51 protein-coding genes and 1 pseudogene (1 of these 52 only partly in view) are annotated in these 50,514 nt (G+C 52.5%); 18 read left to right on the top strand and 34 right to left on the bottom strand.

Translation table 11 applies throughout. From position 1 onward, the window contains the following. The 13 genes and pseudogenes from NA197_RS17830 to NA197_RS17770 all read right to left on the bottom strand — a co-directional run. Positions 1 to 599, bottom strand: a 599-nt coding sequence (locus tag NA197_RS17830; protein WP_052920990.1) for a DUF1367 family protein, incomplete at its 3' end; no start/stop codon positions are given. A 405-nt stretch (positions 600 to 1,004) separates the two neighbouring features. Next, complete coding sequence (locus NA197_RS17825) at positions 1,005 to 1,238, bottom strand: DinI family protein (protein WP_001217669.1); 234 nt, start codon at positions 1,236 to 1,238, stop codon at positions 1,005 to 1,007. A gap of 231 nt (positions 1,239 to 1,469) precedes the next feature. Continuing rightward, positions 1,470 to 1,967 (bottom strand): type II toxin-antitoxin system death-on-curing family toxin, encoded by a 498-nt coding sequence (locus NA197_RS17820; RefSeq protein WP_058799674.1) that lies wholly within the window; start codon positions 1,965 to 1,967, stop codon positions 1,470 to 1,472. 10 nt (positions 1,968 to 1,977) lie between these two features. Then, entirely contained in the window at positions 1,978 to 2,157 is a 180-nt protein-coding gene (locus NA197_RS17815) for a hypothetical protein (protein ID WP_016156674.1), read from the bottom strand. A gap of 986 nt (positions 2,158 to 3,143) precedes the next feature. After that, positions 3,144 to 3,431: pseudogene (locus NA197_RS17810) on the bottom strand (DUF551 domain-containing protein); the annotation flags it as partial. A gap of 3 nt (positions 3,432 to 3,434) precedes the next feature. Beyond that, the gene (locus tag NA197_RS17805) at positions 3,435 to 3,908 is read right to left on the bottom strand and encodes a class I SAM-dependent methyltransferase (RefSeq protein ID WP_058803857.1); all 474 of its coding nucleotides are present in this window, start codon (positions 3,906 to 3,908) and stop codon (positions 3,435 to 3,437) included. Continuing rightward, a complete protein-coding gene (locus NA197_RS17800; RefSeq protein ID WP_058803855.1) occupies positions 3,908 to 4,384 on the bottom strand; it encodes an ead/Ea22-like family protein in 477 nt (158 codons plus the stop codon). Before NA197_RS17800 ends, NA197_RS17805 begins: the two co-directional genes overlap by 1 nt. After that, complete coding sequence (locus NA197_RS17795; RefSeq protein ID WP_058803853.1) at positions 4,381 to 4,728, bottom strand: DUF977 family protein; 348 nt, start codon at positions 4,726 to 4,728, stop codon at positions 4,381 to 4,383. Before NA197_RS17795 ends, NA197_RS17800 begins: the two co-directional genes overlap by 4 nt. Next, on the bottom strand, positions 4,715 to 5,446 hold the full coding sequence (locus NA197_RS17790; protein WP_371062086.1) for a DUF1627 domain-containing protein: 732 nt from the start codon (positions 5,444 to 5,446) through the stop codon (positions 4,715 to 4,717). Before NA197_RS17790 ends, NA197_RS17795 begins: the two co-directional genes overlap by 14 nt. 16 nt (positions 5,447 to 5,462) lie before the next feature. Further along, entirely contained in the window at positions 5,463 to 6,215 is a 753-nt protein-coding gene (locus tag NA197_RS17785) for an ATP-binding protein (RefSeq protein ID WP_058803850.1), read from the bottom strand. Beyond that, positions 6,212 to 7,195, bottom strand: coding sequence for a replication protein (locus NA197_RS17780; protein WP_058803847.1), 984 nt, complete (start codon positions 7,193 to 7,195; stop codon positions 6,212 to 6,214). The genes NA197_RS17785 and NA197_RS17780 overlap by 4 nt, the downstream gene beginning before the upstream one ends. 99 nt (positions 7,196 to 7,294) lie before the next feature. Next, on the bottom strand, positions 7,295 to 7,837 hold the full coding sequence (locus tag NA197_RS17775; protein WP_057060580.1) for a toxin YdaT domain-containing protein: 543 nt from the start codon (positions 7,835 to 7,837) through the stop codon (positions 7,295 to 7,297). Positions 7,838 to 7,839: 2 nt separating this feature from the next. Further along, a complete protein-coding gene (locus NA197_RS17770; RefSeq protein WP_047736767.1) occupies positions 7,840 to 8,070 on the bottom strand; it encodes a transcriptional regulator in 231 nt (76 codons plus the stop codon). A 111-nt stretch (positions 8,071 to 8,181) separates the two neighbouring features. On the opposite strand from NA197_RS17770, the gene NA197_RS17765 reads away from it, so the two are divergent. The 15 genes from NA197_RS17765 (at position 8,182) to aspC (ending at position 20,167) form a co-directional block, all read left to right on the top strand. Further along, a complete protein-coding gene (locus tag NA197_RS17765) occupies positions 8,182 to 8,595 on the top strand; it encodes a transcriptional regulator (protein WP_047736768.1) in 414 nt (137 codons plus the stop codon). 267 nt (positions 8,596 to 8,862) lie between these two features. Continuing rightward, the gene (locus NA197_RS17760) at positions 8,863 to 9,063 is read left to right on the top strand and encodes a hypothetical protein (protein WP_000648615.1); all 201 of its coding nucleotides are present in this window, start codon (positions 8,863 to 8,865) and stop codon (positions 9,061 to 9,063) included. After that, entirely contained in the window at positions 9,063 to 9,260 is a 198-nt protein-coding gene (locus NA197_RS17755; RefSeq protein WP_023136566.1) for a DUF1482 family protein, read from the top strand. Before NA197_RS17760 ends, NA197_RS17755 begins: the two co-directional genes overlap by 1 nt. Positions 9,261 to 9,270: 10 nt before the next feature. Continuing rightward, positions 9,271 to 9,543 (top strand): hypothetical protein, encoded by a 273-nt coding sequence (locus tag NA197_RS17750; RefSeq protein ID WP_000335970.1) that lies wholly within the window; start codon positions 9,271 to 9,273, stop codon positions 9,541 to 9,543. A gap of 83 nt (positions 9,544 to 9,626) precedes the next feature. After that, positions 9,627 to 9,923 carry a host-nuclease inhibitor Gam family protein gene (locus NA197_RS17745; RefSeq protein WP_023137792.1) on the top strand — a complete coding sequence of 99 codons (297 nt, stop codon included), beginning with the start codon at positions 9,627 to 9,629 and terminating at the stop codon, positions 9,921 to 9,923. Between the two features lie 5 nt (positions 9,924 to 9,928). Next, the gene (gene bet, locus NA197_RS17740; RefSeq protein ID WP_001652508.1) at positions 9,929 to 10,714 is read left to right on the top strand and encodes a phage recombination protein Bet; all 786 of its coding nucleotides are present in this window, start codon (positions 9,929 to 9,931) and stop codon (positions 10,712 to 10,714) included. Continuing rightward, positions 10,711 to 11,391 (top strand): lambda exonuclease family protein, encoded by a 681-nt coding sequence (locus NA197_RS17735; protein WP_058799601.1) that lies wholly within the window; start codon positions 10,711 to 10,713, stop codon positions 11,389 to 11,391. Before bet ends, NA197_RS17735 begins: the two co-directional genes overlap by 4 nt. Then, positions 11,388 to 12,257 (top strand): DNA adenine methylase, encoded by an 870-nt coding sequence (locus NA197_RS17730; RefSeq protein ID WP_063328668.1) that lies wholly within the window; start codon positions 11,388 to 11,390, stop codon positions 12,255 to 12,257. The genes NA197_RS17735 and NA197_RS17730 overlap by 4 nt, the downstream gene beginning before the upstream one ends. Positions 12,258 to 12,262: 5 nt before the next feature. After that, complete coding sequence (locus NA197_RS17725; RefSeq protein WP_052938283.1) at positions 12,263 to 12,502, top strand: DUF4060 family protein; 240 nt, start codon at positions 12,263 to 12,265, stop codon at positions 12,500 to 12,502. A 40-nt stretch (positions 12,503 to 12,542) separates the two neighbouring features. After that, positions 12,543 to 12,791 (top strand): excisionase Xis, encoded by a 249-nt coding sequence (xis, locus tag NA197_RS17720; protein ID WP_000065276.1) that lies wholly within the window; start codon positions 12,543 to 12,545, stop codon positions 12,789 to 12,791. A gap of 44 nt (positions 12,792 to 12,835) precedes the next feature. Continuing rightward, positions 12,836 to 14,128, top strand: a complete 1,293-nt coding sequence (gene int, locus NA197_RS17715; protein ID WP_001262307.1) for a FimB-specific integrase Int — start codon at positions 12,836 to 12,838, stop codon at positions 14,126 to 14,128. A 194-nt stretch (positions 14,129 to 14,322) separates the two neighbouring features. Continuing rightward, a complete protein-coding gene (pncB, locus tag NA197_RS17710; RefSeq protein WP_064043567.1) occupies positions 14,323 to 15,525 on the top strand; it encodes a nicotinate phosphoribosyltransferase in 1,203 nt (400 codons plus the stop codon). 169 nt (positions 15,526 to 15,694) lie between these two features. After that, positions 15,695 to 17,095, top strand: a complete 1,401-nt coding sequence (asnS, locus tag NA197_RS17705) for an asparagine--tRNA ligase (protein WP_000117870.1) — start codon at positions 15,695 to 15,697, stop codon at positions 17,093 to 17,095. 605 nt (positions 17,096 to 17,700) lie between these two features. Continuing rightward, a complete protein-coding gene (gene ompF, locus NA197_RS17700; RefSeq protein WP_000977709.1) occupies positions 17,701 to 18,792 on the top strand; it encodes a porin OmpF in 1,092 nt (363 codons plus the stop codon). A gap of 184 nt (positions 18,793 to 18,976) precedes the next feature. Beyond that, entirely contained in the window at positions 18,977 to 20,167 is a 1,191-nt protein-coding gene (gene aspC / locus NA197_RS17695; RefSeq protein ID WP_000462653.1) for an aspartate transaminase, read from the top strand. 61 nt (positions 20,168 to 20,228) lie between these two features. On the opposite strand, the gene NA197_RS17690 is transcribed toward aspC, so the two are convergent. From NA197_RS17690 to cmoM, 7 genes are all read right to left on the bottom strand, one after another. After that, on the bottom strand, positions 20,229 to 20,876 hold the full coding sequence (locus tag NA197_RS17690; RefSeq protein ID WP_001109471.1) for an MBL fold metallo-hydrolase: 648 nt from the start codon (positions 20,874 to 20,876) through the stop codon (positions 20,229 to 20,231). A gap of 27 nt (positions 20,877 to 20,903) precedes the next feature. After that, a complete protein-coding gene (locus tag NA197_RS17685; RefSeq protein ID WP_000357052.1) occupies positions 20,904 to 21,452 on the bottom strand; it encodes a YcbK family protein in 549 nt (182 codons plus the stop codon). 259 nt (positions 21,453 to 21,711) lie between these two features. Continuing rightward, positions 21,712 to 23,562 carry a L,D-transpeptidase gene (gene ldtD, locus NA197_RS17680; RefSeq protein WP_058116410.1) on the bottom strand — a complete coding sequence of 617 codons (1,851 nt, stop codon included), beginning with the start codon at positions 23,560 to 23,562 and terminating at the stop codon, positions 21,712 to 21,714. 344 nt (positions 23,563 to 23,906) lie between these two features. Beyond that, positions 23,907 to 28,373, bottom strand: a complete 4,467-nt coding sequence (mukB, locus tag NA197_RS17675; protein ID WP_064043566.1) for a chromosome partition protein MukB — start codon at positions 28,371 to 28,373, stop codon at positions 23,907 to 23,909. Continuing rightward, a complete protein-coding gene (gene mukE / locus NA197_RS17670; RefSeq protein ID WP_000060025.1) occupies positions 28,373 to 29,077 on the bottom strand; it encodes a chromosome partition protein MukE in 705 nt (234 codons plus the stop codon). Before mukE ends, mukB begins: the two co-directional genes overlap by 1 nt. Next, complete coding sequence (gene mukF, locus NA197_RS17665) at positions 29,058 to 30,380, bottom strand: chromosome partition protein MukF (protein ID WP_001288828.1); 1,323 nt, start codon at positions 30,378 to 30,380, stop codon at positions 29,058 to 29,060. Before mukF ends, mukE begins: the two co-directional genes overlap by 20 nt. Beyond that, on the bottom strand, positions 30,373 to 31,176 hold the full coding sequence (cmoM, locus tag NA197_RS17660) for a tRNA uridine 5-oxyacetic acid(34) methyltransferase CmoM (RefSeq protein ID WP_001154025.1): 804 nt from the start codon (positions 31,174 to 31,176) through the stop codon (positions 30,373 to 30,375). The genes mukF and cmoM overlap by 8 nt, the downstream gene beginning before the upstream one ends. Positions 31,177 to 31,311: 135 nt before the next feature. Here cmoM and elyC point away from each other — a divergent pair, with 135 nt between their 5' ends. Beyond that, positions 31,312 to 32,088, top strand: coding sequence for an envelope biogenesis factor ElyC (gene elyC, locus NA197_RS17655; RefSeq protein WP_000899557.1), 777 nt, complete (start codon positions 31,312 to 31,314; stop codon positions 32,086 to 32,088). Here elyC and NA197_RS17650 read toward each other — a convergent pair. The 14 genes from NA197_RS17650 to NA197_RS17585 all read right to left on the bottom strand — a co-directional run bounded on the left by NA197_RS17650 (position 32,068) and on the right by NA197_RS17585 (position 48,013). Next, on the bottom strand, positions 32,068 to 32,961 hold the full coding sequence (locus NA197_RS17650) for a YcbJ family phosphotransferase (protein WP_000436889.1): 894 nt from the start codon (positions 32,959 to 32,961) through the stop codon (positions 32,068 to 32,070). The genes elyC and NA197_RS17650 overlap by 21 nt on opposite strands. A 210-nt stretch (positions 32,962 to 33,171) precedes the next feature. Then, complete coding sequence (gene kdsB / locus NA197_RS17645) at positions 33,172 to 33,918, bottom strand: 3-deoxy-manno-octulosonate cytidylyltransferase (RefSeq protein WP_000011576.1); 747 nt, start codon at positions 33,916 to 33,918, stop codon at positions 33,172 to 33,174. Beyond that, positions 33,915 to 34,097 carry a protein YcaR gene (gene ycaR, locus NA197_RS17640; RefSeq protein ID WP_000350061.1) on the bottom strand — a complete coding sequence of 61 codons (183 nt, stop codon included), beginning with the start codon at positions 34,095 to 34,097 and terminating at the stop codon, positions 33,915 to 33,917. Before ycaR ends, kdsB begins: the two co-directional genes overlap by 4 nt. Positions 34,098 to 34,148: 51 nt before the next feature. Then, complete coding sequence (locus NA197_RS17635) at positions 34,149 to 35,381, bottom strand: winged helix-turn-helix domain-containing protein (RefSeq protein ID WP_064043565.1); 1,233 nt, start codon at positions 35,379 to 35,381, stop codon at positions 34,149 to 34,151. A gap of 43 nt (positions 35,382 to 35,424) precedes the next feature. Next, positions 35,425 to 36,402, bottom strand: coding sequence for a tetraacyldisaccharide 4'-kinase (gene lpxK / locus NA197_RS17630; protein WP_000561681.1), 978 nt, complete (start codon positions 36,400 to 36,402; stop codon positions 35,425 to 35,427). Beyond that, entirely contained in the window at positions 36,399 to 38,147 is a 1,749-nt protein-coding gene (gene msbA, locus NA197_RS17625) for a lipid A ABC transporter ATP-binding protein/permease MsbA (RefSeq protein WP_000551246.1), read from the bottom strand. The genes lpxK and msbA overlap by 4 nt, the downstream gene beginning before the upstream one ends. 36 nt (positions 38,148 to 38,183) lie before the next feature. Continuing rightward, complete coding sequence (locus tag NA197_RS17620) at positions 38,184 to 40,448, bottom strand: ComEC family protein (RefSeq protein ID WP_064043569.1); 2,265 nt, start codon at positions 40,446 to 40,448, stop codon at positions 38,184 to 38,186. 257 nt (positions 40,449 to 40,705) lie between these two features. Next, complete coding sequence (gene ihfB, locus NA197_RS17615; protein WP_000167332.1) at positions 40,706 to 40,990, bottom strand: integration host factor subunit beta; 285 nt, start codon at positions 40,988 to 40,990, stop codon at positions 40,706 to 40,708. Between the two features lie 155 nt (positions 40,991 to 41,145). After that, a complete protein-coding gene (rpsA, locus tag NA197_RS17610; protein WP_000140324.1) occupies positions 41,146 to 42,819 on the bottom strand; it encodes a 30S ribosomal protein S1 in 1,674 nt (557 codons plus the stop codon). Between the two features lie 113 nt (positions 42,820 to 42,932). Then, a complete protein-coding gene (gene cmk, locus NA197_RS17605; RefSeq protein ID WP_000125007.1) occupies positions 42,933 to 43,616 on the bottom strand; it encodes a (d)CMP kinase in 684 nt (227 codons plus the stop codon). Between the two features lie 172 nt (positions 43,617 to 43,788). Beyond that, a complete protein-coding gene (locus tag NA197_RS17600) occupies positions 43,789 to 44,550 on the bottom strand; it encodes a M48 family metallopeptidase (protein ID WP_000792301.1) in 762 nt (253 codons plus the stop codon). A 142-nt stretch (positions 44,551 to 44,692) separates the two neighbouring features. Further along, positions 44,693 to 45,976, bottom strand: coding sequence for a 3-phosphoshikimate 1-carboxyvinyltransferase (gene aroA / locus NA197_RS17595; protein ID WP_023234490.1), 1,284 nt, complete (start codon positions 45,974 to 45,976; stop codon positions 44,693 to 44,695). Between the two features lie 70 nt (positions 45,977 to 46,046). After that, complete coding sequence (gene serC, locus NA197_RS17590) at positions 46,047 to 47,135, bottom strand: 3-phosphoserine/phosphohydroxythreonine transaminase (RefSeq protein WP_058116413.1); 1,089 nt, start codon at positions 47,133 to 47,135, stop codon at positions 46,047 to 46,049. Positions 47,136 to 47,320: 185 nt separating this feature from the next. Then, the gene (locus NA197_RS17585; protein ID WP_000642868.1) at positions 47,321 to 48,013 is read right to left on the bottom strand and encodes a DUF421 domain-containing protein; all 693 of its coding nucleotides are present in this window, start codon (positions 48,011 to 48,013) and stop codon (positions 47,321 to 47,323) included. Between the two features lie 136 nt (positions 48,014 to 48,149). On the opposite strand from NA197_RS17585, the gene ycaO reads away from it, so the two are divergent. Next, positions 48,150 to 49,910, top strand: coding sequence for a 30S ribosomal protein S12 methylthiotransferase accessory factor YcaO (ycaO, locus tag NA197_RS17580; RefSeq protein WP_058116505.1), 1,761 nt, complete (start codon positions 48,150 to 48,152; stop codon positions 49,908 to 49,910). 404 nt (positions 49,911 to 50,314) lie between these two features. Continuing rightward, on the top strand, positions 50,315 to 50,514 hold the beginning of the coding sequence (gene focA, locus NA197_RS17575) for a formate transporter FocA (protein WP_064043287.1). It continues 658 nt past the right edge of the window; 200 of the gene's 858 nt are visible here — the first part of the coding sequence; the start codon lies at positions 50,315 to 50,317; its stop codon lies beyond the right edge, outside the window.

The following is a 50,514-nucleotide window of genomic DNA, read 5'->3' as shown; positions in this document are numbered from 1 at the left end:
CACCCCGCAAAGCTCATGAGCTGGGCGGCGGCGTTCTCGGCCTCGCGCTGAGTACGGAATGTACGTGATAAAATCCACCGCCAGAGCACATCAAGCGCGGATTTATACAACTGCTGAAATTCGACCTCATCCATGCTGGAAAAAGCAATGCTGCGGGGATGTTTGCGGAGGGTGCCATCAGGTAGCTGGATGGCGTCATAGTGACCAGCCTCAACCGTCACCCATGCGCGGTATGCATCGAAAGATTTACAGAGGCTAATTCCGTTTGTTACCCGGCGGTTTGCAATCTGTTCCAGATACTGTTCAGCCGCATCCAGTAATGCGCCCTCATTCCCGCCATATGCAGCAAGAAACTTTGCATAACCGTTTACCAGTTTGCGCTCGTTGGCAGAAATGGCGCCGCCGGTGGGTTCCCAGTATTCAAACCCAAGATTAAGCAACGCGAAAAAGCGGCGATGGAATGCAGGATTCCTCACCTGACGAAACTCAGCCACCAGCACGGCGCCGAGTTTAATTTTTGATTGCAGAATATCGCTGGTCTCCGGCGTAGCCGGGATCAGGATCCCTGAGGACTGCTTAATGAGTTGTAACTGCGCCATGGTGTCCACTCCGTGGCGCATCGCGGTCAGGTTGCTGGTTGTTCAGGCCAGCTCAATAATTATGATTGCGTACGTAGTGACAAGTCAATTTTTAGAAGCCATTTCCCTTACAACTTCCATAATGGTTTCTTTAGACCAGTAACGATCATCCCTGCTTAGTTTTCTGTGAGTTATGGAGCTATCTTTGGTGGAAATTATATAGCGCTCTTCCGTCCCCAACTTGAAGGACAGCAACTCCCTTCCTTTCCCATCGGTTATGGTCACTCGCAGATCTGACTGAACTACACCCTCCACGGAATCCCCCTGAGCGACATACAGACGCGATTAGAAATTGTCGGCAGCAGCATCAAAGGGATACGCAAATTGCGGTATTCTGAAAAATGCGCGCCAGCATTAAGCGCAATGTTAATAAAACCAGTCGTCAGCGCTTTCCCACGTTTCCTGCAGAATGCTCTGTATACGTTTTTTATCGCCATCAGCAGCACCGACGATACTCAGACCATCCTGACTGCCTCGACGGATGGTTAAGTTGCAGTTTTCATACTGATTCTGGAGACGGGTAATTAATTCTTTTTCAAGCGCAGGAACGGCACCTTCCGGAAGCTGTTTTGTCCGGCTGATAACAAGTTCAATTCTCATAATTCCCTCTACATTTAACTACTGTATATAAACACAGTACACCTGTTAGAAATAACATTCAAGAGGTGAATAGCACTTTTTGCAAAAGCCATGCCCTTGTATAGGAAGAGTTTTTCCGAGTATTCGGAATTTACTAAATCAGTTAGGCAAAGGCTGAAAGCGAAAAAAAACCCGCCGAAGCGGGTTATATAATTCAGTATTGGTCGGCCAAATAACCGCCTCTCAGCGGATTCAGTTTTTCGATACGATTCGGATGTAGTGTGAAGTCGCCACGAGAACCTGAAGCGAATTTCCGCCTGTTGCACATAACGTTCTGGAATCGTACTCTCGGGACCAGTGGCATAGCCAATTTTCTAGGTCTTCCACTGAATAATCCTTACGAGCCAAACCCTCTGCGATGGTTACGACCTCATCACTGGGTGCTGTAAGCTCATATCCATTCAGCAATAGAAATACGTAACCAGCCATCATGGCGGTGCGTTTGTTTGCATTTGCGAATGGATGATTCTGGATCAGGCTTTCAATAAGAACAGCAGACAGGCGAAACATATCGTCTGTCTGCTCATAATATCGAATCGTACTTGGTCGGGACTGTGAAGAACTGAGGTTGTTCGGATTCAGTACACCTATTGGCTCATTTGGCGTCTGAGTCTCGATCAGAGACCTGTTGATGTAAACGATATCGTCAATCGAAAGATAATTGACTCCTTCAACATACTCTATCGTCATCCGTTTCTACTCAGACCTTTGAAAGTTCTTCCATCGCCTTCTCATAACGAGCAAACCCAAACTCAAAGGCGTTTTTAACTTGACCAGTATGTGAACATGCTTCGCTGATCGCTGCACGAGGTTTCGCCACCGTGGATTTGTCACGAGGCGGAATGTACAAGCGATCTGCCTTTTTTAATGCGTGACCCATGATTATCATCCTCATGCACGTTTGGCAGTGCTTTCTCAAATTGTAGGATGTAAACACATCCAAAGAATTCATCACCACTTGGAGTGGTTGAGGACAATTTAATACCATTCGTCATATTTGAGCAATGGGTCCATGTCTGAAGATAGATGCATGTTCGACGAACTTTATTGTGGCCACTTTGCAAGTTAGCACCATTTTCGACGATATTACCCCACGGGTATAAGTAAAGTAATATCACGTTCAGCGGAGATAGGTGGGGCCTATGATCCGACTTGAGCTTTCAAGAATGGCAAAAATAGCACTTTTTGCACAAAATGCATGGCTTAGTTGGAATGCATGACAACAAAGATTGCTGTAGTATTTCGCCCCCTCTGAATGTAGCGCTCAGATTTTAATCGACCCAATCCCGCCCTGCTTCAACAACAAGCCCCGCATATGCGGGGCTTGTTGGGTTGACCCGCGGTAATGGGTTATGACGCAACACTTCATGCCGGAGTTTTCCTTTCTGTCTTGTTGTGAACCTCCCAGAGGCTAATGCCACAACTGAACACAAACTCAGCCAGATAATTTAAGCCGGACCATTCCCGGATGCCGCCGCGCGCCGCTTCCACAAATACAGCGATATCCTGATCACGCCACACTCCAAACAGGCGCCAGCCGCCACTGTCAGTCTTAACGGCTGCTATACGCGTCAGAACACCAGTCTGGTACAGGTCAGTGAACGCAGGTTTCTTCCTGGTTATTATTCGCATATCTACAAACCTAAGAAATGTTGATTACAAATCACTGATTCGTATTTTTTGATTTTGCACTAGTGCCGATCACAGGACCGGCATGTAGGTGTTTCACGATTTACCTCCGTTGAGCATGGCGGAGCGGCAGGCGTTCCATATTTTCTGAGCTAGGAACTTATCGCCAATGTTATGCGCCAGCAGACTGACAATTTGACCAGCCAGACCTTTTGGCATTTCCTCCGGCACTACCGGCGCTGGCGCTGCGGAGTAGAAATACGGCCTGATAATCCACTTTTTATTCCAGAAATCCCGAGTTTTCTCAGCTTCCTCAAGTGTTGCAACACTACAGCCAACCTTTCCGCACTCTTTGATGACGTGGTATCCGGCTGGCTCGCTATCAGCCTTGCGGCGTTCCTGTAGCTCACACAGGGCCGCTGCAACATAATGGCTATTGTGCTGTTCAGCCCACTGAATGAGCCGAATCAGTGTTGCATTTGAAACGCGTTCGTCTGTTAGTTTGTTATTGGTAATAGTGGTCATGGGTTAGTCCTTCACAAAAATAATCCAGTGGGTTTTATCGTTCTTGCCGGTTCGTTGGCCGATGATTGGTTTCACGTCCGTCAGCGCCAGAATCTGGCTAACCGGGATCTGCGTTTCATTCCATTTAAAAATGAGTACACCGTGTGACCGCAATACACGGAACGCCTCTTTGAACCCGGCGCGAATGTCGGTGCGCCATGTTTTTTTATTCAGGCGACCGTATTTTTTACCCATCCAGGCCGTTTGACCGACACGTTCCAGATGAGGCGGATCAAACACCACAACCGGAAACGACGAATCAGCAAACGGTAGCGCGCGAAAATCAGCAATGAGGTCAGGACTGATAACCAGACGGCGACCGTCGCACAGGGTATGCTCTTCGGCGCGGATATCGGCGAACACGGCGCGGGAATCCTGTTTGTTGAACCAGAACATGCGAGAGCCGCAACACACGTCCAAAATAGTTTGCTGTGACATCACGACTCCTTAACCTTGATGCCAGCGGCGCGTATTTCGTGTATCGCATTGTCATTGCCAGCGCACCAACCCTCGGCGTAATCCCGGCTGAATCCGCTCAGGTGCATGACCTCATCAACGCTGCGTTTTGGTAAGTTGACAGCCCGCGCCTCCAGTTCTGCTATTCGCCGTTCTGCGGCTTCCAGCTTCTCGTAGAGAACATCCCAGCTTGTCGAGTTATCCAGAACCAGCTTTGTAACTCGCTCTTCACGTGATTTGTAATGTTCCAGCTCAACTCGCAGCTTCCCAACCGTAAGCGCAATATCCTCGTTCTCCTGGTCGCGGAGTTTGATGTATTGCTGTTTTTTATCCAGCTCATCCAGCAGCGCCTCTGCGGCGATATAAATAACCTGTCGTGCACGGTCTGCTGGGTCGCTATAGTGCGCCTGCATGAGGCGGAACTCTTCACGTAGCGCCTGTTTGTCGATGTTGCTCATTGGGCTACCCCCTTGTTGATGCTCATTTTGGATGCTCCATAAACCTGCATTACCTGGCTTTTCTCCAGTGCCGGTAGCGCTGAAAATCCGGTTGTCTTGTTGCAGCTATAACGCTTCAGGTCATAATCAATTACTGCCCGCTGGTCGCGGAAAATGCCGCACCGGCCGTGACGGATGAGATTCCCCCGCTCCACCGCAACTCGGATGTATTTCTCTGCGGTGGTGCGATGCAGGCCAAACATTTCGACGATGTCTTTGGTCGTTGCGTGGCCATACTTTTTCACCATCTCGATGATCCAAGCGATGAACAGGCTGCGTTCCTCTTGGGTCTTAGGCCTTGCCATTCGCCACCTCCGCGTTTACCAGCTGCTGCACGAGATTTTTATGCCGACCAACTACACGCACCGCATCGCGCAATTTCTCCAGGCTCGCCAGCTTGTTTTTTGTGCGGCGAATTTCGCGGGAGATCACCCGAACTGTCGGAACGGTCTGGGCAGTTACGCGCCCTTCGGTGAATGAGGGGATCTCCCTGATAATCTTCGCGATATCCTTCTGCTGCTTGGTAGCGGCCATTTCAGGCTCAGCACTGACTGCGGGTACAAATTCAGCAGCAGGTTCTGGCTCCGGTTTTACCGAGGACGCCGGCAGCGACCAGGTTACGCCTTTGCCCTTCCCGTTCTTCATCACAACGCCCTGGCGCTCCAGCGCGCGAAGTACAGAGACCATCCCTCGGGCATTGCGATTGACGGCCGCGGCCAGCGATACGGTGGTCATTGCCCCGTTATCACGCAGCTGCTGGCGGATGACATCGGGATCAACCTCCTCCGGCTCCGCACCTTTCAAGCGCGGGGCCTGACTCATTGAAGCTTTTGGCGTTGATTGTTGCGGCTGTTTTGCAACGGTGCCGATGAACCAGCCACCATCGCCAAAATCACATAACCCCTGGTCACGCTGTTCACGTAACATGGTAAGCGCATCAACCGGGTCGATATCCAGACGAGCTGCCACTTCGCGGTAAGTCGCCAGGCCCATTTTTTCCAGTGCTTGAATTACGGTTTCCATAGCTTTCCTTTCGAAATTATTTAACAGGACGCAGGTGCGACACGTTTTTGCGGTAGCTTGACCAGTTGAAATTCACCCAGATACCGCCATCCATCTGAAGACGGTCCATAACGCGCGCGCCCAGGGTGTTGACCAGTTCGCCGTGATTCAGGTTGGTAAGAATGCCAACCGGACGCATCGAGGAGAGTCGGCGGTCAATGACCTGATTGATGATGACCTTCTCGCCGCTGGATCCTCGCTGAATACCGACCTCATCCAGCACCAGGAGATCAACATTGCACAGGTCGTTAAGCAGTGACGATTCGGACTGTCCGTCGTCGTAACATTCACGAACACGGAGCATCAGGTCAGGGATGGTCACCACCAGAACCGAGTGGCCAGCGCCCAGCAGGTGATTACCAATTGCCGCGGCAAGGTGGTTCTTACCGGTTCCTGGCGCTCCACTGAATACAAAGCTTGCGAAACTGCCGCCTCCGAAGTTCTGCGCGTAGCTTTTTGCCATGCTGTATGCCTGGCGCTGCTCCGGCCCATTCACCTCGTAATTCGCGAACGAGCAACTGCGATGCAGTGCCTGGATGCCGGCACGACCAAAAATCTTTTCTGAGCGGGCGCGCTGGTTCATCTTGTCGATTTCGCCGGACCGCTTACGACCTTCGGTTTCCTGCCACGCCTGCCACTCTTCAACGCTGGTGAATTTTGGCTGAACACTGGCCGGGATGATTTTCTTCAGGCGCTCGAGTGCGCTGCCAGTACCCATTACGTTTTTCATTGATGCCCCCTGAAACCCGGTGGAATTTTGCTGTCAGGCTTGGATATCTGGTTCACGTCCCGGCCAGCCTTGCTGCCGCCAAAGGCGAATTTCGGTTTGAACAGGCCCTGATAACCATTGGCAATGCTCGCGTTTATAACGGCTACCGGATCGTGGCCTTCGTCCAGACACTCTTTCAGCAGGTTGAAAGCCTTGGTCACTGTCATCTCGGTTTTAATGGGCTTACCGGCCTGGCGACGGTATGTGACCCATTCCTCCCAAGAGGTTGCATCCAGCCATTCAGGGATCGGCACACCAAGCGGGTCAAACTTAACCTTTCCCCTTGGGGGATTAGAGGGGGTTAGATCTGTATTTATATTTGTCTTTGGAAGAATGTCTTTGGTGTTCCCTGTTTTCGGGGATCCCTTTCCCTGTTTTCGGGGATAACCATCCCCATTTTCAGGGATGGTTTGACGGTTATTTTCACCATCCCCGTTTTCAGGGATAACCATCCCTGTTTTCAGGGATAACCATCCCTGTTTTTGGGGCTGGTAATGACTGACTTCAGGGATTGAAATAACCCATGTGACAACTTCAGCAGCCGGGAAAGCCGCTGGGCATCTTGTGCAATTTGGCTTTGTGTAGGCCCACTTATCCAGGTTGGTATTAATCCCAATGTATCTGGTTTGCCCAATGCGCCGCAGGATGATGATGTTCCGATAAGCGAGGCTCAGTACCGCTTCTGAAACGTGCTTCACCTTCAGTGTTGTTTTGTCCGCAATGAGGCTGTTGGCGATCCTGTCCGACTTTTTGGACCAGCCATAGGTCAGACGGACGATAGCGTTCAGAACGCGGAATTCGCGGCCTGATAGCTCGACGATACACAGGGCATCCTGGATCTGGTTGGCTAAACGCAAATAGCCGTTCTCCAGTTCAGCCATGCGACTCTCCTGCTTCCCCTCTTGCGTGGGGAATTTGTAAATTTCAGCGGTGTTTGACATACTGCTCTCCGCAACTACCGGACGTATTTGCACCCGAAAGCCGTTGGTGTTCGTGCACCGCGGCTTTCACCTTAAATTCGACATGATTCACTGTGCACCTCACATGACTCCTGGGCCCATGACCGCGAGACCACTCAGAACCTGAACAACAGCCTCCCCTGGCAGAAGCGCCAGCAGGTGTTCAATGCCCTCTCTCACCTCTTTAACCAGTTGATGCTGTGGCGCCCTCAGAATTACCGCGCGTTTCGCTTCGCCGATCTCCTTCTCCATCGCTGCATAACGCGTCATAAAGCAGTCTTGGGATACCAAGCGGCCACGGAACTCAAGCGGAAGAACGGCGAGGATCGCGGGTGACAGCTGGCTGATGTTTTTGCGGGCATACTCCGTATCACCATCGAGCCAACGGAATAGCTTCTGACGCTTACGGCTCAGGTCTTCAGGAAAATCCAGCCCGGCGCCGCCCTGTCGCTCCCATTCCTCAACGATGATTCCGGCAACGACATCCTGGTTATCCAGTGATGCGGCCCAGGCACGAACGGCATCGCGGATCTGTTCGTGCTTATCTGCCGCGCTTGGCTGATTGCGATTTATCATCGCCACCGGAGTTATTCCGGTATTTTGTTGATATGAAATGGCATGCATGGTCAGGACTCCTGTTTTGGCAGCCCGTCTGTAGGGTTTGGATATGCTTCTGGATCAATTTCATGAGGTGTAATTTGCCAATTCAGGAACTGACAAAGCGCACGAACTCGTGACGTTGGGACTTTCCCAGAATTCATCCATCGACTAACCGCCTGAGATGAAAGGCCCATAGCCTCACCAAGGGCAGTTTGAGTAGTGATTGATTTCACTTTTTTCTTGAGTTGCTCGTTCATGACTCCTCCTTAGGTTGTGAACAAGCATACACATTGAAACTGAACGTTTCAAATAAATTACTCCAATTTGTTTCAGTTACTTCTGAAACATAGGGTTGTAAAATGGAAAGTATGAATACCGAAACCAATAAAGTTTTCGCATACAGGTTCAACCAGGCTCTTACGGAGCATGGTTGGAATCTTTCCGATTTAGCCCGTCGCGTTGGTGTTACGCCGCAGGCGGCACAGAAGTGGGCGAAAGGAATTTCTATACCGCGCGGTCTGAAGCTCAAGTCCCTCGCCGAAGTAACTGGAAAGCCCGAACACTGGTACTTCATGCAGCCAGACACTGATGATCCTGAGGTGATGGCTCAGCTTGGTATTCCCAAAAAACTAGATGTTACCGAAGAGGCCCTTCTTGCTATCTTTAATCAGCTCCCCGAAGCTGAAAAATTACGCCTTATCATTCATGCAAAGGGCGTATTGAAAGAACTGGAAGAGCTGAAAGATGATGTTGGTGATCTGATAAAAAACCTAAACCGCTAACCCCTCTCCCCTTTCCAACGCTGGCATTGCCGGCGTTTTTTTACGCCCTCAATTACTAAAGTTAGTTTCAATTCGCTTGACCATTGAAATAATTGGTTGTAACTTTAAGCCATCGACAACAGGCGCATCGTTGTCAGGTTTAAAACGTTCCGCTGGCCGGCGATAAGGCAAAGAGGGTGAGATGGAAAAAGCATACGAAGAATACTTTGAAGGCCTCGCCGATGGTGAGGAGGCACTCAGCTTCGCAGAATTCGTGGAGGCGCTGTCATGAAAGCCACCAGCTCAGTACCTAACAGCGGGCGCGCCGTCCCAATGCGAAACATCCGTACCGGCGCAGCATGGCAGGTTTCATTCGACTACCGAGATGGCACCTACTGGCACGAACCACAGGGCAACCTGCGCAACATTCGCCGCCCTTATGCCTCACGCACTATTGAACCAAATCTAGTGCCTGCGGGGACTCACTGATGGGAGCACTGTACGCATTAGTGCTGACCATCACCATGACGAACGGTGATTACCAGGATGCTGTTGTCGGTATTTTCGACAACCAGCAGCAATGTGAAGCGGCAGCGAGTGAGCAAATGGGCGTCACTAACTGCTATCCAGTCGAAGGCATCATACATGCTGACGAAACACCAGCAGGTTATGAGGCGAAATTTTGAGGGGTAAGGGATGTGCAACTGCATTAATGAGGTCGGTGCTCAGATCGAAGCACGACTGAAAGAAAAGGTTCCGGAAGGTGCAGAAGTAAGCGAAAGCACTTTTGATACCGGTTGGGATAATCAGGTTCTTTCTCTTTCCGAAGGCAAGCTGTTTGTAATGCTGAAATACAAACTGGCATACCGGGCCAAAAAGAAAAACGGCGAAATGGCTAAAAACCTTAATCGCCTGGAAACTAACGCAAAAATGAATTTCTGCCCGTTCTGCGGCGAATCGCAGGGCTGACACCACCAGCAAAACCGAATTTAACCGAATGGTCGGCTATTAAAGCGACAGGATTGTTACACACAAAATTCAGGAGTTCAGCCATGAACGCATATCTCACTTATGACCGGATCGAGGCTCAGAACTGGACCCGGCATTACCAGCAAATCGACAGAGAAGAGAAAGAATCCGAGCTGGCTGACGACCTGGAGAAAGGACTGTCGCTTCACATGCTGGAGTCGCTGTGTATGGACGAGCTACCGCGTCACGGCGCCAACAAAAAAGCGATCAGCCTGGCATTTGATGACGATGTCGAATTCCAGGAGCGCGCGTCGGAGTTTGTGCGGTACATGGTTGAGGTGTTTTCCCGGCATCAAATTGATATTGAATCGGAGGAATAAGACAAATGAGCACAGCACTCGCAACACTGGCAGGAAAACTGGCTGAACGTGTAGGAATGGATTCTGTAGATCCGCAGGAACTGATCACCACATTGCGCCAGACAGCGTTTAAAGGTGATGCCAGTGATGCGCAGTTTATTGCGCTACTGATAGTCGCCAACCAGTACGGTCTTAATCCGTGGACGAAAGAAATATACGCCTTTCCTGATAAGCAGAACGGGATCGTCCCTGTGGTGGGTGTTGATGGCTGGTCCCGTATTATCAACGAAAACCAGCAGTTTGACGGCATGGATTTTGAGCAGGATAACGAATCATGTACATGCAGGATTTACCGTAAGGACCGTAACCATCCGATCTGCGTTACCGAATGGATGGATGAATGTCGCCGGGAACCATTCAAAACCCGTGATGGTCGTGAGATTACTGGACCGTGGCAGTCACATCCCAAACGGATGTTGCGACACAAAGCAATGATCCAATGCGCCCGTCTTGCCTTCGGTTTCGCTGGCATCTACGACAAGGATGAGGCCGAACGCATTGTCGAAAATACCACGTATACCGCAGATCGCCAGCCGGAACGCGACATCACTCCGGTTAGTGATGAAACCATGCAGGAAATTAATGATCTGCTGATCACCCTGAATAAAACATGGGATGACGATCTGCTGCCGCTCTGCTCCCAAATCTTCCGTCGCGATATTGGTGCATCGTCAGATCTTACGCAAATCGAAGCAGTGAAAGCCCTCGGATTCCTGAAGCAGAAAGCAGCAGAACAGAAGGTGGAAGCATGACACCAGAAATTATCCTGGCTCGTACAGGTATTGACGTTAGCAACATCGAGCAAGGTGATGAAGCGTGGCACCGTCTACGCCTCGGTGTCATCACTGCTTCCGAAGTTCACAACGTCATTTCAAAACCACGTTCAGGCAAGAAATGGACGGATATGAAGATGTCCTACTTTCTCACCCTTCTTGCTGAAGTTTGCACCGGCGTGGCGCCGGAAGTTAACGCCAGGGCGCTGGCCTGGGGGAAACAGTATGAGGACGATGCTCGCACCCTGTTTGAGTTCACCACTGACGTGAAGGTCACCGGATCGCCGATCCTTTTCCGTGACGAGGGCATGCGTACCGCCTGTTCTCCTGACGGCCTGTGCAGTGATGGCCGCGGTCTTGAGTTGAAGTGCCCTTTCACCTCTCGCGACTTTATGAAATTCAGGCTTGGCGGCTTCGAGGCTATCAAATCCGCCTATATGGCCCAGGTGCAATTCAGCATGTGGGTAACCGGGAGAGATGCCTGGTATTTCGCGAATTATGACCCGCGCATGAAGCGAGAAGGCATTCACCACGTGGTTGTTGAGCGCGACGACAAATACATGTCCCTCTTCAACGAAATGGTACCGGAATTTATCGAAAAGATGGACGAAGCGCTAAAGGAGATTGGCTTCACGTTCGGGGAGCAGTGGCGATGACGCACGCAACAACGGCAGTACTACCAGTTGAAAAAAGTGTTCCGCGCACCTGGCGCCGCCCGTTCCTGAAATGGGCAGGCGGTAAATATTCGCTGCTGCCGGAACTGGACCGCCTGATACCAGCAGGTAAACGACTGATAGAACCATTTGTGGGCGGCGGATCGGTGTTTCTCAACTCAGATAAACACGAATACTTCCTGCTGGCTGACATTAATGCTGACCTGATCAATCTGTACCAGATGCTGGCCGTAGTGCCTGATTCGGTAATCGCAGAGGCAATGAAGGCTTTCAGGCATCTGAATGATGCCGAAAACTACACAGTAATTCGTGAAGCATTCAACGCCTGGCAACTGAATGCGACAGAGCGAGCGGCCGCATTCCTTTACCTCAACAGGCACTGCTTTAACGGTCTGATGCGTTACAACCTTGATGGTTTTTTCAATGTTGGATGGGGAAAATATAAAGCCCCATACTTCCCGGAAAAAGAGCTCATGGCATTCAGGAAGAAGTCCAGCGCGTGCGTATTTATGAATGCAGGTTTCGAACGTACTCTCAGGCTGGCGGGTGATGGTGATGTCGTTTACTGCGATCCGCCATACGAGCCAATGCCCGGCACCGCTGGCTTCACTAGCTACGCCTCCGGCGGGTTCTCATGGGATAGCCAGGTAGCACTTGCTGAAAGCTGCGTGGCAGCCCATCAGCGCGGCGCAAAAGTGTTTATCAGTAATTCTACCGCACCACGCGTTATTGAACTTTACGAGCGGCACGGCTTCACTTTGCACCGGGTCAATGCCCGCAGATCAATATCGAGTAAAGGCAGTACCCGAGAAACAGCGAACGATATCGTCGCCTCACTGGGGATTTAGTGATGATGAAACTTATTAACAGAAGCAAGCAATCACCAGTCGGTCGTCGCGCATGTGATGTTGCACTGGCGGCGCATCATGAGAAGTTCGGCGATTACGGCAGACAAAAGCACGTTACCAATTACACCGTTGTAGTGGATGGCGTAAAGGTTCCTGTCGAAGTAGTTAACCGGGCCACCAGCTACGTAGCCACCGCAATGATCGGCGTCCGGAAACTTAGAAATCTGCCAGCACAGGCAAACTGAATATTAGCGATGGCCCGCTGCGGGGCCACTGGAGAAAACGATGAGCAACATTATCCAACTGACGCCAAACAAGTGGGTTAGCGAAAAAGTCCTGATTGCGGTTACCGGGCTTAAGCCCGGAACCATTACCCGCGCCAGAAAAGAATCCTGGATGCTGGGCCGCGAGTACCTGCACATTTCACCAGACGGAAATCCGAAGCCTTCGAGCGAATGCATATACAACAGAGAAGCCGTTGATCAGTGGATCGAGGCGCAGAAAAAAAATCAACCAGGTGCGAAGACAACATGAAAAGCAGTACACTCGTCAATGCTCCTGGACGTCAGGAGGGATTAATGGCTAATGCATCATACCCGACAGGCGTCGAAAACCACGGCGGTTCGCTCCGCATCTGGTTTCTGTATAAAGGTAAACGTGTCAGGGAAAACCTTGGTATCCCTGACACTGCAAAAAATCGCAAGATAGCTGGCGAACTGCGTTCTTCGGTTTGTTTTGCGATAAGGATGGGGAATTTTAACTATGTGGAAAAATTCCCAAACTCACCGAACCTTGCCCGATTCGGTCAGGATAGAAAGGAAATTACTGTGCTGGAGCTTACCGAAAGATGGTCCGAGCTGAAGAGAATGGAGATCAGCTCTAATACCATGAGTAGGTACGAATCTATCATAAAAAACATGCTTCCACTCATCGGCGAAAACAAAATGGTTTCTGCGGTGACTACTGAGGATTTGCTGTATGTCAGGAAGGAGTTGCTGACGGGCTTTCAGGTAATGAAGAAGGATCACCGGACTCAGGTTAAAGGCCGGAAATCGTCCACAGTGAATAATTACATGATGCTGATGGCCGAGATCTTCCAGTTTGGAACAGATAACGGCTATGCAAAGGAAAACCCGTTTAGCGGAATTAACCGTCTCAAGAAAGCGAAAGGGGAACCAGATCCACTCACGACAGACGAGTTCATCAGGTTTATCCAGGCATGCGGACACCAGCAGATGAGAAATCTCTGGTCACTGGCAGTCTATACCGGAATGAGGCATGGGGAGTTGTGCGGTCTGGCCTGGGAAGATATCGATCTGCATGCCGGGACGATCATTGTGAAGCGCAACCTTACCCAGACGGATGAGTTCACCCTGCCAAAAACCGACGCAGGTACTGACAGGGTGATATATCTCATTCAACCAGCTATTGATGCCCTGAGGAATCAGGCCCAGTTGACACGCCTTGGCCGGCAGTTTGAGGTTGAAGTGAAGTTGCGGGAATATGGACAATCTGTCATTCAGCCCTGCACGTTCGTATTCAGCCCTCAATGCGTCAAACGTGGACCTCGCACAGGATATCACTACGCGGTTAATTCCATTAATAAAATTTGGGCCCCGATAATCAAGCGTGCCGGCATTCGTTACCGTAACGCGTATCAGTCACGACATACCTATGCATGCTGGTCATTATCAGCTGGTGCTAACCCAAACTTTATAGCAACGCAGATGGGGCATACCGATGCACAGATGGTTTACAAGGTGTATGGAAAGTGGATGTCAGAGAAGAGCGCAGAACAGGTTTCTCTGCTCAACCAGGCACTTTCCCGCTATGCCCCATCACTGCCCCAAAGCATGGTAGCAGCGCAGTAGAAATCCTTAAATTCAAGGGGTTAGCAGTCGCATCGCTACATTTTTATAACATGGGGCACGAAATGCGCTCGACCCTAAAGACAGCTTATGGTGTGATCGGGGTTCAATAAATCGCTAAACAAGGTATACTCCAGCGGTTTTCTTAGTTGTTTATTGTACTAAACGCTCCCGTGAGAGGACGCAACAGCGCACCTATGACACAATTCGCTTCTCCTGTTCTGCACTCGTTGCTGGATACAGATGCTTATAAGTTGCATATGCAGCAAGCCGTTTTTCACCACTACTATGATGTGCAGGTAGCGGCTGAGTTTCGTTGCCGTGGCGACGACCTGCTGGGTATTTATGCCGATGCTATTCGCGAGCAGGTGGACGCGATGCAGCACCTGCGCCTCCAGGAGGACGAGTTCCAGTGGCTCTCCGGCCTGCCCTTTTTTAAACCGGATTATCTGAACTGGTTACGCGAGTTTCGCTATAACCCAGCTCAAGTCTGTGTCACCAACGATAACGGCAAGCTGAATATTCGCTTAACCGGCCCGTGGCGTGAAGTCATTATGTGGGAAGTGCCGCTGCTGGCCGTGATCAGTGAGCTGGTTCATCACTACCGCTCGCCAAACGCGGGTGTTGATCAGGCGCTCGACGCGCTGGAAAGTAAGCTGGTTGATTTCACTGCGTTAACCGCCAATCTCGATATGTCCCGCTTCCACCTGATGGACTTCGGCACCCGCCGCCGTTTCTCTCGTGAAGTGCAGCAGGCGATAGTTAAACGTCTCCAGCAGGAGTCATGGTTCGTCGGCACCAGCAACTATGATCTCGCGCGTCGCCTGGCGCTGACGCCGATGGGCACTCAGGCGCACGAATGGTTCCAGGCGCATCAACAAATCAGTCCGGACCTGGCGACCAGTCAGCGTGCCGCGTTGGCCGCCTGGCTTAACGAATATCCGGACCAGCTTGGTATCGCATTGACAGATTGCATTACAATGGATGCGTTTTTACGCGATTTCGGCATTGAATTCGCCAGCCGTTATCAGGGGTTACGCCACGACTCAGGAGACCCTGTCGCATGGGGCGAAAAGGCGATTGCCCATTATGAAAAGCTGGGGATTGATCCGCTGACAAAAACGCTGGTCTTTTCAGATAACCTTGATCTGCCAAAGGCGGTCGAGCTCTATCGCCATTTCGCCTCTCGCGTGCAGTTAAGCTTCGGCATCGGTACCCGCCTGACCTGCGATATCCCTCAGGTAAAACCGCTCAATATCGTGATTAAGCTTGTGGAATGTAACGGAAAGCCGGTGGCTAAACTTTCCGACAGCCCCGGTAAAACGATCTGTCATGATAAAGCGTTTGTGCGCGCGCTGCGTAAAGCCTTTGATCTCCCGCAGATCCGCAAAGCCAGTTAATTCTTCCCAGGGAGCCTGCCGGGGCTCCTTTTTCAGGTTTATTTCCGAAATCTTTCACTTCAGCTGCGATTTCTGCTTGTCTGATTGCAGATGCCAGGTAACATAGGAATACCCCCATTTCGGGTGGACAAGTGTTTATTTTTTCCGACTATTAACTAGAGAGAATATTATGAGCGTTGTGCCTGTAGCCGACGTACTCCAGGGCCGCGTAGCCGTTGACCAAGAAGTCACCGTGCGCGGATGGGTGCGTACCCGCCGAGATTCAAAAGCTGGCATCTCCTTCCTCGCCGTTTATGACGGCTCCTGCTTTGATCCTGTACAGGCTGTCATTAATAATTCTCTGCCCAATTATAATGAAGAAGTATTACACCTGACGACAGGCTGCTCCGTGGTAGTAACAGGTAAGGTTGTCGCGTCGCCGGGACAGGGGCAAAGTTTCGAAATCCAGGCCACGAAAGTAGAAGTCGCAGGCTGGGTGGAAGATCCGGATACCTACCCGATGGCGGCAAAACGCCATAGCATTGAGTATCTGCGTGAAGTCGCGCATCTGCGCCCGCGCACCAACCTGATTGGCGCGGTAGCGCGCGTCCGCCATACTCTGGCGCAGGCGCTGCATCGCTTCTTCGATGAGCAGGGTTTCTTTTGGGTCTCTACCCCGCTGATTACCGCTTCCGATACCGAAGGCGCTGGCGAAATGTTCCGCGTCTCAACGTTGGATCTGGAAAACCTGCCGCGTAACGACCAGGGCAGGGTAGATTTTGACAAAGACTTTTTTGGCAAAGAATCATTCCTGACCGTCTCCGGCCAGCTCAACGGTGAAACCTATGCCTGCGCGCTGTCCAAAATCTATACTTTTGGGCCGACCTTCCGCGCGGAAAATTCCAACACCAGCCGCCACCTGGCGGAGTTCTGGATGCTGGAGCCGGAAGTGGCATTCGCCGATCTGGAAGACAACGCCCGTCTGGCGGAAGCCATGCTGAAATATGTCTTCAACGCGGTTCTGGAAGAGCGTGCGGATGACATGAAGTTCTTTGCCGAACGCGTGGATAAAGACGCTATCGCTCGTCTGGAGCGTTTTGTCTCTACCGACTTCGCTCAGGTGGATTACACCGATGCGGTCGCCATTCTGGAACGCTGTGGTAAGACATTTGAAAACCCGGTGTTCTGGGGCGTCGACCTCTCTTCCGAACACGAACGTTATCTGGCGGAAGAGCATTTCAAAGCGCCGGTAGTGGTGAAAAACTATCCGAAAGAAATTAAAGCGTTTTACATGCGCCTTAACGAAGATGGCAAAACCGTGGCGGCCATGGATGTGCTGGCGCCGGGAATCGGCGAAATCATCGGTGGTTCCCAGCGTGAAGAGCGTCTGGATGTGCTGGATGCCCGTATGGCCGAAATGGGGCTGAATAAAGAGGATTACTGGTGGTATCGCGACTTGCGTCGCTACGGTACTGTACCGCATTCCGGCTTTGGTCTGGGCTTTGAACGCCTTATCGCTTACGTCACAGGTGTGCAAAACGTGCGCGATGTTATTCCGTTCCCACGGACCCCACGCAACGCCAGCTTCTGATTTTTACGTCACACTCAAGGCCAGCTATGCTGGCCTTTTTTTCGCCTGAATGTCAGTTTTATTCTCAATAAGTAAATAAATTTAATTACAACCCTCTGAATTACCACATCTTGTTACTGTATATTTCACGAAAATATTTACACATAAAAATTAATCCTTAATTTTATTGCGGATTAGATTTTTCTGTTCTAATAGAACAATTTTTAACCACCATTTCAGACATCAAGACTTCCAAATGGCTATTTTTATGAAATAGCTCGCCTGCTGTTTTTTCAGGCACAACGGTGTTGCAAACCAATAAACGCAATAAAATCAAAGTAATAAAATAAAAACGATCAAATCAAAGCGAGAACTCAGGGGAAGTTTGACGTTGTTCACAAAGTTCCGTAAAAATAACATTTGTTTACATATTTTTTCCTTTTGAAACTAAATCTTTATCTTTGTAGCACTTTCACGGTAGCGAAACGTTAGTTTGAATGGAAAGATGCCTGTCAGACACATAAAGACACCAAACTCTCATCAATATTTCTGTAAAGTTTTATTGACGGAATTTATTGACGGCAGTGGCAGGTGTCATATAAAAAAACCAATGAGGGTAATAAATAATGATGAAGCGCAAAATCCTGGCAGCGGTGATCCCTGCCCTGCTGGCTGCTGCAACCGCAAACGCAGCAGAAATTTATAATAAAGATGGTAATAAGCTGGATCTGTACGGTAAAGCCGTGGGTCGTCACGTATGGACAACGACCGGCGATAGCAAAAATGCCGACCAGACTTATGCCCAGATTGGTTTTAAAGGGGAAACGCAGATTAACACCGATCTGACCGGTTTCGGTCAGTGGGAATACCGTACTAAAGCAGACCGCGCTGAAGGCGAGCAGCAGAACTCGAATCTGGTCCGTCTGGCTTTCGCGGGTTTGAAATACGCGGAAGTGGGTTCAATCGATTATGGTCGTAACTACGGTATCGTTTACGATGTTGAATCCTATACCGATATGGCCCCCTACTTCTCCGGCGAAACTTGGGGCGGCGCCTATACTGATAACTACATGACCAGCCGTGCTGGCGGTTTGTTGACCTACCGTAACTCTGACTTCTTTGGTCTGGTGGACGGTCTCTCTTTCGGTATCCAGTATCAGGGTAAAAATCAGGACAACCACAGCATTAACTCTCAGAATGGCGATGGAGTAGGTTACACCATGGCATATGAGTTCGACGGCTTTGGCGTCACCGCAGCGTACAGCAACAGCAAGCGTACTAACGATCAGCAGGATCGCGATGGTAATGGCGATCGCGCAGAATCGTGGGCCGTTGGCGCGAAATATGATGCAAACAACGTCTACCTGGCTGCCGTATATGCTGAAACCCGCAATATGAGCATTGTTGAAAATACGGTTACCGATACCGTGGAAATGGCAAACAAAACGCAGAACCTGGAAGTGGTCGCTCAGTACCAGTTTGACTTCGGCCTGCGTCCGGCAATCTCGTATGTGCAGAGTAAAGGTAAGCAGTTGAACGGCGCCGACGGCTCGGCCGATCTGGCGAAATATATTCAGGCGGGCGCGACTTACTACTTCAACAAAAACATGAACGTATGGGTTGACTACCGTTTCAACCTGCTGGACGAAAACGACTACAGCTCCAGCTACGTTGGCACCGACGATCAGGCGGCTGTCGGTATTACTTACCAGTTCTGATCAGCAGACCCCTTTGTTTTATGCCTCAAAAACAGGACTTCGGTCCTGTTTTTTTATCTCTCTTAGAGAAAATGTGCGTCTTTCAAAAACAGGCGGGCTTTTTAGCGCTAACGGTTGGCATTTTGTAAATCTGCCGTTAACCTGATAGCGGATTTCCCTTCTGTAACTATAATGGAACCTCGTCATGTTTGAGAACATAACCGCCGCTCCTGCCGACCCGATTTTGGGCCTGGCCGATCTGTTTCGCGCCGATGACCGTCCAGGGAAAATTAACCTTGGCATTGGCGTATATAAAGATGAAACCGGCAAAACACCGGTGCTCACCAGCGTTAAAAAAGCCGAGCAGTATTTACTGGAAAATGAAACGACGAAAAACTATCTCGGCATTGACGGGATTCCGGAATTTGCTCGCTGCACTCAGGAACTGCTGTTCGGCAAAGGCAGCGCGCTGATTAACGATAAGCGCGCACGCACGGCGCAAACGCCGGGCGGTACCGGCGCGTTACGCATTGCCGCCGACTTTTTGGCAAAAAATACTCCGGTAAAACGGGTGTGGGTGAGCAACCCCAGCTGGCCGAACCACAAAAGCGTGTTTAACGCTGCCGGCCTGGAAGTTCGGGAGTACGCTTACTACGATGCGGAAAATCACACGCTGGATTTTGAAGCGCTACAAGCCAGCCTGAGCGAAGCACAGGCCGGCGATGTGGTTCTGTTCCACGGTTGCTGTCATAACCCAACCGGCATTGACCCTACTCTGGAACAGTGGCAGGTTCTGGCTGAGCTTTCCGTTGAAAAAGGGTGGCTGCCGCTATTCGATTTCGCCTACCAGGGCTTTGCCCGCGGCCTGGAAGAAGATGCGGAAGGTCTGCGCGCCTTTGCCGCGCTGCATAAAGAGCTCATTGTCGCCAGCTCCTACTCCAAAAACTTCGGCTTATATAATGAGCGCGTCGGCGCCTGCACCCTCGTTGCCGCCGATGCGGAAACCGTGGATCGCGCTTTTAGCCAGATGAAATCCGCCATTCGCGCTAACTACTCCAACCCACCAGCGCACGGCGCGTCCATCGTCGCGACTATCCTGAGTAATGACGCCCTGCGCGCTATCTGGGAACAGGAACTGACGGACATGCGCCAGCGTATTCAGCGTATGCGTCAACTGTTCGTGAATACCTTGCAGGAAAAAGGCGCGAACCGTGACTTCAGCTTTATTATCAAGCAGAATGGGATGTTCTCATTCAGCGGTCTGACCAAAGATCAGGTGCTGCGTCTGCGTGAAGAGTTTGGCGTTTATGCCGTGGCTTCTGGTCGCGTAAACGTGGCGGGCATGACCCCGGATAATATGGCGCCGCTGTGCGAAGCCATTGTCGCGGTACTGTAAAAAGCTGCCGACTGGCGTGACCGATAAAAAAGCCTGCAATGTGCAGGCTTTTTCATTCTGCTTACCAGACCGGCATCTCATCTTGCAGGAAGGGATTATGCAGACGCTCGTATCCGAGCGTAGAGAGCGGGCCGTGGCCAGGAATAAAGGTCACATCATCGCCAAGCGGCAATAATTTACGCTTAATGGCGTCAATCAACTGGGTGTGATCGCCGCGAGGAAAATCGCTGCGCCCGACGCCACCTTTGAAAATCACATCGCCGGAGATCAGCAGTTGCGACTGTTCATCAAAGAAAACCACGTGTCCCGGCGTGTGTCCCGGACAATGTAGCACCTGTAACGTCACATTCCCCACGCTGACGCGATCGCCGTCGTTCAACCAGCGATCAGGCGTCAACGGCTGACACTCATCCAGACCAAACATGCGGCTTTGCGCCGGCAGCCCTTGCAGCCAGAACTCATCTTCTTTTTCCGGACCGATAACAGGAACGCCATAATGCTGCGCCAGTTCACTCGCCGCGCCGACGTGATCGAGATGCCCATGCGTGAGTAAAATTTGCATCAACGTCACGCCGCTGGCGTCCACTTCCTGTTTAATTTTTTCCGCGTCGCCGCCCGGATCGACCAGCGCCGCCAGCCGGGTTTGTTCGCACCAGATTAATGAACAGTTCTGGGAGAACGCGGTGACCGGAATAATACGATAGTTCATACTGCTCCTTTGATTAAGCCTCGCTGATTACCAGTGCCGCGCCGGCCCGGTATCAATATGCACAAAGTTACTACGTGGGTAATATCCTACACCACCTGCGCGCATAGATAACGCCGCTTTGCGAATATTGCTCAGCGCCACGCCTTCAATATGAAAATCCATCGCCTGCCCTTTTGTATGGTAGCTTTTTTTCGCTACGCCGCTGCTACGGGCGCGTAATTCATTATTGGTATCAAGAGAACGGTAGCCTGAGATGAGCTGCACAGGTTTACGCGTCCCTAACAGCCCCTGAAGTCGGTAAAGTTGGTCAAACAGGCGGGGATCGATTGATCGGACTTTATTCGCGCGATAGTCACGGAAAAAATGGTTTAACTTTGCTAATTCATCCTGAATGTAGGCTCTTCCATCGAAAAACTCCGCCTTGATTGACTCTCCGGTATGGAGATTGTTTAACGTCAAAATGCGCGGGCGTGGGGTCGAGAGTGTGGCAAACGCTGGCGCGGGCAGGATGGCGGCGCCGAGAGCGACACCACCAAGCGCCAGCAGCTTGCGGCGATTAGCGTCAAATTTGTCCATGATAATCAGGTCTACAGGTCAATGTTATCGTTAATACACTTCTACCTTTAAGCAGACATGATACCGGCTGGCACAGACTTCTGAACGGCCCGGTCGACTTAAAGGTTGTTGTATATGCACTTCTGGCGCACGAAAGGCACCTTAACTGCCGATAAAGCCCGCGTCAAGATGGCCCTCCCCCAGCCACAACGGGGGTCTACAGCGAAACGCCCCGTTGAAGCCAAACATTAGGACAACATATTTACCAGAACTTCTTCATTTACCTGATTAATTGTTCAACCTTTGGCACAATTTGTGCGCTGGATCGCGCTGTGAGATCGTAATTGTAAATATCTGTACGATATTGCATACGTCCATCTGCGCCGACAAACGCGGTCAGATAGTAAAGATTTACTGGAATGTTCTGCCGGATATTGACATACCGCGTGTCGCCTTGCTTCAGGGCGCCTGAGATCCGCGCATCGTTCCAGCCAGCATCCTGCAAGAGCATATTCGCCAGTTCAGAGGCCTTATTGACCCGCACGCAGCCGGAACTTAACGCCCTGGCGTCACGCTGAAAGAGAGTATGGTTAGGCGTATCGTGCAGATAGATCGCATCTGAGCTCGGCATATTAAATTTATAACGCCCCAGCGAATTGTGCGCGCCTGGCGCCTGCTGGAAACGGAACGGAAGATTCGATGGCGTAATGGTGGTCCAGTCAACCTGCCACGGATCGATCGCTTCTTTGCTGTTCCAGCCGCGCATCACGGTGTAGCCATGGCGCTCCAGATAGCCTGGGTCATTCCACACCTTCGGTAAAATGTCTTTACGCGCAAGCGTGGGCGGAACGTTCCACGGCGGGTTCACCACCACATTATTCAGCGCGCTGCTCATCATCGGCGTTTTACGATCGGGACGCCCGACGATCACCCTCGAAGCCAGCACCTGGTTGCCATTCTGATAGTAGACCAGCGAATAAGCGGGAATGTTTACCATAATACCGGTAGAGAGTTCCGCCGGCAGCAGGCGTAAACGTTGGATATTCAGTGCCAGTACGCCTGCGCGTTGCGCGGGGGTCATATTAAGCCAGTTACGCGTCGCCGGGCCAATGACGCCATCCGCCCCCAGCCCTTGCCATGCCTGAAAACGCTTTACCGCCTCGACCAGTTCATTATCGTAGGCGGCACGTACCGCCGGAGCCGGCTTACTACGACGGGCCGTTGGTTCGTCGACCGGCTGCGCCACCGATGTTTCGACTACCGCGGCGGAGGGGCTGACGACGGCACTATCAGAGGTGTTATCGCCGGGTAAGGCTATCTTTGGACCGCCATCCAGCATCCCCGTACGCTGTAATATTTCGCGCAGCGCAGGCACATCGTTACTCCATTGCCCCGGGCGCAGCGTCGCGGTATTGGCCAACTGCGGCCACGGGCGAGAGTCCGCCACCAGCTTCAGCAACGCGTCATGCATGGGCGCATACTGTGGATGCTGCGGCGCCAGGCTGGCGACAAACATCGGCAACTGCCCCTCTTCCAGCGCGATTTGCCACTGGTTAATCACCGAGACTGGCGGCGTCGCCAATGCGTAAGGTTTGTTGCTATATAACCAGCGCTGGCCTTTGACGGGGATATTCGCAATGAAATGGAGATAGCCCATCATGGCGTCTGACAACACAACATCGCGCGCCATACCGTTTACGGCGGGATCGGTCAACAATGCCACCCAGGCGGTAAACTGCGGCTGGAATCCGGCAATCGCCACCTCCGCCAACTGTTGCTGAAAGGCTTTCACCGCATCGCGATTATCCCACATGGGCTTCATGTCGCGCGCGGCATACAGCAATGTCAGCTGGCTCATATAGACCGGCGTATAGCCGGAAGGAAGCTGCGACTGTAAATCAGCCCGAACTTTCTCGGCTGAAACGCCCTCCGGCAGCGGCTGAATCCCGGCCAGAATCGCCGTCGCGGCGGATTGCTTCTGCGGCCCAGCCTGACCCGTCGCGGCAACGGCGCTATCGCCAGGTATCATTTCAGGCTCATCGGCCTGCGCATTGAACAGTGGAGCGAATGTTACGGCCAGGCATAAACTGATTGCCGACAGACAACGACCACACATCTTATTAAGCAACATCCCTTGCCCCCTGTTTTCGTTATCATACTCCGCATGACTGTGCTGCCCGCAGCGCGGGTCAACCTCAACCAATGCTTTTGTTTAGTATGACGAGTCAGCCTGCTCACTCGTCAGGCTTAACTCCAGTATATAAAGTTCGTTACGTTTTTGCCTAACCTAATGTAAAGAAGTTTAAAGAAAATGCACTACCCGGAGAGATTTTTCAGATAAAGAAAAAGGCGGCTTTCGCCGCCCCAGGCTAATGATAAAACAGAACTTGTTGTGCCGGATGGCGGCGTAACCGACTTATCCGGCCTTGCCTGATAAGCGAGGCGCCATCAGGCACGTCATCGTTTCTGCCGTGTTTAACTCGCTTCTGAAGGCGTATCTTCCGTCTGCGTACCGGGAAGCGTTTCCGGAAGCTGCGGCGCAAAGCCACGCAGCCCGACAACATGAACATGCTCTGTATTCTGAAACACTTTACGCACCAGTTTATACGTCGTGCCCTTCTCCGGACTGATGTTTTCCGGCGCGGCAATGATGAGCTGCATCTGCAAACGTTCGCATAGTTCAAACAGCGTGGCGATAGAACGCGCATCCAGACGCGCCGCTTCATCGAGGAATAGCAGGCGACATGGCGAAATATCTTTCCCGCGCAGTCTGCGCGCTTCGTCTTCCCAGCTTTGCACCACCATCACCAGAATTGACATCCCGGTCCCGATAGCTTCCCCCGTTGATAGCGCGCCGGATTCCGCACGCAGCCAGCCGTCGGACCCACGGTTAACTTCAACTTCCATTTCCAGATAGTTACGGTAGTCCAGCAGCTCCTCGCCGATGGTCTGCGGCGTGCGTTGCCCCATATCGATCTGAGGATTCAGACGCTGGTACAGTTTCGCCAGCGCTTCGGAGAAGGTCAGACGATTGCTGTTAAACAGATCCTGGTGCTGCTCCTGCTGTTCTGAAAGCACATCCAGCAAGGTGGCATGCGTTTCACGCACGTTGACGTTTAACCGCACGCTATTCACCTGGCCAAACGAGACGCTTTGCAACCCCTGGTTCAGCATACGGATACGGTTCTGCTCACGCTGGATAGTCTTGCGGATGATGTTTGCCACGCTGCGGGAACTGATCGCCAGCTTTTGCTCACGCGATGTCAGCTCTTCCGTCAGACGGCTCAGTTCAATCTCCATTTGTTCAATGGCTTCAACCGGATCGTCGGTACGAATAATATCCTGACGAATACGTTCGCGCAGATGCTGGTAAACGGCCACAAAGAACTGGATTTTACGTTCCGGGCGTTTCGGATCTTCCGACAGGCGCAATACGTCGCGCAAATGTTCGTTATCCGCGACGGCCAGGCGCAGCGCGCCCAACGCCTTATCCGACATGGAGCGCAGTTCATCCGCCGACAGATAAGCCAGTTCACGACGGTGCAGACGGCGTTCCACGCCATTGTCTTTCACCATCCGCATGACCGCGCACCAGCCGGCTTTCGCGGTCACGACCTGCTCGCGCATTTCATGATAATCACGCTCCAGCTTGCGCAGCTTGCGGGTCAGGTTCTCCATCTCCGCTTCGCAGAAGGTGAGCGCTTTCTCAAGCTGATTGCGACGCGAACGGTTATTGCTCAACTGAGCGTGCAGTTCATCCCGACGCTGGCGGGCACGCTCTTCCGCCCCGCTGTCGGCGCGAACGCCAATATCCTGTAATTCGCGCTGCAAATCGTTAAGCAGCTCTTTTTTCGTGTCGTAAGAGCTTTTTAGCGAGGCCAGAACCTGGCTGTACTGACTTAACTGCGCGGCATGGCTGCGCAGCGCTTCGCGGGCGCGGGTACGCTCGGCTTCCGCCTGCTCCAGCCGCTGGCGCAGCTTTTCGTTGAGATCGCTGTTGCCGCTCAGCATTTCCGCCGAGTCGGAATAGCTGAAATGCGCCCGACGTTCGACAACTTCAGCCAGAGCAAAAGCCTGCTGGCGCGCGTCGCGCTGCATTTGCTGCGACCATGCATAGTCTTCTTTTAACTGCTCAAACTGTTCCGGATCGCTTTGCAGAACGGAAACCACCGGCTCCAGTTTGGCTAACTGGTTGCCATATTGCTGCACAAATCGCGCCGATTCCTGCGCCTCATCCAACCGTTCCTGAATTTCATTGACCCGATCGGCCAGCGTTTCATCGGCCAATAAATTCAGCCGCGGCAGCAAACGGTTAAGCGCGGAAACGCCCTCTTTCGCCTGCTCAAACTGAAGGCGCTGCTGCTGGTTGTCGCTTTCATGCGTCGCCAACGCGCGTTCCAGCTCGACGCGACGCCCGTTCAGTCGGCGAATTTCCGCTTCCGGATCGTCCTCAAAGGCAACGGAAAGGTGGCTGCCGATAAAACGGCTGAACGCCTGGTGCAAACGCTGGGTTTTCTGCACGTCAAACGAGAGCGTGGCAAAGCGCTCGGAAAGCACTTCCCGTTCCGCATGGAGACTCTCAATACGGTTCTCGCGCGCCGCGCGGCCAAAAATAGGCAGCGATGGGAAACGCGAATAACGCCACTGACGGTCGGCAATTTTCACGACCACCGCCTTTTCCAGCTCGTCAACGCTGAATACGCTGTCATCAAAAGACTGCGGATCGCCTTCGATCAGGTACAGATCTTCCGGGCAGTCGGTCAGACCTTCAAGCTGTTCGGCTATTTGCGATAAATCCGGTACGACGATCGCATGGCGCGACGGGCCATACAGTGCGGAAAAGTACGGCGCATCTTCAAGGCTGACATCATCGTAGATTTCCGACAGCAGTACCCCGCCAAAACGCTCCGCCAGCGCATTCAAACGCTGGTCTTCCGCGCCGCCCGGCTGGCTTAAACGTTCGATCTCTTCATCAACCGCATTTTTACGCGCGCCCACTTCGTCGCGTTCGACAATGGCTTCGCGCTCACGCTCCAGTAGCTGTTGCAGGTATTCGGTCACTTCCTGGCTGGACGTAAACTCCTCGCCGCACTGTTCGCTAAGCTGGTTCAGGCTATTCTGCGCCGCCAGCCAGACAGGAGCGCGTTGCATCAGATGCTGGATACGGGATTGCAGCTGCTCCTGCTCCTGACGCAAGGCCATACGCTGTTCGCTGGCTGACGACACGCTCTCAGACAAGGACGCGATGCGGGCTTCCAGCTCCTGATGCAGCGCTTCCAGTTCGTCAATATCAAAATTTTTGCCCTGTCGCTTACAGAACTCCGCCAGCAGACGTTCCGCCTCTTGCTGCTCGCGCAGCCGCTGTTCCAGTTCGCTCAGGCGCATCCGCAACGGCTGTACCTGTTCCGCCAGATGACGCTGGTTCACGCCGTCCCGTAACAGCTCGCGCGCCACGTCCCAGGCTTCGCTACGCGCCAGCGGGCCGTTGATCGCCGCTACCAGCTGATAAGCCTGCTCAAACTGACTGTGCGCGGTTTGCGCCACGCTCATTTTTTGTTCCAACGACAGCAGTTTTTCCGTAGCTTCCTGCTCTTTTGCCTGGAAAGTATCCAGCCATTCGGCGGCGCTTTCCGGCGTTAGATCCGGCAGATGGCAAAGTTCTTTAGCGCGGGCGAGCGCTGATATCGCCTGGTTATACTGAATCGCGCGCGTTTGCTGTACATCCAGCGCCTGCTGGTAATCCGCAAGCTGGCTTTTGAGTTCATCGACTTCCAGCTCGGCGGCTTCGGCACGCGCTTCATTTTCGTCCTGCATTTCGGCGGCTTCCGCCACCACTTCGTTTTGCTCTTCGAGTCGAATCTGCAGCTCTTCAAGATCCGCTTCGTAGCGTTCAATTTTTTCCTGCTGGCGCAGCGCGGTTTGTACCAGATTCAGGTGATCGCTCGCCGCCTGGTAATCCGCCTCAAGAGAACCTTCGGCACCGTTATGTTCGCCCAACTCACGGGCCATATCGACGTGCTTGTACTGCTCCGCCGCCAGCTGCTTGCGCGATGTGTACAGTTCGCGTCGAAACGCCAACGCCTGATCAAGGTGAACCCGACGCTCATTGGCGTGGCGCATATAATCTGCCGCCACATAATCGGTGGCTTCGCTGATCAAATGCTTAAACAGATCGCGATCGGATTGGGTAACACGAATCGCTTCCAGCGTGAGTCGGTTCTCGCGCAGCGCCGCTTCCATATCCTGGAATGCCTTGCGCACGCCGCTGTTTTCCGGCAATAAATAATCGCGTAGCGATCGGGTAATGGCGCTGGAGATCCCGCCGTACAGCGAGGCCTCTATCAAACGATAGAATTTACTACGATCGGAAGCGGAGCGCAGACGACGGGCGATAATCCCTAAGTCAAACATCAGCGAATGATAATCGGTGATGGAGTTAAACTGCTTAAACTGCACGCCTTCCATCTCGTCAAGCTTGTCTTTCAGCTCAGCAAGCGACAGTACGCGCGCCTGACGTTCGTTTAATGTCTCCGTCACCAGTTGTGTCGGCTGTACCGACATCGGCAGCCCCTGAATAGCGAACGGTTTGATGTCCACTTTGCGATCGCGCCCAGCGACCTGCTGCAGACGCACGCCGACCACCACCCGCTGATGGCGGGAATTAATGGTGTCGAGCATGGAGTAACAAACGCCCGCCTTCAGCTTACCGTGCAGACCTTTATCGCGCGAACCGCTGGTGGCGCCGGCTTCCGTGGTGTTACGGAAGTGCAGTAATGTAAGATCCGGGATCAGCGCCGTGACGAACGCCGCCATCGTCGTGGACTTCCCGGCGCCGTTGCCCCCGGATAACGTCGTGACCAGTTCATCCAGGTCAAAAGTGCGAGCAAAAAAACCGTTCCAGTTAATCAGCGTTAGCGAGCGAAATTTACCGCGTTCAATCATTATTCTTCCTCTCCACTGTCCGGCTGACTCTCTTCGGTCTCATCATTAAGTTGCAGATGGTTTTCAATGGGCATCGCTTCCCCGTCGCGGATGAGACGACGCTGCGCCTCGCGAGGATCGTCGCCGGCGCGGACATCCGCGCCAAAGCGGAAGACCGATTCCGTAATGCGGAATTTGCTGCTGTCGTGGCCCATAAACCATACCATGCCCAAACGACGCAGGCGGTTTAAAGAAGAACGCACCTTTTCCTGCAGTTTCTGACGATCAACGTCAGATCCCGTCGAGCGGTTATTCACCAGCTTTAGCAGTTTGGCTTCGTCTGCAAGGGTAAGCAGCTCGTCGTACAACTCCTGCTGAGTAAAGATCCCTTCGTTGGCCAGACGCTCCGGGCTAAGATAGAGGTAGCAGAGAATTTTACCGACCATCATATCCAGTTCGGATAACACCGAGCGCGGGATAAGCGTGGTAGAACGCGGACGCAGGTAGAAGAACCCCTCCGGCGCGCGAATCAGTTCCACGTTATAACGCGCGTAAAACTCTTCCAGGTATTCCTGAAAATCCATCAGAAAGGCATGATTATCCAGTTCGTCCAGCCCGATGTGGCGGCCCGAACGTAATGCGCTATCCAGCGCCGGAAATAACGGATTCGCCAGCGCCTGCGCCAGCTTAACCGGCATCACTTGTTCAATATTTGTCAATGACATGCGCCTGTACCTTGGCTCCGTAATCATTAATCGGCTGCCATTTGGCTGGCAGTCCGGTGAAATCTGCTTGCGCTACGCCAAGACGTACCGCTTGATCGATAACAATACGCGCCACGTCGAAATGACGCGCGCGCGGGTATTGCGCCAGATACTCGCGCACCACCAGCCCAAGATCCAGTGGCGTTTGTCTGGTTTTGTAGATAGCCAGCTGTTCTTCAATGATGGCCGCTAACTGCTCGCGGATCTCGTTAAACTCTTCATATTCCAGATCCGGCGGCAACTCCCCGGTGACTTCATCGTCACGCAACGCCATCTCTTCATCGCGCATATCCAGCAGACGATCGGCATTCGCGTAGGTTAGCGCCCACGGATCGTCAAAATAAGTCTGCACGGACTGGCGCAACCGCTGGGCGAAGACACGGTTTTTATCCATATCGATCGCGGTACGGATAAATTTATGCACGTGACGATCGTAACCGATCCATAAATCAATAGACTGCTGACCCCAACTGATAATGCGGTCGAGTTTACTTTGTAAGTCAAACACCAGCCTGTCGACAAAATGCAGATCGTCGTGCGTCATCGTGGCATCCTGAATGCGCAGCAGGTTAGCCTGCAGCTTATCGCCCGCCGCCTCCAACGTATCCTGCAACTCGCGCAGCGTACCGGACGTTTCGGAAAGCAGCAGTTCACAGCTGGAAATCGCCGCCCGCCAGTCTTTATTCAGCAGTTGTGCGATATCATCTTTCACCTGCTGCTGCTGTTCATCCATGATGCGCTGGGTGAGATCGATACTGTCGAAAATCTCCGCCACCGAATATTTCAATGGCGCGTAAACATTGCGATGCCAGTGGAACTCATCGCCACCCTCCGCTGCCGCATCCGCCGCGCGCTTCAATTCGCCGGCCACAATCGACAACTGCATAGAAAGACGCAGCGTAGAGAATTCGCGTTGACGAATGTAGTAATCGGTGATGCCAATCCCGAGCGGGGTTAATCGGTAAATCGCATTGCCTTCAGCCTGCTCGCTGGTAAAGCGGTTCAGCAGACGTTGACGCACCATATCGTTAATCGCGTTGTTCGCGCGCACGCCGATGGTTTCGCTGGTTTGCTCAAACGCATCACTCACATGGCGGAATGCATCCACCAGCTCGCCTTCACTCATCTCGCCGTCAAGGCGTTCGCCGTTCAACGTGGCGACCGCCAGCAGAAAGGAAAGTCTGTCTACCGGCAGCGAGATGGAAAAGTCGTTTTTTCTGGCCCAGGCAACCAGTTCGGGGACTGTCTGGGAAAATTCACTCATAGGTTATCCTTGCATCTGCGGCTAGCGCCGGGCTTTTAATCGCGGTGACATGAATGTAGCGCCCAAGGCTAATATACGGCTCCTGGCGGCAATAACGCGTTTCCAGTTCGACCAGGGTCTCATAACAGTCACGCTGCTGGTGTTTTTCACGCAGATAATCATGAAACACACGCACGCCGGTTTTACCGGTAATCTGCCAGCCAATCGCCTCCAGCCACTGGTACACCTGCGCGGGGTCGCGCGGGTAGTCAGGCGACAGCGTGCGCTTCTTGCGTTTAGGCATCCCCGCCTGCACGTAGTCAAAATTACCCGCCACCATATTGTGCATCAGCAAACCGTTAGCGTTATAGAACATCAACGACAGCGCGCCGCCAGGGCGCAATACTGACCAGAGCGTTTCTAATACGCCGACAGGATCGGCTACCCACTCCAGCACAGCATGAAACAATATCAGATCAACCGGGCTTTCCAAATGCGAAGCGACGTCCTGAGCCGGGCATTGTATAAAATGCATGTCTTTGCTCACACCTTTTGCCTCGGCCGCCTGCCGCGCGCGGGCGATCATTTCACCAGACAGATCGCATAACGTCACCTGATGGCCGCGTTCCGCCATCTTAATCGCCGTTTGCCCTTCGCCGCCGCCGGCATCCAGTACCCGCAGTTTTCGCCCGCCAATCTCCTCCAGCACGCGATCCAGGTCTTGCCACAGAATGGCTTGCCGCAGTTGTCCTTTGGTCGTGCCGTAAATGTTACGGGAAAACTTTTCAGCAATGTCATCAAAATTGCGATCCTGCATCGGACTCTCCACAGGCTGGCTCAGGCGTTATCTGATAAAACCGCTATTTTGTCACAGCCGCGGCGAGAATGAACCTGTCTGGTGTAATATCACCGTTAATCCTCCGCTATATGGTTAAAAAAGGAACCAAAAAGGATGCTTTTTACACTAAAGAAAGTGATTGGCGGTATGTTATTGCCGCTTCCGCTGATGTTGCTGATCATTGGCGTCGGCCTGGCGCTGGTCTGGTTTAGCCGCTTTCAGAAAACCGGAAAAGTATTTATCAGCGTAGGTTGGCTGGCGCTATTGCTATTAAGCCTGCAACCCGTCTCTGACCATCTGCTGCGTCCAATAGAAAACCGCTATCCTACCTGGCAGGGTCCGCAACAGGTGGAATATATTGTGGTTCTCGGCGGCGGCTATACCTGGAACCCGCAGTGGGCGCCGAGCTCTAATTTAATTAACAACAGCTTGCCGCGGCTGGCGGAAGGCATCCGGCTGTGGCGCGCGAATCCGGGAGCAAAGCTGATTTTTACCGGCGGCGTAGCAAAAACCAATACGGTAAGCACGGCGGAAGTCAGTGCGCGGGTGGCGCAGTCGCTGGGCGTACCGCGTAGCGATATTATTACGCTGGATAAACCAAAAGATACGGAAGAAGAAGCCGCCGCCGTTAAGCAGGCCATCGGCGACGCGCCTTTCCTGCTGGTAACCTCCGCCTCGCATTTGCCGCGCGCGATGATTTTCTTTCAGCATGCCGGGCTGAATCCGCTTCCCGCGCCGGCGAATCAGTTGGCGATCGATTCGCCGCTCAATCCCTGGGAGCGGGCAATTCCGTCCCCGGTCTGGCTGATGCACAGCGATCGCGCTGGGTATGAAACATTAGGGCGACTTTGGCAATGGCTGAAAGGCATATCAGGCAAGCCAGGGGAGTAATGATTTCGCCGCCAGATCAAAATTGGTACGGTTAAAACGTCCGGTATTGACCAATTGCGCAACCTCGTCCCACAGCACATAGAGCCAACGCCGCCAGATGAAGGACTCCGCCACTGGCGCGCGTTGCAGATAATGCCAAAGCAATCCCTCCGCCAATGGATTATCCATCAGGCGAAACAGTTCGAACTCTCTCGGCGCCCACAGCATCAGCCCGGGGCCGACCATCGCCAGAAGCTGATCGCTACGGGCGTCTTTAAGCATACTGCGCAGGCAGAAGTTGCCATGCACCAGTACGCAGTTGTCGTTAAACCCTTCAAATAACGAAGGAAGACATTCTCTGGTACGAAACAGAATGCGTCTGTCCTGCATCGTCAGACCGGTATTGCTGAACTGATTTAGCGTCGTCCACAGCACCTCCACCCGCTGACGATACCAGGAAGGCCAGATATTCTCCTGAGTATGGTCTACGGCGCCCACGCAACCGCGGCTATCCTGCCGATGCCAGGCTAACAGCCCTTCGACAATCTGATCTTTTAGCTGTTCCCAGCGTTCCGGAGTGCGCGCCGGCGCCTCGACCGGCACACCGCGCAGTCGTTCCAGTAGCAGCACATCCGGACCAGGATGCTCTTCATGCGTCAATACGCCATAGATTACCGGCATCCTCACCGTACCGCTACGCGCCAGCATTGAGGTTTTCCATGCCAGTTGCTGCGCAACGCCGGGAGTGGTAAAGCTTCGCGCCATCAGCGGCATCGGAATTCCCTGGCTGTCATATAATGACCACAATGCGGAATCCGCTTTCTCATTCACGCACTCTATACGGCTAAGTTTTTCACCCAACAAATGACTGAGTTCGGCCCGCAACTGTTCCATTCCAGATTACCCCCATTAGTGCTACTGCTTTAATAATGAGCGTCGTATGGACAGATGTCACCCGTATCAGATCAAGGGAAGAAAAGAAAAATGAGGAAAATCGTAACGGTACGAGAAAGCTGCCACTAGTGAGCAGACGTGAGTATTCATCTTTGCGCTACCATACCGCGCTGTTCATGACCGTCTAAGACGATCATGAACAGGATCATGTTAACGCATTTCAGCGCGCACGCGCTCCAGGTCGTCGGCGGTGTCTACGCCCGTACCGGGCACCGCTTTGGCGACGGCGACATGAATTTTTTCGCCGTACCACAGCACACGGAGTTGCTCCAGCATTTCAATATGTTCCAGCGGGCTGGGTTGCCAGCTCACGTAACGGCGGATAAACCCCGCGCGATAGCCATAAATGCCCAGGTGACGAAGGCAAGTATCCCCTACCGTTTCCAGACTTTTTGCAAAGCGGTCGCGATCCCAGGGAATCGTCGCCCGGGAAAAGTAGAGCGCATAGCCTTCGGCATCCAGCACGACTTTTACCGCATTCGGGTTAAACGCTTCTTCGGCGCTGTGAATCGGCACCGCCAGCGTCGCCATGCCAACCTGGCGCTGCGCCAGATTTTCCGCGACCTGGCGAATAATAACCGCCGGGATCATCGGCTCATCGCCCTGAACGTTCACAATAACGGTATCGTCGCTGAATCCGCACTTCTCTACCACTTCAGCCAACCGTTCGGTACCGGACTGGTGATCGGCGCGCGTCATGCACACTTCGCCGCCAGCCGCTTCTACCGCACGAGCCACGTCTTCATGATCGGTCGCGACAATAATGCGTTCCGCGCCAGATTCGCGCGCCCGCTCCAGGACATGAACAATCATGGGTTTACCATTAATATCCACTAATGGTTTGCCTGGCAGTCGGGTAGATGAAAAACGGGCCGGAATGATGACGACGAAACTCATGATTTACTCTCATCAGATGTCAGGGCGCGAGCTTCATTTTCCAGCAATACAGGAATGCCGTCGCGTAACGGGAAAGCGAGATTATCCAGTTTGCAAATTAATTCTTGCTGTTCCTGGTTATACCAGAGTTTGCCGTTACATACCGGGCAGGCGATGATTTCAAGCAGACGATGATCCATAGTTCCTCCAGATGGACCGGATTGTGAATCCTTCAATATTAACATAATCGGTTATGGTGCAGGGTCTATTTCCCAGCCATGACGCATGGCGCTAAACAGGCCTGGCGGACATTGTCCCAGCGTCACGCGCGATGCTCGTTGCCAGGCAGCAAACGCGCTAATGGCCTGCCAGATTCCTTTTTGCAGACTAACGCCAGGGCGAATATCGTCCTCCAGATACAGCGAGATAACCTCAAGCACCCCCGTTTTACGGTGCATTTTGGCGTCCATTCGCCCGACTAAACGGCCCTGGTATAATAGCGGCAGCACAAAATAACCGTACTGGCGCTTCGCCGCGGGCGTATAACATTCCAGCCGGTAGTCGAATGCGAAGAGCTGCGCTGCCCGCTTACGATCCCATACCACAGGATCGAAAGGCGACAGCACTGCGCTATGGGTCGCCTTTAAGGCGTTATTTAGCGCCGGTTCAAGCTGCGAAAGAAGATCGGCATGAAGCCACATCCGCCCCAACGTTTCCACCTCGACCGGAATAATCTGCTGCTGTTCCGCCCGGCTCTCCCGCCATCCCTTCAGGTCAGGACGTTTCAGGCGGTAGTAATCCGCCAGCCACTGTTCACGGAAAATCCCCAGACTGCGCGCGCTATTATCCAGCATCAGGTTTTCCGCCTGCGACTGTGACAGTCCATCGCGTTCATCATCCCAGTGCGGCATCACACGGGGCGTTAAATCATATACACGTTGAAAATTACGCCGCTCAACAACCATGACTTTTCCGGCGGTAAATAAACCCTCAAGGTGGCGTTTATGTGGTTTCCATTCCCACCAGCCGCTGACGCCTTTCCGCGCATGTTCAAAATCGGCAGAACGCACCGGACCGTGCTCCTGAATATGCCGCACTAGCTGTTCTATTTCTTCCGCGTGCTCATGCATCCATGCCGCGCGATATTTCCAGCCCATCTTTTCCGGCGACAGCATACGATGGCGGATAAGTTTAAAGTCGCGGCGTGGTAAGAAACAGGCCTCATGCGCCCAGTATTCCATTAACTCGCCGCGTCGCAGCGCCTCATCCAGCCAGGCCTGCGGGTACGAACCGAGACGGCTAAACAGCACCAGATAGGGGCTACGTGCGACAACATTGATGGTATCAATTTGCAGCAACGCCATGCGTGAGATGGCGGCAAGAACATCGCCAGGCAGCGCGTTACGGCGCGGCTTTTTCAATAGCCCCTGCGCAGCAAGGTGAAGACAACGGGCCTGGGAAAGAGAAAGGTACGGCAATGACATTCATGACTCCATAAATTCATCACTGCCGCTGCATTGGGGGACGCTAGCGAACCAGCGAGGTGATATGTTGAAGCAACTTATCAGGCTGCTCACCGGACAAACGCGCATCAACCGGTAAGAACCACCAGTTATCTTCGGCAAAAGCACGGCATTTCACCGCGTCTTTTTCCGTCATTACCAGGGTCTGCCCTTCACCGACCAACGCCTGAACGTCAGCAGGGGCGAGCGTTTGATGATCGGCCAGCGGGACGCACTTTTGCGGATGCGCGCCACAGGCTTCCAGCGTGGCGAAAAAGCGCGGCGGATGACCGATGCCCGCCATCGCCACAATATTGCTCAGTTGCGCCACATCGCAACGCGCTCCCGTACGTAAGTTCACCGCCAGTCCAGGCGCTAGCTGCATGGGGATTTCGCCCGCCCGGGCGACGCCGCCATTGACGATAGCGGCGTCTACGGTTTTCAGGCGACTGGCGCGTTCGCGCATAGGACCGGCAGGAAGCCACCAGCCGTTGCCAAAACGGCGCACGCCGTCAATCACCACAATTTCAATATCTCGCGCGAGCCGGTAATGCTGCAACCCATCGTCGGTGATAATAATCTGCACATTATGCGCCGCCAGAATCGCTTTCACCGCCGCGGCGCGTTCAGGCGCCACCGCGACAGGCGCGCCGGTCCGTTGATAAATCAATACCGGTTCATCTCCCGCTTCTGCGGTTGTCGTCTCCGGCGTCAGAAGTAGCGGATAAGCGGCAGCTTTCCCGCCGTAGCCGCGGGAAACGACCCCCACGCGCACGCCACGCTGTTGCAGCTTTTCCACCAGCCAAATGACTACGGGGGTTTTACCGTTACCGCCAGCCGTAAGATTCCCTACCACAACCACCGGTACCGGCGCTCGCCAGGCGCGTTTAAAACCAAGCTTATAGCTCAGACGAATCGCCCCGCTCACCAGGCCATACAGCCAGGAGAGCGGCAGCAGTAACCGCCATAGCGGGGATTCACCCGACCAGATACGCGCAATCATTGGCCAAATTGCATCTTATGTAGCTGGGCGTAAACGCCGTGTTGCGCCAGCAGCTCGCTATGAGTGCCGCGCTCAACGATAATACCGTCTTCGACTACAACGATCTCATCCGCCTGTTCGATGGTGGAGAGACGGTGCGCAATCACCAGAGAGGTACGGTTTTTTTGCAGCTCATCCAACGCTGCCTGAATCGCACGTTCGGACTCGGTATCCAGCGCGGACGTAGCTTCATCAAGGATCAGAATCGGGCTGTCGCGCAGTAAGGCGCGGGCGATCGCGATACGCTGGCGTTGACCGCCGGAAAGCAGTACGCCGTTTTCGCCGATAATGGTATCCAGGCCATTATCCATCTTGTTGATAAAGTCCATGGCATAGGCCATGCGCGCCGCCTCTTCAATCTGCTCGCGGCTATATTCTTCCGTCCGGGCATAAGCAATGTTATTGGCGACCGTGTCGTTAAACAGATGCACGTTTTGCGAAACGAGCGCCACCTGATTACGTAGAGAGGCCAGAGTGTATTCGCGTAGATCGTGACCATCCATCAGGATGTGTCCTTCATCAATATCGTAGAAACGGGTGATCAGACTGGCGATAGTTGATTTACCCGATCCGGAACGCCCCACCAGCGCCACGGTTTTCCCGGCAGGAATTTTCAAATTGATGTTACGCAATGCCGGCACTTCACGGCCCGGGTAAGTAAACGTCACATTGCGGAATTCGAGATCGCCGGTCGCGCGGTCAATGACACGTTTACCTTCATCTTTCTCCTGTTCGCTGTCCAGAATCGCAAACAACGTCTGACAAGCCGCCATCCCACGCTGGAACTGCGCGTTAACGTTTGTCAGCGATTTTAATGGACGCATCAGCGCGATCATGGAGGAGAACACCACGGTGATGGTCCCTGCCGTCAGGCTATCCATTACGCTTGGGAAGCTCGCAGCATAGAGAACAAACGCCAGCGCCAACGAGGCAATGAGCTGAATGATAGGATCGGAAATTGACGAGGCAGAGACCATTTTCATGCCTTGCAGTCGCATCTTATTGCTGACTTTATCAAAGCGTTTAGTTTCGACTTCCTGACCGCCAAAAATCAGTACCTCTTTGTGTCCTTTCAGCATTTGTTCAGCGCTGGTAGTCACTTGTCCCATCGTGTTCTGCATATTTTTACTGATGCTGCGGAACCGCTTTGAGACAACGCGAATCGCAATCGACACAATCGGCGCTAAAACAACCAGGATGATCGACAACTGCCAGCTGTAATAGAACATCATGATAAACAATCCGATGATCGATGCCCCTTCACGCACCACGGTAATCAGCGCGCCAGATGAAGAAGAGGCAACCTGTTCTGAATCGTATGTAATACGCGACAGCAGCGTACCGGTAGACTGTTTATCAAAGAAGGCGACGGGCATTCCCATCATATGGCCAAACAGGCGACGGCGCATGGTCATTACCACCTTGCCTGACACCCATGAAATACAGTAGCTGGAGATATAGCTAGTGATGCCTCGTAATATCATCAGCCCAATAACCACCAGCGGCATCCACAGCAACACTGAGCGATCCGTTTTACCGAAACCATCATCCAGTAATGGCTTGAGGAGCGATAGCATGAAGGTATCGCTGGCTGCGTTGAGAATTAACGCTATGCCCGCCACGATCAGACCTGCTTTAAAAGGCGCTATGGTTGGCCACAGTCGGCGGAAGGTCTGCCACGTAGAGAGATCTTTATCGTTATGCATTCAAAAAACCAGCATTTGTTGAAATAGCCGCATATTCTACCCGTTATCCTCGGACACGCCAAACCACTGATGATACCAGCGAGGTAAAATTTGATCCCGTAAGCCTTGTATGCGCCAGCCCTGCGGAGAAAACCGCAGCGAAATTTGCCCCTGGTGGGGTGTATCAAACCACTGATACGCCTGTTGCTGGTAGCGCTGTTTTACCTTGCGGGACGGCAGCCGCCATGCGTTATAGCGCGATGCGGACGCCAGCGCCGCTTCACCATGTACGCGCTGAATAAATGGTAGCGACGACGACGTATTACTACCATGATGCGGCACCTGGATAAACGTCGCCGCAAGATGTCGCCAGTAACGACTTAGCATTTTTTGTTCAGCGCCCGCTTCGATATCGCCCGTGAGCAGGATGCTATGTACGCCGTCATCCACTTTGACCACACAGGAGCGGTTATTTCCTCGATCGGCACTTTCGCGTAACGGCCAGTGCGCCTGAAACGTTAGCCCCTGCCATTGCCACTGCTCACCGCGAAAACAGGGCAAATGTCCCTGCCAGCCTAACGGGCTGCGAATCCACATTGACGGCCAGACCTGCTGTAGCGAACGCAGCCCGCCCCGATGATCCAGATGCTCATGACTCAAAATAACGCCCTCCGGCGTCAGATTATGCCAGCGCAACCAGGGAATAATAACCTGTTGCCCGCTGTCGCCCTCCGGCCATGCCCGACCGGTATCGTAGAGTATTACTTTATCGCCCCTGACGATCGCTATCGCCAGCCCCTGACCAACATCCAGCATATGCACCTGCCATCCACTGGCGTTTATCGGCCGCCAGAGTGGCCAGCTCATCAACAATAACCCGCATAAACAGACCACCGGCCAGGTACGCCAGACGTTTAATCGCCACGCGATAAGCATTAGCCAGGGCAAAAACGTCAGCCACTGCCAACGGTTATCAATATTCACCCAGCCCTGCGGTAAAGCATTCAACAGGTAAAATAGCGCGGCTAACGCGCGATCGGTCAGGTACCATACCCACTCTTCAAGAAAAAACGGCCCGGTTAAATGCAGAATCATTCCCGCCAGGATGAGTGGAACCGTCACAAATGTGACCCAGGGTACGGCAAAAAGATTCGCCAGCATTGCGGTAACGCTTATGCCATGAAAAAGCGCCACCTGGAGAGGCAAAAGCAGAAGTGTAATGCCTGCCTGTAGGTGAAGCAGGTTAAGCAACCAGCGTAAGCCCCGTGGAAAATTTCCGTTTGGCGCAGGAAACCACTGATACCAGAATAACAGGCCGGCAACCGCAAATGCTGACAACCAAAGACTTTGTGATATAACCGCCACAGGATCGGCGAAAATAATCGCGGCCAGACAGCAGCACCAGACTTGCCAGCCGCTCCACTGTCGTCCGCTTAATTTTAATCCTCCCCAGACGCTCAGTGCCGCCACCGTGCGCAGCGCAGGCGGTTGTAAGCCGGTAAGCCAGGCATAACATATCGCGCAAAGAATGCCGCCCAGCAATGGCGTCTGCCAACGAATCCATCTGACCGGCAAAAAGAATTGTCCGCCACGGATTAATCCGGCAGCCAATAACGCGGCAAAAGCGATATGCAGGCCGGAAATCGCCATCAAATGGGCAGTCCCCGTATCGCGCATAACGGCCTTCACCTCCTGCGACACCGCTCCCCGCTCCCCCATTCCCAACGCCAGAATAACCTGCTGCCACGGATAAGGCGCAAGCGTAGCGCGAAGCGAAGCAAGATAGCGCCCACGCAAGCTACACTCAGGGTTAATCGCTTTAGCCTGTAGAAAACGCCCGGTCAACGGTTGGTGCTGCGCTAGCGCGTAACGCTGGCTATCAAAACCGCCTTCGTTAAGCTGCCCGTGTACCGCTCTGACCTTCAGCGTCATCGCCCACTGTTGCCCGGCACACACTTCCGTGGGTAAGTACTGGCCATGCAGGACAATCCCTACAGCAGGAAAGAGCGGCTTTCCGCGCAAATGGGTGATTCGCCCATAATGAGTGGTCATATGATCGGTGGCAGTAATGACGACTGTCGCCTCCTGCGTCGCGGCAGGCAGGACGTTTCCCGCCCAGATGGCCTGCCTGGCGGCAAATATCCCCCACATGAAAAAGAGCAAGGTTAATGCCGCGTAGCGCGCATAGTGATGGGGTATGAGGCAAAGCAAACATGCCAGACAAAACAGCACCGCGAGAATCCACGTGTCAGGTAATACTGGCAATATCATGAGCGGAAGTATGCCGCATACTACGCATACGCTGACCGTCGTTATCTTCATAGACACCTCCCTGTGCGGGAAAGTGTGCAGGTTCAGGACGCCATTGTCTGGAGGGGATTTTGTGCTATACGGCGCGGATTCCAGGTTTTTTACCTGATAAATGTAAGACGCAGCAAAAAATGCGAAACGTTTTCCAGTTTTCGGTCGAATAGCGTTTGCGCCTGACGGCGTATAAATGAAAAAAGCACCCTGACGGCGTATAAATGAAAAAAGCACCCTGACGGTGCTTTTTTCGGGTTCAAGTTTTGCGTTAAAACTTAACCGTAAATATTGGCGCGATCGCGCAGTTCTTTACCCGGTTTAAAGTGAGGAACGTATTTTCCTTCCAGTTCCACTTTATCGCCGGTCTTGGGGTTACGTCCGGTACGAGGCGCGCGGTAATGCAAAGAAAAACTGCCGAAACCGCGGATTTCAATACGCTCGCCCTGCGCAAGAGTCGAGGCCATATGCTCCAGCATCTCTTTTACCGCGTCTTCAACCGCCTTAGCGGGAATGTGAGATTGCTGGGTTGCAAGTCTTTCAATCAATTCTGACTTGGTCATGATTCCTCCGGTTCCTTAAAGGCAAATTGGCTGCAGCCGTGAGATTGATTAAGGGCGGCCGTAGCCGCCCTTAGTGCTTGATTACAGGCCGAAACCTGCAATCTGTCAAGTAATCTCGTTATACTTCGGACTAAAAGGCCCGAAGTTTCAGAGGATTACTCGCCTTTAGCTGCTTTGAATGCTTCAGCCATTGCGTTGTTAGAGAAGTTTGCATCTTCCTGTTTGTTAACAGTTGCGATGGCATCTTTCTCGTCAGCTTCGTCTTTCGCACGAACAGACAGGCTGATTGCGCGGTTTTTACGATCAACGCCGGTGAATTTAGCTTCAACGTCGTCGCCAACGCTCAGAACCAGAGTCGCATCTTCAACGCGGTCACGGGATGCTTCAGAAGCACGCAGGTAACCTTCAACGCCGTCAGCCAGTTCTACGGTTGCGCCTTTCGCGTCAACTGCAGTGACTTTACCGGTTACGATAGCGCCTTTCTTGTTCAGAGCAACCCAGTTGTTGAACGGATCTTCTGCGAGCTGTTTAACGCCCAGGGAGATACGTTCACGTTCTGCGTCAACCTGCAGAACAACTGCAGCGATTTCGTCGCCTTTTTTGTATTCACGAACTGCTTCTTCGCCTGCAACGTTCCAGGAGATGTCAGACAGGTGAACCAGGCCGTCGATGCCGCCGTCCAGGCCGATGAAGATACCGAAGTCAGTGATAGACTTGATTTTACCTTCAACGCGGTCGCCCTTGTTGTGGGTTTCTGCGAACTGCTGCCACGGGTTAGATTTGCACTGCTTCAACCCTAAGGAGATACGACGACGTTCTTCGTCGATATCCAGAACCATCACTTCCACTACGTCGCCAACGTTAACCACTTTGGACGGGTGGATGTTTTTGTTGGTCCAGTCCATTTCGGAAACGTGAACCAGGCCTTCAACGCCTTCTTCGATTTCAACGAAGCAGCCGTAGTCGGTCAGGTTGGTCACGCGACCGGTCAGTTTGGTACCTTCCGGATAACGTTTAGCGATAGCAACCCACGGATCTTCGCCCAGCTGTTTCAGGCCCAGGGATACACGGGTACGCTCGCGGTCGAATTTCAGCACTTTCACGTTGATTTCGTCGCCAACGTTCACGATTTCGCTCGGATGCTTAACGCGTTTCCAGGCCATATCAGTGATGTGCAGCAGGCCGTCAACGCCGCCCAGATCAACGAATGCACCGTAGTCAGTGAGGTTCTTAACGATACCTTTAACTTCCATGCCTTCCTGCAGGTTTTCCAGCAGCTGATCGCGTTCTGCGCTGTTTTCGGATTCGATAACGGCACGACGAGAAACCACAACGTTGTTACGTTTCTGGTCCAGCTTGATTACTTTGAATTCAAGCTCTTTGCCTTCCAGGTGCAGAGTGTCACGCACCGGACGAACGTCTACCAGAGAACCTGGCAGGAACGCGCGAATACCGTTCAGCTCAACAGTGAAGCCACCCTTAACTTTGCCGTTGATAACACCGGTAACAGTTTCAGCATCTTCGTAAGCTTTTTCCAGCGTGATCCATGCTTCGTGACGTTTAGCTTTCTCACGAGAGAGCAGAGTTTCACCGAAGCCGTCTTCTACTGCATCCAGAGCAACGTCAACTTCGTCACCAACCTGGATTTCCAGTTCGCCCTGGGCGTTTTTGAACTGCTCAGCCGGAATGGCAGACTCAGATTTCAGACCGGCGTCAACCAGTACTACGTCTTTGTCGATAGCAACAACAACACCACGAACGATGGAACCCGGGCGGGTTTCGATTTCTTTTAAGGATTCTTCAAAGAGTTGAGCAAAAGATTCAGTCATGTTTAATCTTCAGGTTTCATATTTAACGTCCACCTGGCTCCGTGCCGGATGGGGTTGTTTAACATACCCGCTGTCAATCCTTTGCAACGGGGGTACTACAAATTCGGTCGCATTTAAGCGAGAGCCAATTTTTGGCGCGCATATTGTAACGCTTTTTCAATCACTTGCTCAATGCTTAATCGGGTAGAATCCAAAACTAATGCATCAGCAGCAGGAACTAACGGCGCTACAGCGCGATTACGATCGCGATCGTCGCGTTCCTTGATCTCGGCCAAAAGGCGTTCAAAGTTAACACTAAAGCCATTCTCCTGCAACTGTAGCATACGTCGATGCGCACGTTCCTCCGAGGAGGCGTCAAGGAAAATTTTTACCGGCGCATCCGGGAAGACCACGGTCCCCATATCGCGTCCATCGGCGATTAAACCAGGCGCTTCGCGGAATGCGCGTTGGCGGCGAAGAAGCGCTTCACGCACGCGTGGGAATGCCGCCACCTGGGATGCCGCGTTCGCGACTTCCTGCGTACGGATTTCGCCGCTAACGTCCTCGCCTTCCAGGATAACTTCCAGGTTGCCGTCCGTTGAGACGAAACGCACGTCCAGATGGGACGCCAGCGGCACCAGCGCATCTTCAGAGGCGAGATCGACATGGTGATGCAATGCCGCCAGCGCCAGTACGCGGTATATCGCGCCGGAATCCAGCAGATGCCATTGCAATGCTTCCGCCATTGCTTTGCACAAGGTGCCTTTACCTGCACCGCTTGGGCCATCAATGGTTATTACCGGGGCAATTGCCGTCATCTTTATCTCCTTAAACAGGCGTACCGTTAACGTAAACGCCGCGCATTATACGCGCCAACGCTCGCGACCGTTAACGTTGCGTGCAAAAACCAGTTTTGTCTGTAATCAGATGCGGAATAATTGCGCAATTATAGCGGGCCGGCGAGAAACCAGCCCGAAAGATGACAATGATTTACTTTTTATCTTCGGCAATTCTGTCGCGCATATGCTGCGCGCGATCGGCTGAGGCCGGGTGGGAGTCCATCAATGATTTTGCATGACCTGCGTCCATTGTGGCGAATTTATCGAATGCCGTGACTAAGCCCTGGGTGTTAATCCCGCGTTTTTTCAGCAGATCGTAAGAGAAATCATCCGCATCCGACTCCTGACTGCGAGAAAACGCCGAATTGATGACGCCTTCCGCCAGATCGCCCAATTGAGACTGGGAAAGCTGCGCTGCGACGCCGCTGGTGGCGGAAATCGCATCGCGAGCCGCCAGCGTGGCATAGGCGGTCTGCATTGCCTTGCGGGAGTGCCCTAAAGAGACATGGCCCAATTCATGGCCCAGTACGCCTTCAATTTCATTATCGGTCATCAGATCCATCAGGCCGGAGTATACGCGAACGCAACCGTTCGCCATCGCCCATGCGTTGATATCGCTGGTCATATAGACTTTATAGCTAACCGGCGTACCGTCAATGTTGTTACCCAGCGCTTTGGCGATTTTGCTCAGACGTTTGGTGTATTTGCTTTTCGAACCTGCCAGTTGATTCTCGCTGTCCATTTGTTTACAGGCATTATTAGATAATGCCTTAACATCCGCATCGGACAGTGTGGCGGCTTTGTAGGCTGACATGCCGGAGCTGGCGATTAAATTGCCATTCACGCCATTTTTACATCCTGCCAGTAGCGTAGCGGAAATCGCCACCGCCAGTAATAATGATTTATTTTTCATACTAATCTTCCGTTGATAACTATTATAAAAAACACATAAATCAATGTGTTAAATCATCAACAAATTAGCATTAGTCATAATTGTAAAAATAGTGCGAATGCGGACTCGGCGCGCCAGCCCGTCGACTGGCGCAACAGAAAAATTAGGCAGGCGTGCTCATCCGCGCCAATTGTTCGAAATAATCAGGGAACGTTTTTGCAGTACATTTAGGGTCCAGGATCGTGACTGGCGTATCGGACAGTGCGACCAGTGAGAAGCACATCGCCATACGGTGGTCGTTGTACGTGCCAATATCCGCGTGATGGAGCTTCGCCGGCGGCGTGATACGAATATAGTCGTGCCCTTCTTCGACTTCAGCGCCCACTTTACGTAGCTCGGTCGCCATCGCGAACAGGCGATCGGTTTCTTTCACTCGCCAGTTATAAATGTTGCGCAACGTCGTGGTTCCTTTCGCAAACAGCGCCGTGGTGGCAATCGTCATCGCCGCATCCGGAATATGGTTCATATCCATATCTACGGCGTGCAATTCGCCGCGCGTGCAGGCAATAAAATCATCGCCCCAGGTAATGGTCGCGCCCATTTTCTCCAGCACATCGGCAAAACGAATATCGCCCTGCATACTTTTGCGGCCAATCCCGGTCACTTTTACCGTGCCGCCTTTTATCGCCCCGGCGGCGAGAAAATAGGACGCTGACGAGGCATCGCCCTCGACCAGATAGCGACCTGGAGAGTGATACTGTTGACCGCCCTTCACGACAAATTGTTGGTAGTGATGGTTCGCTATCTCCACGCCAAAGGTTTTCATTAAATTTAGCGTGATATCGATGTAAGGTTTTGATACCAGTTCGCCTTTAACGCGAATAATTGTGTCTTCAGGCGCCATCGGCGCCGTCATCAGCAGAGCGGTCAGGAACTGGCTGGAAACGCTACCATCAACCTCAATGTCGCCGCCGATAAAACCGCCGCGCAGACGCAGGGGCGGATAATTTTCCTGCTCCAGGTAATCAATATTCGCCCCGCCCTGACGCAGCGAATCGACCAGATGGCCTATCGGACGCTCTTTCATACGCGGTTCGCCGGTTAACACTATCTCATTTTGCCCCAGACATAGCGCTGCCGCTAACGGACGCATCGCGGTTCCGGCATTACCGAGAAACAGTTCCAGAGCGCCTGACGCGCGTAATGGGCCGCCATTACCCGTGATATCACAGCGGGTGCGATCGGCAGAAAGGGTGTAATTGATCCCCAACGCGCTCAGGGCATTGAGCATATGGCGGACGTCATCGCTATCCAGCAGATTCGTCAGAACGGTTTTACCACAAGCTAAAGCCGCCAGGAGCAAAGCACGGTTTGAAACACTTTTGGAGCCAGGTAAATTAATGGCGCCATCGACCCGCGCGATGGGTTGTAACGTCAGGGATTCCATGAAACTCAACTCTCAAAAAACAGAAATAAAACCCCCACAGACTGGCCGTGGGGATGAAAAAAGAAACGTATTAGCCGTGGCGGCGCTCAAAATCGATCATGAAATCGGTCAGCGCTTTCACCCCTTCAATCGGCATGGCGTTATAGATAGAGGCGCGCATACCGCCAACAACACGGTGCCCTTTTAAGGCGTGCAGACCGGCGGCGAAAGACTCTTCCAGAAAGACCTTGTCCAGCGCATTGTCCGCTAACTGGAACGGAACATTCATCCGCGAACGGTTGGCCTGTGCGACATCGTTACGGTAGAAATCGCTGTTATCAATCACACCGTACAGCAACTCCGCTTTTTGCTGATTGATTTTGTGCATCGCCGCCACGCCGCCCTGCGCTTTCAACCATTTGAACACCAGACCGGAAAGATACCAGGCGAAAGTCGGCGGCGTATTAAACATCGAGTCGTTATCATTCAGGACGGTGTAGTCGAGGATGGACGGGCAGCTCTCATGCGCCTTGCCTAACAGATCCTCCCGGACGATAACCAGCGTCAGTCCTGCCGGACCGATATTCTTCTGCGCGCCAGCATAAATTACGCCATAGCGAGAGACGTCCAGCGGCGCAGACAGGATGGTAGAAGAAAAATCCGCCGTGACGACCACTTCCGAGCCAAAATCCGGCGTTTCATCGATGGCGATGCCGTCAATGGTCTCATTCGGGCAATAGTGTAAATAAGCGGCGTTATCGGAAAGCTGCCACTCGCGCATCGGTTTTACGGCACGTTTGCCGTCAACGGTGATTTTGGCGTCGATAATCTGCGGCGCACAGTATTTTTTGGCTTCTTTGATGGCGCTCGCCGCCCAGTAACCGGCATCGACATAATCCGCCGTGGTTTTATCGCCCAGCAGATTGAGCGGCACGCCAGCAAACTGCCCGCGACCGCCGCCGTGACAAAATAAAACTTTATAGTTGGAGGGGATATTAAGGAGATCGCGAAAATCCTGCTCCGCCTCTTCAGCGACCTGGATAAACTCTTTGCCTCGATGGCTAATTTCCATTACCGACGTACCAAGACCGTGCCAGTCACGCAGTTCCTGTTGCGCCAGTTTAAGTACTTCCGCCGGTAGCATCGCCGGACCTGAACTAAAATTAAAGACCTGAGCCATTTCCCCTCACCACGCTGCATTGTTTCCTGCCTGACAGACATCAGGCAAACGTTATTCATGTGAATATCGGTTTTATCATTCAGTGACACGCGCCGCAATGGGTAAAACAATGCGAGGAGAAAATGCGGCATGCGTCACACAACAGAATCTTCCGGATTAACCGTATAAATCCGATATTTTCGCTGTTAAACAACGCGTTTAGCCCGGCTTGCCTTCGTCCATTCTGGATTTGCGCAGCGCGGACATAATTGCTTTTCCCCGACGTTCATGCGTATCACTTCACTGCAACGTACGCAGGCATAGTCGCCAGCCTCCGGCGCCACGATAAAGCGTGGCGTACAGTGCTCAGGAAGAATGCTTAACCCCGGCTTAACGTCTTTATTTTCAAAGAAATAGACGCTGATTTGTCCGTTTGTCTCCAGAATGGCCAGTCTGACCTGCCCCAGTTGCTCAACGCCATTCAAGCGAAGCTCCATAAAAAACTCAAACTCCGTCATGTTCGAGCGCTGCAGTTTTTCCCACGCCAGTTCGCCGTCTTCAACAATGACCACCGACTTGCCTTCCAGCAGATCTTCCAACTTTTCACTATGCGCCATCAGCCACATGACCAGGCGATAGAGCAGCGCCAGGGTGATGAATACCACCAGAACAGGGAGCATCGGAACGTCATCATAAAACGCGACGTCGCCTGCCGCCGACCCCAATGTCAAAATGATCAGCACTTCAAAAAGCGACATTTGCCGTACGCCGCGTCGTCCTGTCACCTTTAAGAAAAGAAACACCAGAACAAAGGTGTAAAAGCTACGCAGCGCCACTTCCCCCAAAAACGCTACCGGCACGTTATCCAGCGCCATTCGTTGCAAATCAAATGCTTTCATTTTTTATGCTCTTCCTGTGAATTCCAGTGTAAAAGCATAGCCAATACTTTTATTTCCGCCGATGTCCCGGCGAGATAGCGCCCGTCACATAAAACCCGTATCATTGCGCGCTTTCCGTACGACAAAAGTGATTTTCATGACGCAAACATTTATTCCCGGCAAAGACGCCGCGCTGGAAGATTCCATCGCCCGCTTCCAGCAAAAGTTACTCGACCTCGGCTTTCACATCGAAGAGGTCTCCTGGCTGAACCCGGTGCCAAACGTCTGGTCAGTGCATATTCGCGATAAAGAGTGCGCGTTATGCTTTACCAACGGAAAAGGCGCGACCAAAAAAGCGGCGCTGGCCTCGGCGCTGGGCGAATACTTCGAGCGTCTGTCAACCAACTACTTTTTTGCTGATTTCTGGCTTGGCGAAACGATCGCCAACAGCCCGTTCGTGCATTATCCGAATGAAAAGTGGTTCCCGCTGACTGAAAATGACGACGTACCGGAAGGCTTGCTTGATGCCCGTCTGCGCGCGTTTTACGATCCGGAAAATGAACTCACCGGAAGCCAGTTAATTGATCTTCAGTCCGGCAATGAAGAACGCGGCGTCTGCGGCCTGCCATTTACCCGTCAGTCCGATAACCAGACCGTGTATATTCCGATGAATATCATCGGCAACCTGTACGTCTCTAACGGAATGTCCGCCGGCAATACGCGTAATGAAGCCCGCGTTCAGGGACTGTCGGAAGTCTTCGAGCGTTATGTGAAAAATCGCATCATTGCGGAAAGTATCAGTCTGCCGGAGATTCCCGCAGAGGTGATGGCGCGTTATCCGGCGGTAATGGAGTCAATCGCCACGCTGGAAGCCGAGGGTTTCCCGATTTTCGCCTATGACGGCTCGCTGGGCGGTAAGTATCCGGTTATCTGCGTCGTGCTGTTCAACCCGGCTAACGGTACCTGCTTTGCTTCTTTTGGCGCCCATCCTGACTTTGGCGTTGCGCTGGAGCGTACAGTGACCGAGCTACTCCAGGGACGCGGTCTGAAAGATCTTGATGTCTTCACGCCACCAACGTTCGATGATGAAGAAGTCGCGGAGCACACTAATCTGGAGACCCACTTCATCGACTCCAGCGGCCTGATTTCCTGGGATCTGTTCAAACAGGACGCCGATTATCCGTTCACGGACTGGAGTTTTTCCGGCACTACCGAAGAAGAATTCGCCACGCTGATGGCCATCTTTGCTGCTGAAGATAAAGAAGTTTACATTGCCGATTACGAGCATCTCGGCGTATACGCCTGTCGTATTATCGTACCGGGAATGTCTGATATTTATCCTGCCGAAGATCTGTGGCTGGCCAACAACAATATGGGTAGCCATCTTCGTGAGACTCTGCTTTCGCTGCCCGGTAGCGCCTGGAATAAAGAAGATTATCTCAATCTGATTGAACAATTGGATGAAGAAGGTTTTGACGATTTCACCCGCGTGCGTGAACTGTTGGGTCTGGCGACCGGAGCGGACAATGGTTGGTATACACTGCGCGTCGGCGAATTAAAAGCAATGTTAGCGTTAGCGGGCGGCGATTTGGAGCAGGCGCTAATCTGGACAGAATGGACGATGGAGTTCAATTCGTCGGTCTTTAGTCCGGCACGCGCAAACTATTACCGTTGCCTGCAAACGCTGCTGCTCCTGTCGCAAGAAGATGCGCGTCAGCCGCTGCAATATCTCAATGCTTTTATAAAAATGTATGGCGCGGAGGCTGTAGAAGCCGCCAGCGCTGCGCTTAGTGGTGAAGCGGCTTTTTATGGACTACCGGCTGTCGACCACGATCTACAAGCGTTTCCGGCGCATCAGTCCTTGTTAAAAGCGTATGATAAATTACAGCGCGCGAAAGCGGCATACTGGTCAAAATAAGGCCATATGAGTGACTTAGGGTAGGTTTACCCTCTCGGCTGCGTTATATTACGGGGCGCCTTTGCGGCCCCGTTTTATTTATTTTCGCTAAACGGCGAAAAATGTAATAACAAGGTTAAATATTGGTTGTTGACATTAAATTAATTGACATAGTGATGTTACTTTATTTGTTGATTACTCCATATTAATTAACCGTGCAGCAGGAGGAGCCAGGAAAAAATTCAACTCTATTTATAATTTTTAAAATTTATTTTTATTAGGATAATCAAAAAGTTACACCGTAATTGCATAAAAGCCATGCGACTTACGGGCCTATAAGCCAGGCGAGATATGATCTATATCAAATTCTCATCTATAATGCTTTGTTAGTATCTCGTCGCCGACTTAATAAAGAGAGAGTTAGTGTGAAAGCTGACAACCCTTTTGACCTTTTACTCCCTGCAGCAATGGCCAAAGTGGCTGAAGAAGCAGGCGTCTATAAAGCAACGAAACATCCGCTTAAGACTTTCTATCTGGCGATTACCGCCGGCGTATTCATTTCAATTGCCTTTGTTTTTTATATTACTGCGACAACCGGTACTGGCGCGATGCCTTATGGCATGGC

The organism is Salmonella sp. NW884 (assembly GCF_051700745.1).
Taxonomy (GTDB): Bacteria; Pseudomonadota; Gammaproteobacteria; order Enterobacterales; family Enterobacteriaceae; genus Salmonella; species Salmonella enterica.
This window is presented reverse-complemented; position numbering and strand designations above follow the sequence as displayed.

Coding starts and splice junctions, on each gene's coding strand:
- NA197_RS17825 (WP_001217669.1), bottom strand. CDS start 1,238: ATGAGAATTGAACTTGTTATCAGCCGGACAAAACAGCTTCCGGAAGGT.
- NA197_RS17820 (WP_058799674.1), bottom strand. CDS start 1,967: ATGACGATAGAGTATGTTGAAGGAGTCAATTATCTTTCGATTGACGAT.
- NA197_RS17815 (WP_016156674.1), bottom strand. CDS start 2,157: ATGGGTCACGCATTAAAAAAGGCAGATCGCTTGTACATTCCGCCTCGT.
- NA197_RS17805 (WP_058803857.1), bottom strand. CDS start 3,908: ATGTCACAGCAAACTATTTTGGACGTGTGTTGCGGCTCTCGCATGTTC.
- NA197_RS17800 (WP_058803855.1), bottom strand. CDS start 4,384: ATGAGCAACATCGACAAACAGGCGCTACGTGAAGAGTTCCGCCTCATG.
- NA197_RS17795 (WP_058803853.1), bottom strand. CDS start 4,728: ATGGCAAGGCCTAAGACCCAAGAGGAACGCAGCCTGTTCATCGCTTGG.
- NA197_RS17790 (WP_371062086.1), bottom strand. CDS start 5,446: ATGGAAACCGTAATTCAAGCACTGGAAAAAATGGGCCTGGCGACTTAC.
- NA197_RS17785 (WP_058803850.1), bottom strand. CDS start 6,215: ATGAAAAACGTAATGGGTACTGGCAGCGCACTCGAGCGCCTGAAGAAA.
- NA197_RS17780 (WP_058803847.1), bottom strand. CDS start 7,195: ATGTCAAACACCGCTGAAATTTACAAATTCCCCACGCAAGAGGGGAAG.
- NA197_RS17775 (WP_057060580.1), bottom strand. CDS start 7,837: ATGCATGCCATTTCATATCAACAAAATACCGGAATAACTCCGGTGGCG.
- NA197_RS17770 (WP_047736767.1), bottom strand. CDS start 8,070: ATGAACGAGCAACTCAAGAAAAAAGTGAAATCAATCACTACTCAAACT.
- NA197_RS17765 (WP_047736768.1), top strand. CDS start 8,182: ATGAATACCGAAACCAATAAAGTTTTCGCATACAGGTTCAACCAGGCT.
- NA197_RS17760 (WP_000648615.1), top strand. CDS start 8,863: ATGAAAGCCACCAGCTCAGTACCTAACAGCGGGCGCGCCGTCCCAATG.
- NA197_RS17755 (WP_023136566.1), top strand. CDS start 9,063: ATGGGAGCACTGTACGCATTAGTGCTGACCATCACCATGACGAACGGT.
- NA197_RS17750 (WP_000335970.1), top strand. CDS start 9,271: ATGTGCAACTGCATTAATGAGGTCGGTGCTCAGATCGAAGCACGACTG.
- NA197_RS17745 (WP_023137792.1), top strand. CDS start 9,627: ATGAACGCATATCTCACTTATGACCGGATCGAGGCTCAGAACTGGACC.
- bet (WP_001652508.1), top strand. CDS start 9,929: ATGAGCACAGCACTCGCAACACTGGCAGGAAAACTGGCTGAACGTGTA.
- NA197_RS17735 (WP_058799601.1), top strand. CDS start 10,711: ATGACACCAGAAATTATCCTGGCTCGTACAGGTATTGACGTTAGCAAC.
- NA197_RS17730 (WP_063328668.1), top strand. CDS start 11,388: ATGACGCACGCAACAACGGCAGTACTACCAGTTGAAAAAAGTGTTCCG.
- NA197_RS17725 (WP_052938283.1), top strand. CDS start 12,263: ATGAAACTTATTAACAGAAGCAAGCAATCACCAGTCGGTCGTCGCGCA.
- xis (WP_000065276.1), top strand. CDS start 12,543: ATGAGCAACATTATCCAACTGACGCCAAACAAGTGGGTTAGCGAAAAA.
- int (WP_001262307.1), top strand. CDS start 12,836: ATGGCTAATGCATCATACCCGACAGGCGTCGAAAACCACGGCGGTTCG.
- pncB (WP_064043567.1), top strand. CDS start 14,323: ATGACACAATTCGCTTCTCCTGTTCTGCACTCGTTGCTGGATACAGAT.
- asnS (WP_000117870.1), top strand. CDS start 15,695: ATGAGCGTTGTGCCTGTAGCCGACGTACTCCAGGGCCGCGTAGCCGTT.
- ompF (WP_000977709.1), top strand. CDS start 17,701: ATGATGAAGCGCAAAATCCTGGCAGCGGTGATCCCTGCCCTGCTGGCT.
- aspC (WP_000462653.1), top strand. CDS start 18,977: ATGTTTGAGAACATAACCGCCGCTCCTGCCGACCCGATTTTGGGCCTG.
- NA197_RS17690 (WP_001109471.1), bottom strand. CDS start 20,876: ATGAACTATCGTATTATTCCGGTCACCGCGTTCTCCCAGAACTGTTCA.
- NA197_RS17685 (WP_000357052.1), bottom strand. CDS start 21,452: ATGGACAAATTTGACGCTAATCGCCGCAAGCTGCTGGCGCTTGGTGGT.
- ldtD (WP_058116410.1), bottom strand. CDS start 23,562: ATGTTGCTTAATAAGATGTGTGGTCGTTGTCTGTCGGCAATCAGTTTA.
- mukB (WP_064043566.1), bottom strand. CDS start 28,373: ATGATTGAACGCGGTAAATTTCGCTCGCTAACGCTGATTAACTGGAAC.
- mukE (WP_000060025.1), bottom strand. CDS start 29,077: ATGTCATTGACAAATATTGAACAAGTGATGCCGGTTAAGCTGGCGCAG.
- mukF (WP_001288828.1), bottom strand. CDS start 30,380: ATGAGTGAATTTTCCCAGACAGTCCCCGAACTGGTTGCCTGGGCCAGA.
- cmoM (WP_001154025.1), bottom strand. CDS start 31,176: ATGCAGGATCGCAATTTTGATGACATTGCTGAAAAGTTTTCCCGTAAC.
- elyC (WP_000899557.1), top strand. CDS start 31,312: ATGCTTTTTACACTAAAGAAAGTGATTGGCGGTATGTTATTGCCGCTT.
- NA197_RS17650 (WP_000436889.1), bottom strand. CDS start 32,961: ATGGAACAGTTGCGGGCCGAACTCAGTCATTTGTTGGGTGAAAAACTT.
- kdsB (WP_000011576.1), bottom strand. CDS start 33,918: ATGAGTTTCGTCGTCATCATTCCGGCCCGTTTTTCATCTACCCGACTG.
- ycaR (WP_000350061.1), bottom strand. CDS start 34,097: ATGGATCATCGTCTGCTTGAAATCATCGCCTGCCCGGTATGTAACGGC.
- NA197_RS17635 (WP_064043565.1), bottom strand. CDS start 35,381: ATGTCATTGCCGTACCTTTCTCTTTCCCAGGCCCGTTGTCTTCACCTT.
- lpxK (WP_000561681.1), bottom strand. CDS start 36,402: ATGATTGCGCGTATCTGGTCGGGTGAATCCCCGCTATGGCGGTTACTG.
- msbA (WP_000551246.1), bottom strand. CDS start 38,147: ATGCATAACGATAAAGATCTCTCTACGTGGCAGACCTTCCGCCGACTG.
- NA197_RS17620 (WP_064043569.1), bottom strand. CDS start 40,448: ATGAAGATAACGACGGTCAGCGTATGCGTAGTATGCGGCATACTTCCG.
- ihfB (WP_000167332.1), bottom strand. CDS start 40,990: ATGACCAAGTCAGAATTGATTGAAAGACTTGCAACCCAGCAATCTCAC.
- rpsA (WP_000140324.1), bottom strand. CDS start 42,819: ATGACTGAATCTTTTGCTCAACTCTTTGAAGAATCCTTAAAAGAAATC.
- cmk (WP_000125007.1), bottom strand. CDS start 43,616: ATGACGGCAATTGCCCCGGTAATAACCATTGATGGCCCAAGCGGTGCA.
- NA197_RS17600 (WP_000792301.1), bottom strand. CDS start 44,550: ATGAAAAATAAATCATTATTACTGGCGGTGGCGATTTCCGCTACGCTA.
- aroA (WP_023234490.1), bottom strand. CDS start 45,976: ATGGAATCCCTGACGTTACAACCCATCGCGCGGGTCGATGGCGCCATT.
- serC (WP_058116413.1), bottom strand. CDS start 47,135: ATGGCTCAGGTCTTTAATTTTAGTTCAGGTCCGGCGATGCTACCGGCG.
- NA197_RS17585 (WP_000642868.1), bottom strand. CDS start 48,013: ATGAAAGCATTTGATTTGCAACGAATGGCGCTGGATAACGTGCCGGTA.
- ycaO (WP_058116505.1), top strand. CDS start 48,150: ATGACGCAAACATTTATTCCCGGCAAAGACGCCGCGCTGGAAGATTCC.